The organism is Pantoea sp. B65, assembly GCF_047308185.1.
Taxonomy (GTDB): Bacteria; Pseudomonadota; Gammaproteobacteria; order Enterobacterales; family Enterobacteriaceae; genus Erwinia.
On record NZ_JAHXPU010000036.1, the window covers coordinates 480,614 to 523,759 of the forward strand.

General features: G+C 55.1%; 25 protein-coding genes (1 of these 25 running past the window's edge). 18 read left to right on the forward strand and 7 right to left on the reverse strand.

Going from position 1 to position 43,146, the window contains the following annotated elements; translation table 11 throughout:
* The 6 genes from JWF83_RS16430 to solA form a co-directional block, all read left to right on the forward strand.
* Positions 1–128, forward strand: partial view of a lipoprotein gene (locus tag JWF83_RS16430; RefSeq protein WP_413651462.1) — the 3' portion only. 436 nt of this gene lie to the left of the window's left edge; the window shows 128 of its 564 coding nt (coding positions 437–564); its start codon lies off the left edge, out of view; the stop codon is at positions 126–128.
* A 136-nt stretch (positions 129–264) separates the two neighbouring features.
* Positions 265–1,311 carry a dihydroorotase gene (gene pyrC / locus JWF83_RS16435; RefSeq protein ID WP_413651463.1) on the forward strand — a complete coding sequence of 349 codons (1,047 nt, stop codon included), beginning with the start codon at positions 265–267 and terminating at the stop codon, positions 1,309–1,311.
* Positions 1,312–1,403: 92 nt separating this feature from the next.
* Positions 1,404–1,649 carry a DNA damage-inducible protein I gene (gene dinI, locus JWF83_RS16440; protein WP_413651464.1) on the forward strand — a complete coding sequence of 82 codons (246 nt, stop codon included), beginning with the start codon at positions 1,404–1,406 and terminating at the stop codon, positions 1,647–1,649.
* 213 nt (positions 1,650–1,862) lie between these two features.
* A complete protein-coding gene (locus tag JWF83_RS16445; protein WP_413651465.1) occupies positions 1,863–2,138 on the forward strand; it encodes a hypothetical protein in 276 nt (91 codons plus the stop codon).
* Positions 2,139–2,361: 223 nt separating this feature from the next.
* Complete coding sequence (bssS, locus tag JWF83_RS16450; protein ID WP_052902816.1) at positions 2,362–2,616, forward strand: biofilm formation regulator BssS; 255 nt, start codon at positions 2,362–2,364, stop codon at positions 2,614–2,616.
* A 168-nt stretch (positions 2,617–2,784) separates the two neighbouring features.
* On the forward strand, positions 2,785–3,900 hold the full coding sequence (solA, locus tag JWF83_RS16455; protein ID WP_413651466.1) for an N-methyl-L-tryptophan oxidase: 1,116 nt from the start codon (positions 2,785–2,787) through the stop codon (positions 3,898–3,900).
* Between the two features lie 23 nt (positions 3,901–3,923).
* Here solA and JWF83_RS16460 read toward each other — a convergent pair whose 3' ends face one another.
* Positions 3,924–4,163 carry a hypothetical protein gene (locus JWF83_RS16460; protein ID WP_413651467.1) on the reverse strand — a complete coding sequence of 80 codons (240 nt, stop codon included), beginning with the start codon at positions 4,161–4,163 and terminating at the stop codon, positions 3,924–3,926.
* Between the two features lie 361 nt (positions 4,164–4,524).
* Here JWF83_RS16460 and JWF83_RS16465 point away from each other — a divergent pair, with 361 nt between their 5' ends.
* The gene (locus tag JWF83_RS16465) at positions 4,525–5,079 is read left to right on the forward strand and encodes a cytochrome b (RefSeq protein ID WP_413651468.1); all 555 of its coding nucleotides are present in this window, start codon (positions 4,525–4,527) and stop codon (positions 5,077–5,079) included.
* Positions 5,080–5,101: 22 nt separating this feature from the next.
* Positions 5,102–5,677 (forward strand): YceI family protein, encoded by a 576-nt coding sequence (locus JWF83_RS16470; protein WP_413651469.1) that lies wholly within the window; start codon positions 5,102–5,104, stop codon positions 5,675–5,677.
* An 84-nt stretch (positions 5,678–5,761) separates the two neighbouring features.
* Here JWF83_RS16470 and JWF83_RS16475 read toward each other — a convergent pair whose 3' ends face one another.
* Positions 5,762–6,820 (reverse strand): rhodanese-related sulfurtransferase, encoded by a 1,059-nt coding sequence (locus JWF83_RS16475; RefSeq protein ID WP_413651470.1) that lies wholly within the window; start codon positions 6,818–6,820, stop codon positions 5,762–5,764.
* Between the two features lie 217 nt (positions 6,821–7,037).
* Here JWF83_RS16475 and JWF83_RS16480 point away from each other — a divergent pair, with 217 nt between their 5' ends.
* The 3 genes from JWF83_RS16480 to mdtG all read left to right on the forward strand — a co-directional run bounded on the left by JWF83_RS16480 (position 7,038) and on the right by mdtG (position 10,651).
* Positions 7,038–8,132, forward strand: a complete 1,095-nt coding sequence (locus JWF83_RS16480; protein WP_413651471.1) for an NADH:flavin oxidoreductase/NADH oxidase — start codon at positions 7,038–7,040, stop codon at positions 8,130–8,132.
* A 186-nt stretch (positions 8,133–8,318) separates the two neighbouring features.
* Entirely contained in the window at positions 8,319–9,239 is a 921-nt protein-coding gene (locus tag JWF83_RS16485; protein WP_413651472.1) for a Kdo(2)-lipid IV(A) acyltransferase, read from the forward strand.
* Positions 9,240–9,427: 188 nt separating this feature from the next.
* Complete coding sequence (gene mdtG, locus JWF83_RS16490) at positions 9,428–10,651, forward strand: multidrug efflux MFS transporter MdtG (protein ID WP_413651473.1); 1,224 nt, start codon at positions 9,428–9,430, stop codon at positions 10,649–10,651.
* A gap of 54 nt (positions 10,652–10,705) precedes the next feature.
* On the opposite strand, the gene JWF83_RS16495 is transcribed toward mdtG, so the two are convergent.
* Positions 10,706–10,900, reverse strand: coding sequence for a hypothetical protein (locus tag JWF83_RS16495; protein ID WP_413651474.1), 195 nt, complete (start codon positions 10,898–10,900; stop codon positions 10,706–10,708).
* 355 nt (positions 10,901–11,255) lie between these two features.
* Between JWF83_RS16495 and JWF83_RS16500 the strand changes: the two genes are divergently transcribed.
* Positions 11,256–11,669 (forward strand): MysB family protein, encoded by a 414-nt coding sequence (locus JWF83_RS16500; RefSeq protein ID WP_413651475.1) that lies wholly within the window; start codon positions 11,256–11,258, stop codon positions 11,667–11,669.
* Here JWF83_RS16500 and JWF83_RS16505 read toward each other — a convergent pair whose 3' ends face one another.
* The 3 genes from JWF83_RS16505 to JWF83_RS16515 all read right to left on the reverse strand — a co-directional run bounded on the left by JWF83_RS16505 (position 11,670) and on the right by JWF83_RS16515 (position 16,142).
* On the reverse strand, positions 11,670–11,912 hold the full coding sequence (locus tag JWF83_RS16505) for a YceK/YidQ family lipoprotein (RefSeq protein ID WP_413651476.1): 243 nt from the start codon (positions 11,910–11,912) through the stop codon (positions 11,670–11,672). It abuts the gene before it with no gap.
* 128 nt (positions 11,913–12,040) lie between these two features.
* The gene (mdoH, locus tag JWF83_RS16510) at positions 12,041–14,614 is read right to left on the reverse strand and encodes a glucans biosynthesis glucosyltransferase MdoH (protein ID WP_413651477.1); all 2,574 of its coding nucleotides are present in this window, start codon (positions 14,612–14,614) and stop codon (positions 12,041–12,043) included.
* Entirely contained in the window at positions 14,607–16,142 is a 1,536-nt protein-coding gene (locus JWF83_RS16515) for a glucan biosynthesis protein G (RefSeq protein ID WP_413651510.1), read from the reverse strand. The genes mdoH and JWF83_RS16515 overlap by 8 nt, the downstream gene beginning before the upstream one ends.
* Positions 16,143–16,411: 269 nt before the next feature.
* Here JWF83_RS16515 and mdoC point away from each other — a divergent pair, with 269 nt between their 5' ends.
* Positions 16,412–17,575, forward strand: coding sequence for a glucans biosynthesis protein MdoC (mdoC, locus tag JWF83_RS16520; protein ID WP_413651478.1), 1,164 nt, complete (start codon positions 16,412–16,414; stop codon positions 17,573–17,575).
* Between the two features lie 35 nt (positions 17,576–17,610).
* On the opposite strand, the gene JWF83_RS16525 is transcribed toward mdoC, so the two are convergent.
* Positions 17,611–19,080 (reverse strand): phospholipase D family protein, encoded by a 1,470-nt coding sequence (locus tag JWF83_RS16525; protein WP_413651479.1) that lies wholly within the window; start codon positions 19,078–19,080, stop codon positions 17,611–17,613.
* A gap of 485 nt (positions 19,081–19,565) precedes the next feature.
* Here JWF83_RS16525 and JWF83_RS16530 point away from each other — a divergent pair, with 485 nt between their 5' ends.
* From JWF83_RS16530 to JWF83_RS16550, 5 genes are all read left to right on the forward strand, one after another.
* Complete coding sequence (locus tag JWF83_RS16530; protein WP_413651480.1) at positions 19,566–26,687, forward strand: neuraminidase-like domain-containing protein; 7,122 nt, start codon at positions 19,566–19,568, stop codon at positions 26,685–26,687.
* An 88-nt stretch (positions 26,688–26,775) separates the two neighbouring features.
* A complete protein-coding gene (locus JWF83_RS16535; RefSeq protein ID WP_413651481.1) occupies positions 26,776–33,933 on the forward strand; it encodes a neuraminidase-like domain-containing protein in 7,158 nt (2,385 codons plus the stop codon).
* A gap of 54 nt (positions 33,934–33,987) precedes the next feature.
* Positions 33,988–38,313: a SpvB/TcaC N-terminal domain-containing protein gene (locus JWF83_RS16540; RefSeq protein ID WP_413651482.1), complete on the forward strand. Its 4,326-nt coding sequence runs from the start codon at positions 33,988–33,990 to the stop codon at positions 38,311–38,313.
* A gap of 3 nt (positions 38,314–38,316) precedes the next feature.
* Positions 38,317–41,256, forward strand: coding sequence for an RHS repeat-associated core domain-containing protein (locus tag JWF83_RS16545; protein WP_413651483.1), 2,940 nt, complete (start codon positions 38,317–38,319; stop codon positions 41,254–41,256).
* A 40-nt stretch (positions 41,257–41,296) separates the two neighbouring features.
* Positions 41,297–43,146 (forward strand): RHS repeat protein (locus tag JWF83_RS16550; RefSeq protein WP_413651484.1); only part of this gene is annotated, 1,850 nt, incomplete at its 3' end.

The window sequence follows — 43,146 nt, forward strand, 5'->3', positions numbered from 1 at the left end:
GCTATTTTAATCAGAAACCGGCGTATGTGCTCAGCGCCGATCGCAGTAAAGCCGAATCGCTGGCGAAGAAGTTTGCCAAAGGGTTAGAGGTGAAACCCGGCGAACTGGTGATCCCGTTTACCAACTGATATTGCGCCCTCGTGAATCGGGGGCTTTTTTTTGTTTGACCTCACAAAGCAAGTGCAATCGGTTGCTTTTATCCCTATCCTTAGTACCCGGCTCAGAACCGCCATATGAATTCCCTTCCCTGCCGGAGCATAATTAATGACTGCACAACCCCAGCAATTACTCATTCGCCGCCCTGACGACTGGCATATCCATCTGCGTGATGATGAGATGCTTCAGGCCGTGCTGCCCTTTACCAGTGCGGTGTGCGGTCGCGCGATTGTGATGCCCAATCTGGTGCCGCCGGTAACCAGCGTCGCCAGCGCCATCGCGTATCGCGAACGTATTCTCGCGGCGCTGCCGGCCGGGCATGAATTCCAGCCGCTAATGACCTGCTACCTGACTGACTCGCTCGACGCGGATGAAGTGGAAAAAGGGTTCCACGCCGGGGTATTTACCGCCGCTAAACTCTACCCGGCGCACGCGACCACCAACTCCAGTCACGGCGTTACCAGCATTGCCGCTATCGCTTCAGTGCTGGAGCGTATGCAAAAAATCGGCATGCCATTGCTTATCCACGGTGAAGTGACCGATGCCCATATCGATATTTTTGATCGTGAAGCGCGCTTTATCGAAAATGTAATGGATCCGCTGCGCAGGCAGTTCCCGCAGCTGAAAGTGGTGTTTGAACATATCACCACCAAAGAAGCCGCCGCCTATGTGGCGGAAGCGAATGATTATCTTGGCGCCACTATTACGCCGCAGCATCTGATGTTTAACCGCAACCATATGCTGGTGGGCGGCGTGCGCCCGCATCTTTACTGCCTGCCGATTCTGAAGCGCAACGTGCATCAGGACGCCCTGCGTCAGATTATCGCCAGCGGTAACCCGCGTTTCTTCCTTGGTACCGACACCGCTCCGCACAGCCGTCAGCGTAAAGAAGCCAGCTGTGGCTGTGCCGGGGTGTTCAATGCGCCAACCGCGCTGGCTGCTTATGCCACGGTATTCGAACAGATGGATGCGTTGCAACATTTCGAAGCCTTCTGTGCGGAAAATGGCCCGCGCTTTTATGGCCTGCCGCTAAATGAAGGCAAAATTAAACTGGTTCGTCGGCCTTATACCGTCGCTGAAAGCATTCCGCTGGGCAACGATACGCTGATTCCATTCCTCGCCGGAGAGACCCTGAACTGGTCGGTAGAACTCTGATTTCACCCCGGGAAGCCTGCGCTTCCCATTTTTTTGTTGCTTCCCGCTGGGGTTGACTGTATAAATAAACAGTATACTTATCGGAGGCTCTCATGCGTGTAGAAGTCACTGTAGCAAAAACCACTCCCCTGCCCGCTGGCGCACTTGAAGCGCTGACGCAGGAACTCACAAAACGTATCGATAAACAGTTTCCTGACACGGATAATCGCGTATCGGTACGTTATGCCAGCGCCAACGGCCTGAGTGTGCTGGGCGGCGGAAAAGAACAAAAAGATCTCATCAGCGATATCCTGCAGGAGACGTGGGAAAGTGCGGACGACTGGTTTATCACCGCCTGATGGCGGCAGCTCTGCCGCCCTTGTCAATGATTTGCACCAGTCGTCTCTTTGCCGGGTGTCGCCATCCGGCTTTTTTTACTTACCCCTTCCCGGTTAATCCCTACCGCTGTCAGAAAACGCTTGCTGGCATTTCAACTGTGCAGAACGGGTATAGACTGTTATCTGGCGATAGCATATTCTTGCGCCTGTGATGCTTTACAGGAGGTGTTACCCATGACTGCAGAGAAACCCGAAGAGGCGATGACCTTTGGTGAGTTGCTGGCGCTGATCAGCGATCAACAACGCCGCTTAACGGTACTGGAAAATGCCTTTTCTTATCTTTCCTTTTGTCTGGACGAAAAATCGAATCAGTTGCTGATTCACAGTTTGCGTCTGGAATCACAAAACCAGAATCACGATGAGAACATGCAACAGCATTTCAGTCGTCTCGCCGCGGAACTGGAAAAGCGCAACGGCCTGCTCAAAGCCCAGCCGGACGCAACAATCTGAAAAAAAACTTCCGCAAATGCGGAAGTTTTTATTTTTTGTGCCGATAAATGTAATTAACTATTGCTGCTGAATATTGTTCATTCAGGATTTCATTTTACTGATCGCACACTTTTCATCCCATCAATAGTAAATATGCTGTTATAATTAACTCGCTCTATGTAAAAAAAGCCGCATTGAAACCTCGATAAATCACTTCGTTTTCGCGAGTAATAAGGGGGTTATAATGGACAGAAACAAAGATGTAATCCAAACACATCCCCTGGTTGGATGGGATATCAGTACAGTAGACAGCTATGACGCTATGATGATTCGTCTACATTCGCTTTCGTCGGGTGAACAGCCTGCTGATGAAGCAGAAGTGGGACAGACCTATTGGTTAACCACTGATGTTGCCAGGCAGTTTATTTCCATTTTAGAAGCTGGCATCGCGAAGATAGAAGCAACTGAATACCAGGATCGAGATTACAAAAAGCATTAATCAGGATGTGCGGGAGCGATTAACCGCTCTGGTACAACCGTAGGGGTGGCATGTATGCTGCCCGACTGATGTTCGATTTTAAGGCACCCACTACGGGTGCCTTTTTATTGCCGCTAAGTTTTTGCTATCCTTATAAAATCGATGACAGCAGTGAGGAGTGCCGGGCAGATGGTTTACGATTTAATCGTGGTAGGCAGTGGATCGGTAGGGGCTGCCGCAGGTTTTTATGCTACCCAGGCAGGCCTAAAAGTACTGATGATCGATGGCGCACATCCGCCCCATCAGCAAGGTAGCCACCATGGCGAGAGTCGCTTAATCCGCCACGCCTATGGGGAGGGCGCCCGCTATGTGCCGCTGGTATTACGGGCGCAAAAACTGTGGGACCAGCTGGAAACGCTGAGCGGCGAACGGATTATGCAACGTAGCGGGGTGCTTAATCTGGCGCCGATAAGCTCTGAATTTATTAGCAATGTTATCGACAGCGCGCGCGAATTTGAACTTGAGATTCAGGTGTTACAGGCGGATGAAGTACGTAAACGCTGGCCGCTGTTTACCGTACCTGACGGTTATCTTGGCGTATTTGAACCTCAGTCTGGCTATCTGAAATCGGAGGTGGCGGTGCGTAGCTGGATCACGCTGGCAGAAAAAGCCGGTTGCGCGCAGTTATTTAACTGTGCGGTGAACAGCATTGAAAAAGAAAATGATTTTCAAATCGTCAATACCGCTGACGGCCGTTTTCGCGGCCACAAGTTGCTGATCAGCGCCGGAACCTGGGTTAAAGCGCTCTGTCCTGAACTACCGGTAACGCCGGTACGAAAAGTATTTTCATGGCATCAGGCCGATGGCCGTTACAGTGAAAACAACAAGTTTCCGGCCTTTACCGTTGAAATGCCGGATGGCATCCAGTACTACGGTTTTCCCGCCGATAACAATGCACTGAAAGTAGGCAAACATCAGGGCGGGCAGAAAATTGACCATCCCGATCAGCGTAAAGCATTTGGCGCATTTGCCGAAGATGGCAGCGAAGTATTTAACTTTATGCGCACGTTCCTGCCGGGAGTAGGCGTTTGTCTGCATGGTGCCGCCTGCACTTATGATAACTCACCGGACGAAGATTTTATTATTGATACCCTGCCCGGCCATCCTGAACGTTTAGTGATAACCGGACTAAGTGGCCACGGATTTAAATTTGCCAGTGTATTAGGCGAAATTGCCGCACAATTTGCCAGCGGTAAAACAGCTGAATTTGACTTATCCCCCTTTGCCCTGTCGCGGTTTAAATAAATTTTTTCCCTGCCGCTAAGCCGTCATGCCTGACGGTTATTATGCCGAATTAAGCCACAATAAAATTGTGGTTTAATTCGGCGGGCTGCGGATAATTTACCGCACAGTTTTTTCTGCTCAACGGATAAAGGTTTTATTCGGAAAATATCAGGAAACAATAAGAAAATTATTGATTGATTTTTAGCACCAGTAATGTCTTTTGGGGCTCCCCTGTTTATTCCGCCACTGATTGTCACTCGGTTAACCGTCGCATCGTCGCTCATTGTCGCGGTCTGCTACGCCGCCCAGTTTTCTGCTGCCAACCACCACATGATTCAGCGCTAAAACACCGTTTTTACTTACATAAAATGACATTCAACTGACAATTCATTTAATAAACATTCAATTTTTTAGATAAAAAACACTCGAATCCCTTCTGCTTATCCGCTTTACCGATCGCTAAAAATCTAATACAAAACCAATGGAGATGGAGATTTTACGATAAAACTGAAAACAAACTGCGAGTATCATTCAAATTAAATCAACAAGATTAGCTAATTTGTTAGTAAGCGAAACAATCTGTTGATTTTTGATTTCCAGTTGTTCAGTCTCGTTGCTATTCATGAATTTAGGGGGAGTGACCTTATGTCGTTAACTAATACGCCAACCCGCTTTGGCTATCTCTCCATTACGCTGCACTGGCTGGTAGCCTTAGCCGTCTACGGAATGTTTGCGCTCGGTCTGTGGATGGTGACGCTGGGCTACTACGACAACTGGTATCACCAGGCGCCGGAACTGCATAAAAGCATCGGCATGGTGCTGTTTGCGGTGATGATTCTGCGCCTGATCTGGCGCTTTGTTTCACCGCCGCCGAAACCACTCAGTAGCTACTCGCGGCTGGTGCGCATCAGCGCAATAGCGGCACATCTGCTGCTGTATCTGCTGCTGTTCGCCATTCTGTTTACCGGCTACCTGATCTCCACCGCCGAGGGGAAACCGATTGACGTGTTTGGTCTGATTTCGGTACCGGCAACGCTGGCCGCCAGTGGCGGACAGGCCGATCTGGCCGGTGATATTCACCTTTATCTGGCGTGGAGCGTGGTGATTATCTCGCTGCTTCATGGCCTTGCCGCACTGAAACACCACTTTATCGACCGTGATATCACCTTAAAACGGATGCTGGGTCAGCGCATCGATTAACATTTATCAATGGAGAAACTTTATGTTAAAGAAAAGCCTGTCAGGATTAACCCTCGCCGCACTGCTGTTCAGCGCCGGTTCTGCCGTCGCGGCTGACTACAAGATCGATAAGCAAGGCCAGCACGCTTTTGTCCAGTTCCGCATCCAGCATTTGGGTTACAGCTGGCTGTACGGTAGTTTTAAGGACTTTGACGGCGGCTTCACTTTCGATGAAAACAATCCAGCAGCGGATAAAGTTAACGTCACCATTAATACCAGTAGTGTCGATACCAATCATGCTGAGCGTGATAAACACCTGCGTAGCGCTGAATTCCTCAATGTGGCTAAATTCCCGCAGGCAACGTTTGTCTCAACCGGAGTGAAGAAAGAGGGTGAGAAGCTGGATATCAGCGGTGATCTGACGCTGAATGGCGTAACTAAACCGGTAACCCTGCAAGCAAAATTGCTCGGTCAGGGTAAGGATCCATGGGGTGGTTACCGCGCAGGGTTTGAAGCAGCAGGGAAAATCGCGTTAAAAGAGTTTAATATCACTACCGATCTGGGACCGGCATCGCAGGACGTTCAGCTGATCATCTCACTGGAAGGTATTCGCCAGTAAACGCACGGGGCGGCAGCATCGTAGGGCGGCATTGATGCCGCCCGTGTCAATGATTTACCCCCATCCCGAGGATAGCGGTAAAGCTTACCGATCGCTTTCCGGCCCCGGGATCCGCAACGTGGTATTTAACAGGCCGCGCGACTTGTTAAAAATCTTATTGCCGTTCTCACGTCCCGCCCGGCGCGCCCGCTGCTCTTCCGGGGAGAGGGCCAGCTCTTCCATACAGACTGGACTGCAGCAGTGTTGAAACTTCTCCGCACAACCCGGACACTGGATAAACAGCAGATGGCAGCCATCGTTTTTGCAGTTGACGTGGGTATCACATACCGCGCCACACTGATGACAGTGAGCAATCACCTCATCAGAAATTCGCTCCCCCATCCGCTCATCAAAAACAAAGTTCTTACCTTTAAAGCGTACCGGTAACCCCTGTTCACGCGCACGGCGGGCGTATTCGATAATGCCGCCTTCGATATGATAGACATTTTCAAAGCCGTTATGGCGCATCCAGGCGCTGGCCTTTTCACAGCGAATGCCGCCGGTGCAGTACATCACGATTTTTTTATCTTTTTCGCTCTGCAGCATATCAACCGCCATTGGCAGCTGATCGCGGAAAGTATCGGCCGGGATCTCCAGCGCCTGTTCGAAATGGCCCACTTCATATTCGTAATGGTTACGCATATCGACGAATAGCGCATCAGGATCGTCGAGCATGGCGTTAACTTCCGCCGCTTTCAGATAAGCGCCGACATCGCTGGCGTCAAAGCTTTCGTCAGTGATGCCATCCGCCACGATGCGGTCGCGTACTTTCAGACGCAGTACCCAGAAAGATTTACCGTCATCATCAAGGGCGATATTCATCCGCAGATTATTCAGCGCCGGATCAAAGCCATACAGCATCTGTTTCATTTGCTGATACAGGCTTTCCGGTACGCTAATTTGCGCATTAATCCCTTCCGCGGCGACATAAACGCGACCAAAGACTTTCAAGCGGGTAAACGCCAGATACAGCGCATCGCGGAAGGCTTTTGGATCGTTAATATGGAAATATTTATAAAAAGAGACCGTCGTGCGCGGTTCGCTTTCAGCCAGCATGCGCGCCTTCAGCTCTTCATTGGAAACAAGGTTATGTAACACTGGCATGGTGTACGTTCCTGTAAGCAATAGAGAGAAATTTTAGCGGCGACATGATACCCGATTCTGCGCCTGGTGATAATGTTTGTGAAAAACTTTCTTGCCGTCAGGCAGCGGCTGCTACCCTTTTGCCACAGCACTTCCTGACTTGACCCACATGGGTTAAACATTGAATATTCACTTAGCGTCCTTACTGTCACCCCCGTGAATAATATGGAGAAACCCGATGAGTCAACTGTTTACCCCACTGAAAATTGGTAAATTGTCGCTGGAAAACCGCATCGTAATTGCGCCGATGTGCCAGTATTCCGCCGAACAGGGTAAAGCGACCGCCTGGCATCGCATCCATTTAGGCCACCTCGCGCTTTCGGGCGCCGGCTTAATGATTCTGGAAGCCGCCGCGGTCGAAGCCGCGGGCCGCATCACGCCGCAGGATCTCGGGCTTTGGGATGATACCACCGAACAGGCACTGGCAGCGGTGCTTAATGATGTGAAACAGTACAGCGCCATGCCGATCGGTATCCAGCTGGGACACGCGGGGCGGAAAGCCTCGAGCGACGTTCCGTGGCGCGGCGGCGGGTTTCTGTCCGCAGCGCAGGGCGGCTGGCAAACTTCAGCGCCCTCTGCGCTGCCGTTCCACCCGGCTGACGCCCAACCGCAGGCGCTGTCCCTGAGTGAAATCGATGCGGTCCGACAGGCCTTTATCGACAGCGCGATTCGCGCCGATCGGCTGGGGCTGGATCTGATTGAAATCCATGCGGCGCACGGTTATCTGTTGCATCAGTTTCTGTCGCCGCTCTCTAACCAGCGTGAAGATCGCTACGGCGGCTCCCTGGAGAACCGGATGCGCATCGTACTGGAAATTTTCCGCGAAGTGCGCCGCGTGTTTCCGATAAACAAACCGGTGGGCGTGCGTATTTCCGCTACTGACTGGGTGGATGGCGGCTGGGATCTGTCGCAGTCGCTGGCGCTGAGTAAAGCGCTGGAAGCCATCGGTTGTGATTATATCCATGTCTCCAGCGGCGGACTGTCGCCGCAGCAAAAGATCGACGTCGGTCCGGGCTACCAGCTGCCCTTTGCCCGGGCAATTAAACAACAGGTGACAATACCGGTGATTGCCGTCGGTTTAATTACCCAACCCGCCCAGGCTGAAGCGATTCTGCAGGAAGGCCAGGCCGATGCCGTCGCGCTGGCGCGCGCCATGCTCTACGATCCACGCTGGCCATGGCATGCAGCGGCACAGTTGGGCGCCAAAGTGAGTGCTCCGCCGCAATACTGGCGCTCGGAACCCCATGCCGTGAAAGGGCTGTTTAAATCATAATCCCGCTCTGCCTGCGCACATTGTTCGCAGGCAGAGCGTTCCGCCGATCCGCTCTGTTTTTACCTGCAAACCCGCCATTAATAGCGACTTATTTCAGCCAGTCTGTAAAAAATGGCACAATAGGCCATAATCAACTGAATAGATAGACGTCATAATAGTGCTTCAAACAATTTAAGCTGGAAGAATATGACTCAATTGCCACACTTTTCTCGCGAATTATTGCATCCTCGTTACTGGTTTATGTGGTTGGGGGTGGGACTGCTTTATCTGATCGTTTTACTCCCCTACCCGGTGTTGTACTACCTCGGATGTGGACTCGGTCGCTTTTCAATGCGTTTCCTGAGACAACGCGTCTTTGTCGCTCGTCGAAACCTCGAACTCAGTTTTCCCACCATGCCGGCCGCCGAGCGCGAAGCGATGGTGGTGCGCAACTTTGAATCCGTTGGTATGGGTCTGCTGGAGACCGGTATGGCGTGGTTCTGGCCGGACTGGCGGATTAAACGCTGGTTTAGCGTCAGCGGTCTGGAACATATCACGCGCGCGCAGCAGCAGCAAAAAGGGGTATTGCTGATTGGGATGCACTTTCTGACGCTGGAACTGGGCGCGCGGATTTTTGGCATTCATAATCCCGGCATCGGGGTGTACCGGCCCAATGACAATAAACTGATCGACTGGCTGCAAACCTGGGGACGCATGCGTTCCAATAAAAGCATGCTGGATCGCAGAGATGTGAAAGGCATGATCCGCGCGCTGAAAAACGGCGAGATTATCTGGTATGCCCCCGATCATGATTATGGTCCGCGCAGTAGCGTCTTTGTGCCGTTCTTTGGCGTGGATAAAGCCGCCACCACCAAAGGCAGCTACCTGCTGATCCGCAGTGGAAAACCGGCAGTGATCCCTTTTGTTCCGCGTCGCCTGCCGCATGGTAAAGGCTACGAGTTAGTCATTATGCCGGATGTCACTGATATGCCGCTGGAAAACGAAGCGGCCACCGCTGCGCGCATGAACCGGGTAGTGGAAGAAAGCGTGCTGATGGCGCCGGAACAATATATGTGGCTCCATCGCCGTTTTAAAACGCGCCCGGAAGGGGAAGCCTCACTTTACTGACTGGCAGCCGGGGAGCGCTTAAGGCTCCCCGGCGCGCTGTCAAATCCCCCCGCCCCGGCGGCGGCAGTTGGCTATCAGCGGCCCCGCGGTAATTTCGCCAAAATAAAAATATCCATTGTATCCGTACGCCTAATCGCTAATATGCTTAGCTTGCTCATTATTTAATACAGACTAGGAAAGCCAGGGCTATGGCGGCGGACGAAATACCGATCAACTGGAAGCGCAATCTGTACATTGCCTGGCTGGGATGTTTCCTCACCGGCATGGCGTTCAGCCTGGTTATGCCGTTTCTTCCGCTGTATGTCGAGCTGCTTGGTGTTACCGACCCACAACAGCTGAATATGTGGTCCGGGCTGGTGTTCAGCATCACTTTTCTGTTTTCTGCCATCGCCTCCCCTTTCTGGGGCGGACTGGCCGATCGTAAAGGGCGTAAAATTATGCTGCTGCGCTCGGCGCTCGGCATGTCGCTGGTGATGGTGATGATGGGACTCGCCTGCAATATCTGGCAATTCCTCGCGCTGCGTGCGGTGCTTGGTCTGCTCGGCGGCTTTGTGCCCAATGCCAATGCACTGATTGCCACCCAGGTACCGCGTAATAAAAGCGGCTGGGCGCTGGGCACCTTATCAACCGGGGCGGTAAGCGGCGCGCTAATCGGGCCGTTAATTGGCGGCCTGCTGGCTGACAGCTTTGGCCTGCGCCCGGTGTTTTATATTACCGCGGGTCTGCTGTTTAGTTGCTTTATCATCACCCTGTGCTGTATTCGTGAATCCTTTATCCCGGTACAAAAAAAGGATCTGCTGCATCTGCGCCAGGTGTTCTCCTCAATAAAAAGCCCCCGGCTGGTGCTGGCGCTGTTTATCACCACCATGATTATTCAGATTGCCACCGGCTCAATTGCGCCAATCCTGACATTATATGTGCGTGAACTGGCGGGCCACACGCAGAACCTGGCGTTTATCAGCGGCATGATCGCCTCGATACCGGGCGTAGCGGCATTAATCAGCGCCCCGCGCCTCGGACAACTCGGCGACCGTATTGGTCCGGAGCGGATTCTTATTGTGATGCTCATCGTTTCGGTGCTGATACTGATCCCAATGGCATTTGTACAGTCGCCGCTGCAGCTGGGTATTTTGCGTTTTATGCTCGGTGCCGCAGACGGCGCTCTGCTGCCAGCGGTACAAACGCTGCTGATCTATAACGTCAGCAATCAGATAGCCGGTCGTATCTTCAGTTACAACCAGTCATTTCGTGATATTGGCAATGTCAGCGGCCCGCTAATGGGTGCGGCCGTTTCCGCCAGTTGGGGATTTCGCGCGGTGTTTCTGGTCACCGCGGCGGTGGTGCTGTTTAACGCGATCTACACCTGGGTGACCTGGCGTCAACGTCGGGGACCTGGCGCGATCGCATCGTAGTGAGCACCTGGGACAAACATCAGAGGGAGAGTGCTGACGCGGGTGGTAAACGAACTATTTCAGGATGATCACCTTATCATAACCGCCGCTCTCGCTATCAATATGGGTCTTGGCATCCATATGATCGGTTAACACCAAATCGACAATTTTATTAAAGTGCTCACACCGGGTGCCCTTCTTGCGCGTGATAGTCACGGTCGACTGGGTCTCTTCAACATGGTGATAAGCGGATTCCTTCATGTAGTCCATCGTTAATACCCTCAGCAATTATTTGTAATGATAGTACCATTACTCATTGTATGGAAAAAAGCGCTGAGTGAAAATCTGAAAAAGTAATAGTATCAGTCGATTAAGCTCAGCCGACAGCTTTACTCAGGCTGCCCCGTCAGGCCGATAATAGCGCATAAATTCTCAGGCGGCAGCCAGCGCGTGAAGCGGCAGCCCTTTCGCGCGCCCTGCTGCTAACACAACGGCATGATAAGAAAAATCATCATATAACGCACTGATAGCTCAACATTAATTTTTTTTATCCCGCTGGCCTTTACCTGACCGATCTTCGACTATCATTTTCTAAAAACCTCGTTTCTCAGGCAAGGAGTGAAGTATGACATTGTTCTCAACACTGGAAGAAGCTATCGAAAACGCGCGCGAAGAGTATCTGGTGGATAATCCGGGCATCGCTGAGGACGAAGCGTCAGTCAGCCAGTTTAACCTGCAAAAGTATGTGATGCGCGATGGCGAAATCATGTGGCAGGCTGAATTTCTCACCGACGAAGGCGATGAAGGGGAATGCCTGCCGGTAAAAAGTGGCGAGGCGGCACAGGCGATTTTTGACGGTGACTTCGATGAAATAGAACTCCGTCAGGAGTGGCAGGCCGAAAATACCCTGCATGAATGGGATGAAGGTGAATTTCAGCTGGAACCCCCGCTGGATAGCGAAGAAGGTCTGGCGGCTGCCGAAGAGTGGGAAGATGACAATAGCGACTCCGACAACCACTATGGTGATGACCAGCGTTAATTACTCATAGGGTCCGTGATGGATATCCACCGGCAATAGCAGCGTATCGACCACTAAGGACAGCGGCAGGTCGATAATGGTCAGAAAGCGCCATGGGGTGTCACGCACATCCCATTGCACGCCGGGATAATACTGGTTGCCATGCCCCTGTCCGGACACGGTTCTGCTGATAATACTGCCGCAGCCAGTTAAGCTAACCATACAGGCCGCCAGCAGCAGCAGTCGGCTAAGTTTAGCGATCATGAAAACTCTCGTATAAATATTGGGCGCTTATTCTAATGCGCATTCTGCACCAACCACCGGTGAAATCTGCAAATTATCTGTAAAGTTAACGTAAAAACAAAACAGGCGGCATCGCTGCCGCCTGTTGCTTATTTCACTGGCTGAATCGCCAGCGGGTTAAGCTGCAACGCCTGATATTGTTCAATCCAGTCGTGATACTTATCCGCGTTCTGCCACAAACGATAGTGAAGACGCGCCAGAGTCACCGGATCGCTAAGCAAGTTCAGACGCTGATCGCGGCTAAGTTTGGCTGGCGAATCGCTTAACGCCTGCTCAACACGGCGGTCACGGGCATATTCCAGAATATCGCTCTTCAGGTGACGTGAGGTCGCCAGCGCGCTGGCCAGCGCATTGAACGATGGATGGAACAGCGCATGCATAAAGCCATGTTTTAACGCGCGTTCGCGGTTCAGCTGCAGATACGCTTCGGTATCCAGCAACTCTTTCGGCGGATCATACTCTTCCGGGATCAGGAACAATCTGGCGCGCTTCGAGCCCAGCCCAAGGCTGGCGCGGCTGGAGAAAACCGACACAAATGGCGACAGGATCAGCGAGAAGACAATCGGCGCTAACCACCAGAGGAAGTTCAGATCCAGCCACCCCATGCCGGCCGCCCAGACCACACCCAGCAGCAGCTGCGAACCGTGACGGGCAAAGGCTTCGCTCCATGGCGTCGCATCGTCATCACGTTGCGGTGAGTTCCAAACCACTTCCCAGCCAAGGAAAGCACTCACCACAAATACCGTATGGAACAGCATACGCACCGGCGCCAGCAGTACCGAGAACAGCATTTCCAGCAGCAGTGAGAAGAACAGCCGAATCGCGCCGCCATAGGGCTTCGCACCTTTACACCAGATCAACACCACGCTCAGCAACTTCGGCAGGAACAGTAGCGTCAGGGTCGTCGAGAACAGCGCAATCGCCAGTTCAGGACGCCACTGCGGCCATACCGGGAACAGCTGTCGCGGTTGCAGGAAGTACTGCGGTTCCATCAGGGTATGCACCACCTGCAGCGCGGTGGAAAGCGCGAGGAACATAAACCACAGCGGCGCCGAAAGGTAGGACATCACCCCGGTAAGAAACACCGCACGGTGCACCGGATGCATCCCTTTCACCAGGAACAGGCGGAAGTTCATCAGGTTACCGTGGCACCAGCGACGGTCACGCTTCAGCTCATCCAGCAGGTTTGGCGGCAGCTCTTCATAAGAACCCGGCAGATCGTAAGCAATCCATACCCCCCAACCGGCACGACGCATCAGCGCGGCTTCGACAAAGTCATGGGAGAGGATAGAACCCGCAAACGAACCTTCACCTGGCAACGGCGCCAGGGCGCAGTGCTCGATAAACGGCTTCACACGGATGATGGCGTTATGCCCCCAGTAGTGTGATTCACCTAACTGCCAGAAGTGCAAACCGGCGGTAAACAGCGGACCGTAGACCCGGGTGGCAAACTGCTGGCAACGGGCATACAGCGTATCCATACCGGATGCTTTCGGCGAAGACTGGATAATACCGGCGCGCGGGTTGGCTTCCATCATGCGCACCAGACCGGTAAGACACTCACCGCTCATCACGCTATCCGCGTCCAGCACCACCATATAGCTGTACTGGCTGCCCCAGCGACGGCAAAAATCATCGATATTGCCGCTTTTACGCTTCACGCGACGGCGACGGCGGCGATAAAAGATTTTACCTTCACCACCGACATCACGGATCAGCTCCATCCAGGCCTTCTGCTCCGCCATGGCGATATCGGCGTCATAACTGTCGCTGAGCACATAAACGTCAAAGTTCGCCTGCTCGCCGGTACGCACCACGGATTCCCAGGTGGCGCGCAGACCGGCAAACACCCGCTCAACGTCTTCGTTACAGATCGGCATGATCAGCGCGGTACGATGCTCAGGGTTAATCAGGATCGGTTCGTCACGGTGACTCAGATACGAGATGCTGTATTTATCGCGGCCAATTAGCAGTTGCAGGAAGCCCATCAGGGCGGTCCAGAAACCGGCCGACACCCAGCAGAACAGAATAGCGAACAGGAACAGGATACCGGTTTGCAATACGTAAGGCAGGATCTGCAATACCGACTGTTGCCAGTTCTGATTGATCATCTCCATTGGGTCGATTAACGCCCAGCCCTGATACGGCAGGATGGTTTTCATATACCAGGTGGCCACCACCGTCTGCGCGAGGGTTAACAGCAGCAGAATATAACGGCGAATCGAGCCGACATGGCGCCATTTATCTTCTGACTTCTGCTCATCCGCATCCGCATAACGGTGGGGGGTGATTTTACGGCCACGCAGCGAATCCCAGGCGCGGGCGACCGGGTTGGTACGCCAGGCTTCAGGAAACATCAGCGAACGCTTAACCGGCGGCATCGCTTTCAGCGTGGTGCGATCTAAGTAATCTTTATCGAACTGTTCACCACCGGCGACAGAGTCAGGCCACGTCATATTAATACGGGCTTTTACCGACTCCAGCGGCGCGTCATCCGGACGCACTTCAACCGGACCATCCTCGCCCAGTTGGTGATGAAGCTTGCTGTAGACTTCCTCGTCTTCGCCTTCAGCGGGCAAAGCCTGCTGAAGAGCCTCCTTCCGCGCAGCGGAAAGCGGCAGCAAGTCGATATAATCTGCGGGTGTTACGGTAGACTTATTCATTGGCAGGCAACTGATAGCTCCAGGTTTCCGTCAGCGGCTTATCTCCATTAACCAGTGCGGCGCGCATTTCGGTCGGCTGCTTGTTATCTTTCACACGCAGACGCAACACCAAACGCCAGCCTTTGGTTACGGAGTTATAATGTACGCTCTGTTCGACCACTTCACCGTTGTCACCCACGCTCACCTGTGGGCTAACCGGCGTGTTATTAGCCAGCTTGCTCATTTCCGGACCGATAAAATCCACCACAAAGGCGACCGTGCCATCCGGCTGACGCACCAGATTCGACTGTTTCACATCGCCGGTAGAACGCAGCGTGCTTTTCACATACGCCGTCTCCGGCGAGTGCAGCTTGCTTTCGTCGCGGGTAAAGTGCAGACGGTATTTGAAATTCATCTCTTTGCCTGGTTCCGGCAGCGTTTCCGGCGTCCAGAAGGCAACGATATTGTCGTTAGTTTCATCCGCAGTCGGGATCTCTACCAACTCCACGCGCCCTTTCCCCCAGTTACCTTGCGGCTCGATCCAGCCACTTGGGCGCTGGTCGTAGCGATCATCAAGATCCTGGAACTCACTGAAATCACGTCCACGTTGCAGCAGACCAAAACCTTTCGGGTTCTCAACGGTAAAAGTACTGACCGCGAGATGTTTCGGATTATTCAGCGGACGCCAGATCCACTCACCGTTACCGGCGTGAATCGACAGACCATTGGAATCATGCAGCGCCGGACGGTAATTCACCATCGGAGAAGGCTGATTCGGGCCAAACAGGAACATACTGGTCAGCGGCGCGACGCCCAGTTTGCCCACTTTGTCACGCAGATAGACGCGCGACTCGACATCGACAGTGGTCTCTTTACCCGGGCTGATAACAAAACGGTAGGCGCCGGCCGCGCGCGGCGAATCCAGCAGCGCATAGATCACCAGACGTTTGTCTTGCGGTTTTGGCCGCTCGACCCAGTACTCTTTAAAACGCGGGAACTCTTCGCCAGAAGGCAGCGCAGTATCAATCGCCAGGCCACGTGCCGAAAGGCCATAAACCTGATCGGCGCCGATTACGCGGAAATAACTTGCCCCGAGGAAGCTACTGATTTCGTCATTTTTATCTTTGCTGTTAAGCGGGTAAAGCACTTTAAAACCGGCATAACCGAGGTTTTTAACGGTTTCCGGATCGTGCTTAACATTACCAAAATTAAAATAGTCGGAATTATATTTAATCTCACGCACGCTATTGGCGGTGACTTCATTCAGTTTCACCGGGGTGTCGAAGTACATACCCTGATGATAAAATTCAAGTTTAAATGGGGTCTTCAGCTTGCCCCACCAGGCCTTATCATGGTTAAACTGAATTTGCTGATAATCAGCAAATTTCATCTCCCGTAACTGTGAAGGTAAATTACTTTTTGGCGCTTCAAAACCTTTCCCGGCCAAATCTTTCGCCTGCTTTGCTACATCATCGATGCTGAAAGCCCAACCTGAGCTTGCATACAGCGAAAGCAAAACTGCCGCGCCAGTTAAGCGCATCTTCATCAGTTTTGGTTCATTTTTCATTTTAATCAGCACATCCCCCCCTTTCGGGTGCTTAAATCAATCCCATCAATCTTAATGGATAATTCAGGTTTCCGACAGCCTGAGCGGGATTTTATTCCCCGCTTTCTCCCCGCTAAGCGCCGATATCTCAAGCGTTTAGCTGATACGGATTCGGCTGATAGTATACTCTTTGTTGCTGCAGTAAAGTAAGCCCATGCTTTAGCCTGGTTCAGGGCGAATCGGGGGGATAATTGATTAATAAATGGACACCTATGCGTATAAAAAAACCACAGCGTGAGTACTTCCTCGATTCCATTCGAGCCTACCTGATGTTACTGGGCGTGCCCTTCCATATGTCGCTGATCTATTCCAGTCAGCAATGGGCGGTGAACAGTGCTGAACCCACACTCTGGCTAACGGTGTTGAATGACTTTATTCATGCCTTTCGCATGCAGGTATTCTTTGTGATATCAGGCTACTTCTCTTATATGCTCTACCTGCGCTACAAGCCGCGCTACTGGCTGAAAATGCGCGTTGAGCGCGTGGCGATTCCGATGCTCACCGCCATTCCCTTACTGACTCTGCCGCAGTTCTTCCTGCTCAAAGCATGGACCCCGGCGATTGGCGACTGGGGTAACTTCTCGCTCTACGATCGCTACAACAGTCTGGCATGGAATCTGATCTCCCATTTATGGTTCCTGCTGGTACTGACGGTGCTCACCACGCTCGGTACATTGCTGTTTAAACTGTTGCGGGATTCTGGTCGCGACGGGGTGATAAAAACAGACTATTCCGAACTGACATGGCGAAAATTAACCCTGACCTTTCTGGGTTTTGCCGTTATCTGGGGAACCATTCGTCGGCTGATATTTATTCTGCAACCTAATCTGCTGATGGATGGCCTGTTTAATTTTGTCGTGATGCAGAGCCTGTTCTATCTGCCGTTCTTTATGCTGGGCGCGATGGCATGGAAATATCCGGCGATAAAGGCGCTGTTTATAAAATTTAACCCCTGGACACTGGTCGGTTCCTGCCTGACGCTGGTCGCTTATCTGCTGAATCAGCGCCACAGCGCCGGCGCCGGCTGGCTGTATGAGATTGATGCGGTGATCACCATGCTGATGGGGATCTGGATGGTTAATGTGGTGTTTTCACTTGGTCATAAGCTGCTTAATGCGCACTCTCCGCGCATCAGCTATCTGGTTAATGCTTCACTGTTTATCTATCTGGTGCACCACCCGCTGACGCTACTGTATGGCATCTTTATTGCGCCCGCTATTGACAGCAATACGCTGGGCTTTTTTGTCGGTCTGGCCTTTGTGTTTGGTATTGCGTTTACGCTGTATGAGATTCATTTACGCATTCCGTTATTACGCTTTCTATTCTCCGGTAAACCGCCGCATGCCGCGAAATCGCGACAGCCGGCAAAATCCTGAGAGATAACGCGCGGCGTGCTGCCGGCCGTGGTGGCTTATAGCAACCACTCTACCGGCAGCCGCCACACCAGCCGCACCAGCAGACGCTGGATAAAGCGGGTGCGCGGTTCATGTTTATACACCCGCTCCCCCGCTTCGCCTTCAAACTCCACCCAGTTCACTCGCCCCCACTTATCGAGCCGCAGCTTCCACGCTTTATCATGCATACGGCGAATAAAGCGCTGATGGACCGAGGTCGCCAGCTGTTCGCTCTCGATAACAAAACCCATTTCGGTATTCAGCACCGCAGAGCGCGGATCGAAATTAAAGGAACCGATAAACACCTTTTCATTGTCGACGCTAAAGGTTTTGGCATGCAGGCTGGAGCCGGAGTTACCGGTTAAGCCGCGATCATGGGGCGCATCGCGGCTGTCGCTGTGCGGCTTTAATTCATATAAGTCGATGCCGTGGCGCAACAGTTTTTTACGCCATTTGGCATAACCGGCATGCACCACCGAGACATCGTTGGCCGCCAGCGAGTTGGTCAGAATAGCGATTTTCACCCCGCGCCGCTTTAGCGCCAGCAGTTGCGCCACCCCGGCCCGGGTTGGAACAAAATAGGCCGAGATAATATCAAATTGCCGCTGCGGCAGACCGATCACCTCCATCATGCGCTGTGGCAACAGCGTCGAGGCGCGCGCCCTGCCCAGCCCTTTACGCGGATCATCGCTGAGCAGTCGGGTTTTGGCCCAGATCAACGCCAGTTCGCTACGCTCCAGCTTTGCCACAAATGCTGACGAGTGCAAACGCTGCAGATATTGCTGCACCTGAGGATCATCGCGCCAGGCATCCGGCAAACGCACCGCGGAACGCGGATCATCGCTGTCGTTAGCCACCACTGAAGTGAGCGCAGAGACGGCCCGACTGTGCCAGTAGCGCTCGAAATCAGCGCTGACCTCCGCCACTACCGGCCCCAGCGCCAGTACATCCAGATCGGAAAACAGCGGCTCATCACCGGTGCCAAAATATTCGTCGCCGATATTACGGCCGCCGACAATGGTCGCCATGCCATCGACAGTAAAACTTTTATTGTGCATACGCCGGTTCAGCCGGGCAAAGTCGGTCAGATAACCAAGCGCGCGCAAAGTGCGAAAGGAAAAGGGATTAAACAGGCGGATCTGGATGTTGGGATGACGGTTAAGCTCACTGAGGGTTTGATCCAGCCCCATGGTGTTGTTATCGTCGAGCAACAGACGCACCATAACGCCGCGCTCGGCCGCCTCCAGCAAAGCGCTAAACAGCAAACGCCCCGACATATCGTTCTGCCAGATATAGTACTGTACATCGATAGTGCGCCCGGCGATGGAGATCAGTAAATAGCGCGAGGCAAACGCATCAAGACCCTCTTCCAGCGGGTGAATACCACTCTGGCCAGGATGGCGCGCCAGCTGCGGGGCAATCGCCCGTTCCAGCCGCGTTTCACTTAATGCGTTATCCCTGTCAGCGTTGGCTGCAAACGCTTCCATAGTGATTCCTTTTTCAACGTGATGACGCCTTAATAGCGCCGGTATTATTATCTTCCGTATTCACGGATATTGTCATACGACTGGTCTTATTACTGCTATCCCGCCAATAATAGCCGGATATTCCAACTGCCGCCGTCAGGAAAAAACCTGACTAACCGGAGAAAATAACCTGGAATCCGGCCGTAATGAATAATAGAAATTTCCATTTCTGGACCATTTCCAGCAAAATAAGTTTAGTGCAAAAAGCTAAAATAGAGATAATAATTAAATAAAATAACCACTAAAAGATAAAAACTAAGCCATTAAAACCACATATCAATATAAACACAGCATAAAAAAATAATTGCCATTTTTATTAACATCCTGAATTTACTGCCCCTGTTGCCGACGGCTGTTTGCCTGCCCGGATAAATCCATCCCGCTGACTAATAATTCCGCTGATCCCTCCCCATCGCCCGGCTTATACCATAAAGAGAGAAACCATTATGTCCCTTACTGATGAGATTCTGGAGAAGCTGAACGTCGACCTGTCGAATGTTATGGAACTCTCGCTGCCGCAGGTAAAAACACTGGCAGGGAATAAACTGACCGCTGGCGAGCAAAACTTTATCTGGCGACAGGCGCAGGAGCAGGAGCAACAGAACAAATTAACCGAGGCGGGTATCTTCAGCCGGGCCAATCCTCAGCTGGCGCACGCGGTGCGTCTTGCTATCCGTCATGCGCAGCAACAGCGCAGCTATGATGACCTGTTCGGCGGCCGCGCCAGTCAGTTTGTTAACCCCGGCTCGGTGGCGTCGATGTTTTCTCCGGCCGGATATCTGACCGAACTGTACCGTGAGGCCAGAGGGCTGCATACGGGCGATTCAACTTATAATCTCGACCAGCGGCGACCCGACCTGGCGCCCCTGCCGCTGTCCCAAAGCAATATGGATCAGCAACTCTCCACGCTTACCCTCAGCAACCAGCTGCTGCTGGATAACATTCAGGTGGCGGAAAAGACCAATTATGATGGCGTCATGGAGCTGCTCGCCAGCTGGCGCCTGTCGGGCGTCACGCCGTTTAATATCGCCTATGAAACCACCCGTCAGGCCATCCTGCTACAGGACCATCAGTTTAGCGCCTTCGCTGACAATCCCGATGTGGCAAAACTGATCGATACCCCCTTGCTACTGCGGATAAAGGCAGATATCTCGCCGGAACTGTACAAAATTCTTACCGAGACGATTACCACAGCCAATGCCGCAGCACTGTACAGCGCCAACTTTGGCACTGTTCTGATCGACGTCTTTCGTACTCCTGCGGCGCTTGCCCGTTACTATGCGCTGACCTATGACGAATTAACGCCATTTTTTGCCCTGCTGAATAACCAGGATGCTGACTCAACGCCGACTTTCGATCCGGCAAAGATGACTAATGTTCTGCTGCTGAAACTGAATAAAATTATCCGCCTGAGTAAAGCTGCCGCCATATCTGCTGCCGATATCCGCACCATTATTGAAAGCGATAATGACAGCATGACCATTAACGATATGGTGCTGAGCAAACTGTTCTGGGCGCAATACTACCGCCAGCGTTACAGCATTGATTTATCTGCTGCGCTGGTGCTGGCGGGCGCCCCCATTAGCCAGATTAGCCACGACAATCAGCCCAGCCATTTTGACCGGCTGTTTAATACCCCGTTACTGGATAACCAGACATTCGTCCCCGGCACCGCCACCGTCGATCTCAACCCGGCATCAAACCCGGATAGCTTTCTCACCGGGGTGCTGAAACGGGCCTTTAAGGTCAATGATTCAGGTCTGTACCACCTGTGGCTGCAGGCAAGGGGAAGCGGAAATTCAACCGCATTTATCGCCAATATCAGAAACCTCTCTGGTCTGTATCGGCTGCAACTGCTGGCGGAAGTGCATGGCCTGAGTATCCCCGAGCTGAGCGCCCTGCTTGTCGTATCGCCGTACAGTACCCAGGAGTATATCGCGCCAACCGATGCCAAACTGGTGGAGGTGATCGCCTTCCTTGACCATTATACCCGCTGGCTGCAAAGCCAGCAGTTGTCGGTGGCAGATCTGTTTCTGATGGCCACCACCAGCTACGGCAGCCTGATGACGCCGGAGATTGAGAATCTGATCGCCACCCTGAAGAACGGCCTTGCCAGCCAGACTTATGATGACAAAAGTGTGCTAAATGTCGCCGCCCCGTTTGTCGCCGCCGCCATGCAGCTCGATTCAGCGCAAACCGCCAACGCCATCCTGCTCTGGCTGGACGATCTTCTGCCCTCCAGCCTGACGGTAGCGCAATTTATCGCGCTGGCGCTGAAGGATAACCCGACCGATGCGGAGAAGAAAAAACAGGTTGTGTACGGCACGATACTCGGGCAGCTGGCGCGTATTGCGCGCACGTTGCGCCTGAGCGCCAGCGAGCTGGCGCTGGCGGTCAATAAACCGGGGAGGTTTAAGCCAGACGCCAGCTCGCTGCCGCATGATATCGCCACGGTATACACCCTGGCGCGCTTTCACCGCTGGTTACAGCAATACCCGGCCTCCGCGACGGAACTGCTGACCGCGCTGGAGTCGAGTGCGCTGACCCCCGCACAGCTGGCGCAGGCGATGGGGCTGGAGGAAAATATGGTGGCGCAGGGGCTGCAACTCGCCAGCGGCAGCAGCGCCAGCAAATTCAGCGGCTGGACCGATGTCGATGCCACCCTGCAGTGGGTGGATGTCGCCACCCGGCTGGGCATCACCCCGGCCGGGGTTAATGCGCTGATAGTGCAGGCGAAAGCCAGTAACCAGACTTATGCCGCCTGGCGCGCCGTCAGCCGCGCCCTGCAGGCCGGACTGAACAGCCAGCAGACCACACAGTTACATGCCGCGCTTGATGAAGCCACCAGCCGCGCCCTCAGCGCCTGGGCCATCAGGAACACCACGCCGGACTGGGTACACGACCGCGATGACCTTTACAGCTATCTGCTGATTGATAACGAAGTGTCAGCGGCAGTGAAAACCACCCGGCTGGCAGAAGCGATTGCCAGCGTTCAGTTGTATATCAACCGGGCGTTAAGCGGCCAGGAGAGCGGCGTGGTGGCAGCGGTGCAGGCCCGTCAGTTCTTTAGCGACTGGGATCGCTATAACAAGCGCTACAGCAGCTGGGCCGGGGTGTCACAGCTGGTCTATTACCCCGAGAACTATCTTGACCCGACGCTGCGGCGCGGGCAAACCGGCATGATCGACGAAATGCTGCAGTCGATCAGCCAGAGTCAGCTGACCAGCGAGACGGTGGATGACGCCTTTAAAACCTATATGACGCGCTTTGAAGAGATCGCCGATCTGGAGGTGGTCAGCGGCTATCATGATGACAGTCATCTGACGACAGGAACCACCTGGCTGGTGGGTAAGTCGGCGACGGAAGAGGCTTATTACTGGCGCACGCTGGATCAAAATAAATTTTCCGCCGGCAAGTATCCGGCCAATGCCTGGAGCGAGTGGCGGGAGATTAAGGCAGCCGCCCGGCCGGTCAATCAGTTGATCCGTCCGGTGATTTTTAACTCCAGACTGTATATTGTCTGGATGGAGGAAAAAGAGACCGCCGTCGAAAGTAAAGATAATAATAACAATACCGTTATCAGCCAGGCAAAAACCTATGAGCTTAAATATACTTATATCCGACATGATGGCACATGGAATAACGTCACCAGTATAAACCTGGCGAACTACTTTTCGGCGGAGGATATTCGCCAGTTTGAAAGTAAACGTATCTATTGCTCGCGCTCATCACATACTGGCGCATTGATTGTTCTGTTTTACGCACCGGATGAAAGCGATGATCAAAACAGCAAGGTTTATACACTCGGACTGTTAATTAACAGCGATCACTCGATCAGTGAAATAACCGCGCCCGAGGTATTCAGAGATAATGCCTGGAAGCAGTTTGATACCCTGTCAAGCCGCAAGGTCAATCAGCTCTATCTGGTGGATATTTCCGTCCCGGGCGGGGCTTCTCTTGGTTATACCTGGGGCGATAAAATGTTATCCATCCTTGCCCAGGGGCGGGTTTATAATTGTCAGCTGGTGGAATCGACGGAAAGTTCAGTTACCATTGAATTTAATAGCGATGTCAATATCACTTATCCGGCTAACTCCGGCACCAGCATGACCAATCAGGTCAGACTGTTACAGCAGTTCGGCATTATGGGAGAAACTTATTATATTTATGACAATATAAGTCCTAACCCTGATTACAATACCAGCAGAAGATTACTCTATCCGGTCTACTGGCCGAAAAGCAGCGCGAATTCGGTAGCGAAACTACTGGTTTACCGCGAACAAAGCGCCAGTGGATTAAGCGCCTGGTGGCCGAATGTGGGTTCGGGCGTCCGGCTTACCACCAGCGATACGGCATTAATGGTCGCCATGCCGCAAACTACCGCCAATGATGATATTAAATTCAAAGAGTCTTATTTTTTCCTTACCGACAATAGCGCTTCGGCCACGGATGTCTATCCGGGCTATGAGATAAAAACCGGCATCAGCCCGCGAGATGTTACGGTGACAGTTTCCGCCGGAGGTAGCACCAGCGTCTATAACGCCTTAGAAAATATTGAAACCGTCAATCTGCCGGTGCTCAATTTTGCTTCAACGCTCTATGCGTTTAAGAAACTGAAATTTATTATCCCGCTGAAAGCATTTGTAAACGGTAAAGCGGAAGTTAATTTTGTTCTGTCAGCGAAAGCGAATGATGGTCGTTTTCTCGGTTCGCAGTCCGGAACACTGATTGTCAGCCGCAATTTGAATGCTGAGCCAATGATGATTACCCGCGGCATTTCCGCTGAACAGTATCTGGAAAATGGTCCCTGGCGTACCCGGGTGAATACGTTGTTCGCCAGACAGCTGGTTGCACGCGCGAATAAGGGGCTGGATTCCGTGCTGTCGATGGAAACCCAGCAATTGCAGGAGCCTAAACTCGGTCCGGGAAACTATATTGAGGTCAATTTTGGCCGTTATGATAAAGCCAGACACGGTAATGGCAGCTATGAACTTTACTACGTAGGTTATTACACGGATGTGCAGGGTCAGGAACGCAGTAGAAATCTCTGCGCCGCGGGTCTCCTTTCGGCCGATCAGGAAACCCGACTTATCCTGTTCCTTCCCTACAATACCGCGAAGACCGGGGCGGAAAAATTACAACATTACATCGGGGTTAAATATTCAGATGCTGCCTTCTACACCAGCTACACGCATATGCAGCAATTTATTTATGATCCCGCCACCGGCATATTTAAAACGGATCCCAATAACACCAACCGAACCCGGGGGCTGACGACCAGGTTATTAGCGGATAAGCAGACAGAAGCGATGGATTTCAGCGGTGCCAATGCGCTCTATTTCTGGGAGATGTTCTACTATGCGCCAATGATGATTTTCCAGCGCCTGCTGCAGGAGCAACGCTTCACCGAGGCGACGCGCTGGATAAAATATATCTGGAGCCCGGAAGGCTATCGGGTAAATGGCGAACCCGCCGCTTATCAGTGGAATGTGCGCCCGCTGGAGGAGGACACCGCGTGGAATGCCAGCCCGCTTGATTCTGTGGATCCCGATGCCGTGGCGCAGGCTGACCCGATGCACTACAAGGTCGCCACGTTTATGCGCACCCTCGACCTGCTGATTGCCCGCGGCGATGCCGCCTATCGCCAGCTGGAGCGCGACGCCCTGAACGAAGCCAAAATGTGGTATGTACAGGCGCTGGATATTCTCGGCGTCGAGCCCTGGCTGGCGGTGGCTGGCGGCTGGTCAGATCCGACGCTGGGTGATGCCGCCGATAGCACCACGCAGGCTAACGCGCAACAGGCTCTGCTGGTCATCCGTCAGCAGGCGGATAAGACTACGCTGCGCACCGGCAACTCGCTGACCAAACTGTTTTTGCCGCAGCAGAATGAGAAGCTGCACGGCTACTGGCAGACGCTGGCGCTGCGGCTGTATAACCTGCGCCACAATCTCTCTATCGATGGTCTGCCGCTGTCATTACCAATCTATGCCGCGCCGCGCGATCCCTCCGCCCTGCTCAGTTCGGCGGTAAGCGCATCGCAGGCGGGGGCGGCGCTGCCGGTGGCGGTGATGCCGCTGCAGCGCTTCCCGCTGGCGCTCGAGAGCGCCAGAGCCCTCGTCAGCCAGCTGAGTCAGTTTGGCAGTACCCTGCTGACCCTTACCGAGCGCCAGGATGCCGAAGCGCTGGCCGAACTGCTGCAGACCCAGGGAGCGGAGCTGGTGCGCCAGAGTGTCGCCCTGCAGGAGAGAAACATTGCCGAAATCGACGCCGATCGCGCAGCGCTGCAGGAGAGCCGTAACGGCGCGCAGTCGCGCCTCGACAGCTATAGCGCGCTGTATGAAGAGAACGTTAACCGCGCGGAGAAACAGGCGATGGACCTTTACCTGTCCGCATCGGTGCTTTCCACCACCGCTACCGGCGCGTATGCCGTCGCGTCCGGCCTGGATGTGGTGCCGAATATTTACGGCTGGGCGTTCGGCGGTTCCCGCTATGGATCTCTCGCCCGTGCGGTGGGTACCGGCATTGAGGTTTACGCCGCCGCATCACGCACCGCCGCCGATCGCATCAGTCAGTCGGAATTCTACCGTCGCCGTCGCCAGGAGTGGCAAATCCAGCGTAACGCCGCCGAATCGGCGGTGAAACAGATTGATGCGCAGCTGGCTTCACTGGCGGTGCGGCGTGAGGCGGCCGTCAGGCAGAAAAGCTATCAGGAAACCCAGCAGACCCAGACGCAGGCACAGCTCAGCTTCCTGCAGAATAAGTTCAGTAACCGGGCGCTGTATAACTGGCTGCGCGGCAAGCTGGCGGCGATTTACTACCAGTTCTATGACCTGGCGGTCTCGCGCTGCCTGATGGCACAGCAGAGTTACCGCTGGGCGCTGGGCGACACCGCCGCCAGCTTTATCCGCCCCGGCGCCTGGCTGGGCAGTTATGCCGGGCAGCTGGCCGGTGAAACCCTGATGCTCAACCTGGCGCAGATGGAGCAGCGTTACCTGGAGAAAGAAGAGCGCGAGAAAGAGCTGACGCGCACCCTGTGCCTGTCGGAGTTCTATGCCAGACAAACAGACAACCCGTTCGGGCTGACAGAGAAGATCACCACGCTGGTTAACGCCGGTAAGAAAGCTGACCGCACCGGCGCCAACAGCCTGGCGATGACGGCAGACTATCAGTTGCAGGCGACGGTGAAGCTGTCTGACCTGAAGATTGGCAGCAGTTACCAGGCATCGCTGGGCAATATGCGACGCATTAAGCAGATCAGCGTCACCCTGCCGGCGCTGGTGGCGCCTTACCAGGATGTGCGCGCGGTACTCAGTTATGGCGACAGCGTGACCCTGCCACGTGGCTGCAATGCACTGGCCGTCTCACAAGGGATGAATGACAGCGGCCAGTTCCAGCTGGACTTTAACGATGCCCGCTGGCTGCCGTTTGAAGGCATACCGCTAAATGACGGCGGCACGCTGACGTTAAGCTTTCCCGATGCCACCACCCGGCAGAAAGCACTGTTGCTCAGTCTGAGCGAAATCATTCTGCATATCCGCTACACCCTTTTTAACTTCACCGCCACCTGAGCGGCAGAGCGCAGAAAGGATACGGATAAATGATCTTTACCGGTTGCCTGGCGACAGCCGCAGTGAAACCCGAAAGAGGGAAACCGTTATGTACGTTACCAATAAGGTGCTGGAAAAGCTGAACACCGAGCGGAAAAACAGACAGCTCCCCGAGCTCAGTCTGTCTGACATTATGCTCAGTTCGTTGCCAGAGGTGAATACGCTGGCGAAGAGTAGTCTGAGCTGGGGCGAGCAAAACTTTATCTGGCAACAGGCGCAGGAACAGCTGAAGCAGAATAAATTCACTGAATCACGCATCTTCGGCCGGGCTAACCCTCAGTTAACGCATGCCGTGCGTCTTGGTATCCGCCACGCGGCACAACAGCGCAGCTACGATGATCTGTTTGGCGGTCGCGCCAGTAAATTTGTTAAGCCGGGATCGGTGGCGTCGATATTCTCACCGGCGGGATATCTGACCGAGCTGTACCGTGAGGCCAGAAACCTGCATCCGGCCCGCTCGGGGTATCGGCTGGATCAGCGACGTCCGGATCTGGCCGCCCTGCCATTGTCACAAAGCAATATGGATGACGAACTCTCCACCCTGTCACTCTGCAACCAGCTGCTGCTGAACAATATTATTCAGGCGAAGGCGGCAAAAGATTATGACGGCGTGATGGCGCTGCTCGCCAGCTGGCGATTTTCGGGCAGCACGCCGTTTGACCAGACGTATGAAAGCGCCCGCCGCGCCATCCTGCTGCAGGATGCCGAATTTGCCGCCTTTGCCGGCAATCCGGCGGTAGCGGAACGTACCGACGGCACCATGTTGCTACGGATGAAGGCGGATATCTCGCCGGAACTGTATAAAATCCTTACCGAGGTTATCGAGGGTATTAATGACACGGATGCGGCAAAACTGTATAGCGCCAATTTTGGTTCCACCGCCATCGCCGCCTTTCAGAACCCCGGCATGCTGGCCCGCTATTACAGATTAAGCAATGATGCGCTGATGCCCTATTTCGAGATTATGAAGTCGCTGGATACCGCCTTTGAGCCGACAAAAATCACCACTATCCAGTTGCTGAAGCTAAATAAAATTATCCGCCTCGGCAACACCACCGGCATGTCGGCAGCCGATATCCGTACGGTCATTGAAAGCAATAATAAGAAACTGGAGATCAATGCCGAGGTGCTGGGCCGGCTGTTCTGGGCGCAATATTACCGCCAGCGTTACGGCATTGATTTATCCGCCGCGCTGGTGCTGGCCGGCGCCCCTATCAGCCAGATTAGCCACGACAATCAGCCCAGCCATTTTGACCGGCTGTTTAACACCCCGTTACTGGACAATCAGAGATTCGCCACCGGCACCACTACCGTCGATCTTAACCCGGCAGCGTCTGCCCCGGACACCTTTATCACCGGGGTACTGAAACGCGCCTTTAAGGTTAATGACTCCGCGCTGTACGCCTTGTGGCTACTGGCCAGAGGCGGCGGAAACTCGACAAACTTTAGCGCCAGCATTGACAACCTTTCCGCGCTGTACCGGGTGCGGCTGCTGGCTGAAGTGCATAGTCTGAGCATCCCCGAACTCGGCGCCCTGCTCGCCATCTCCAGCTACGCCAGCCTGACGTTTATCAACCCAACCGCGGTACAGCTGGTGGCGGTAATGAATTTTCTTGATCTGTATACCCGCTGGCTGCAAAGCCAGCAGCTGTCGGTCGCGGATCTGTTTCTGATGACCACGACCAGCTACGGTACCCTGATGACGCCGGAGATTGAGAATCTGATTGCCACGCTGAAGAACGGTCTTAGCGGACAGAAATATGACAACACCACACAGTATGGTGTCGCCGCGCCCTTTATCGCCGCGGCCATGCAGCTGGACTCGGCGGAAACCGCCAGCGCCGTGCTGCAATGGCTGGACCAGACGCTGCCCGGCCAGATGACCGTCGCACTATTCCTGCAACTGGTCCTGAAGGATACACCGAACGAAGACGACAATAAAAAACTGGTGCAGTACGGCACTATGCTGGCACAGCTGGCGCTGATTGCCCGCGCGCTGCGACTTAGCGCGGCCGAACTGGCGCTGGCGGTCAATAAACCGGGAATGTTTGTAAAAAATGCCGTCGTGCTGGCGCATGATATCGCCACCGTGCTGACTCTGGCGCGCTTTCACCGCTGGTTGCAGCAGAGCCCTGAGCTGGCGGCAGAACTGCTGACCGCGCTGACCGCGACTGAGCTCACCCCCGCACAGCTGGCGCAGGCGATGGGGCTGGAGGAAAATATCGTGGCGCAGGGGCTGCAACTCGCCAGCGGCGGCAGCGCCAGCAAATTCAACGGCTGGATCGATGTCGATGCCACCCTGCAATGGGTGGATGTCGCCACCCGGCTGGGCATCACCCCGGCTGGCGTTGATGCGCTGATTAAGCTGATCAAGGCTGACAGCCAGACCTACCCGGCCTGGCGCGCCGTTAGCCGTACACTGCAGGCCGGACTGAACGGCCAGCAAACCGCGCAGCTGCATGCCGAGATCGATGAAGCCACCAGCCACGCCCTCAGCGCATACGCCATCAGCAACAGCACGCCAGACTGGGTAAACGGCCGCGATGACCTTTACAGCTATCTGCTGATTGATAACGAGGTGTCAGCGGCAGTGAAAACCACCCGGCTGGCAGAAGCGATTGCCAGCGTTCAGCTGTATGTCAACCGGGCGTTAAGCGGCCAGGAAAGCGGCGTGGACACCGGGGTACAGGCCCGGGCGTTCTTTACCGACTGGGATAACTATAACAAGCGCTACAGTACCTGGGCCGGGCTGTCACAGCTGGTCTATTACCCGGAAAACTACGTTGACCCGACGCTGCGGCGCGGGCAAACCGGCATGATCGACGAAATGCTGCAGTCGATCAGCCAGAGCCAGCTGACCAGCGAGACGGTTGATGACGCCTTTAAAACCTATATGACCCGCTTTGAAGAGATCGCCGATCTGGAAGTGGTCAGCGGCTATCACGATGATAACCATCTGAACAGCGGCACCAGCTGGCTGGTAGGCAAATCCGCTACCGAAGAGGCTTATTACTGGCGCACGCTGGATCAAAACAAGTTCTCCGGCGGCAAATATCCGGCCAACGCCTGGAGTGAATGGCAGGAAATCAAAACCGGCACCCGGCCAGTCAATCAGCTGATCCGCCCGGTGGTATTTAATTCGCGTCTGTATATTGTCTGGCTGGAAGAGAAAGAGACGGCCAAACAGAGCACCGACAGCGAAGACAACACCACGGTCACTAAAATCAACAGTTATGAACTGAACTATACCTTTATCCGTCATGATGGCAGCTGGAATAACGTCACCCGGATCCCACTGGCGAACTTTTTTGCCGAAGGGGTGCTGGCCAGTTTTGCCAGCAAAAGATTCTACTGTTCACGTTCTGCCACCAGTGGCGCGATGATTGTGCTGTTCTATACCCCGGGGGTGGACGAGGAGGCGAACCGGGTCACCGCAGCGGTGGGATTAACCATTGATAGCTATCATAACGTCGCGATCATCGACGCGCCCAATGGCTTCAGGGATTATGCCTGGAGGCAGTTTGATACCCAGTCAACGCGGAAGGTCAATCAGCTGTATCTGGTGGACTTTTCCGTGCCAATGAAAACCACCAGCATGTACTACACCTGGGGGGACAAATGGTTAACCATTCTCAAAGACGGCGGCGCTTATAACTGCAGCTTCGTTTCATCGGACGATACCAGCGTCACCATTGCCTTTAATTGCGATCTGAACGTCACTTATATCGGCTATGGCGCCGGCACCGTGTCGCGCTATAACGTCACCTCGATGAAGCAGTTTGGCAATATGGGTGATACTTTTGGTTATTACTACACCCTGACGATTGATCCCCTGTTCAATACCACGGGTAGATTTATGTACCCGTTGTATTGGCCGGCACAAAGCTCCAACGGCTCCAAAGCGAAAATCCTGCTCTATCGCGAGACCGGCGCAACCGGATTGCGCGTGTGGATGCCCGCCGTCGGCGCAACCGCGATCGCCAGCTCTGAAGACACCGCCAACTCACTGGCGCTGGATACCACCGCGACTGATGCGCAATTTATGGCGAATAGCTTAAGAACCCTCGATGATGCCTTTTCGGCAACTATCGCCTCTGAAATGACCAAAATAAAAACCGGCATTGATGCGAAAAAGGTCACGGTGAAGATTTCCGCCGGTGGGCAAAGCAAAATTTATAATGCCAATGATGCCATCGGCAGCAGTGCGCTTCCGGTACAGAATTTCGCTTCAACGATTTATTCTTTTAAAAACCTCGAATTTACTATTCCGCTGGCAGCCTTTGTCGACGGTAAGGCGGAGGTGAATTTTACCCTCACCGCCTATTCCGATGACGACCGTTTTCTCGGTGACCAGACCGGCTCTATTTTTGTCAGTCGGAATACCGATGCGGCGCCAATGCTGATTGTCCGCGGCAGCGCCGGTGAACAGTATCTGGAAAATGGTCCCTGGCGTACCCGGGTGAATACGCTGTTTGCCCGGCAGCTGGTCGCCAGAGCCAATATGGGACTGGATACGGTATTGTCGATGGAAACCCAGCAATTACAGGAGCCACAACTCGGCGCGGGCAACTATCTGGTGGTGAATTTTGGCCGCTACAATCAGGCCAGCCATGGCGACGGCAGCTATGAGCTGTATTATCTTGGCGCGCTGACCAATGGCGCCAATAACCTGCGCAGCAAACATATTGCCGCCGCTGGCCAGCTGGCCAGCGATCAGGATACCAGCGTGACCCTGTTCCTGCCGTATAACGCCGCTAAAACCGGAGCAGAAGCGGCAAACCTTTACCTTGGCGTGAAATACTCCGATGCCGATTTAACCAGCGGCGACAATAACTTGCAGATATTCACTTACGATACCAGCAATAAGGTCTTTAAGGCCGACAGCGGCAATGGAACGAAAACCCGCGGGCTGAGCACCCGGCTGTCAGTCGATACGACGACAGAAGCGATGGATTTCAGCGGCGCTAATGCGCTCTATTTCTGGGAGATGTTCTACTATGCGCCAATGATGATTTTCCAGCGCCTGCTGCAGGAGCAACGCTTCGCCGAGGCGACGCGCTGGATAAAATATATCTGGAGCCCGGAAGGCTATCGGGTAAATGGCGAACCCGCCGCTTATCAGTGGAATGTGCGCCCGCTGGAGGAGGACACCGCGTGGAATGCCAGCCCGCTTGATTCGGTGGATCCCGATGCCGTGGCGCAGGCTGACCCGATGCACTACAAGGTCGCCACGTTTATGCGCACCCTTGACCTGCTGATTGCCCGCGGCGATGCCGCCTATCGCCAGCTGGAGCGCGACGCCCTGAACGAAGCCAAAATGTGGTATGTACAGGCGCTGGATATTCTCGGCGTCGAGCCCTGGCTGGCGCTGGCTGGCGGCTGGTCAGATCCGAAGCTAAGTGATGCCGCCGATAGCACCACGCAGGCTAACGCGCAACAGGCTCTGCTGGTTATCCGTCAGCAGGCGGATAAGAAGACATTGCGCACCGGCAACTCGCTGACCAACCTGTTTTTCCCGCAGCAGAATGAGAAGCTGCACGGCTACTGGCAGACGCTGGCGCTGCGGCTGTATAACCTGCGCCACAATCTTTCTATCGACGGTCAGCCGCTGTCATTGCCGATCTATGCTGCGCCGCGCGATCCCTCCGCCCTGCTCAGTTCGGCGGTAAGCGCATCGCAGGCGGGGGCGGCGCTGCCTGAAGCGGTGATGCCGCTGCAGCGCTTCCCGCTGATGGTCGAGCGCGCCAGAGCCCTTGTCAGCCAGCTGAGCCTGTTCGGCAGCAACCTGCTGACCCTTACCGAGCGCCAGGATGCCGAAGCGCTGGCCGAACTGCTGCAGACCCAGGGGGCGGAACTGGTGCGCCAGAGTATTGCCCTGCAGGAGAGAAACATTGCCGAAATCGACGCCGATCGCGTGGCGCTGCAGGAGAGCCGTAACGGCGCGCAGTCGCGCCTCGACAGTTATAGCGCGCTGTATGAAGAGAACGTTAACCGCGCGGAGAAACAGGCGATGGACCTTTACCTGTCCGCATCGGTGCTTTCCACCACCGCTACCGGCTTCTATACCACCGCGGCCGGTCTTGATGCCGTACCTAACGTTTTTGGTGTCGCTTTCGGCGGTTCCCGTTATGGCTCCATCGCCCGTGCGGTGGGCACCGGCATTGAGATTAGCGCCTCCGCATCACGCACCGCCGCCGACCGCATCAGCCAGTCCGAAATTTACCGACGTCGCCGTCAGGAGTGGGAAATCCAGCGTAATGCCGCCGCCTCCGAGGTGAAACAGATTGATGCGCAGCTGGCTTCACTGGCGGTGCGGCGTGAGGCGGCCGTCAGGCAAAAAAGCTATCAGGAAACCCAGCAGATCCAGACACAGGCACAGCTCAGCTTCCTGCAGAATAAGTTCAGTAACCGGGCGCTGTATAACTGGCTGCGCGGCAAGCTGGCGGCGATTTACTACCAGTTCTATGACCTGGCGGTCTCGCGCTGTCTGATGGCGCAGCAGAGTTACCGCTGGGCGCTGGGCGACTCCGCCGCCAGCTTTATCCGCCCCGGCGCCTGGCTGGGCAGTTATGCCGGGCTGCTGGCCGGTGAAACCCTGATGCTCAACCTGACGCAGATGGAGCAGCGTTACCTGGAGAAAGAAGAGCGCGAGAAAGAGGTGACGCGCACCGTCTGCCTGTCAGCGGTGTATAGCAACCTCGGCGGTAATGACAGCTTCACCCTGACAGAGAAGATCAAGGAGCTGATTGCTGACAACAGCAAAAAATTCGGTAAAAACAATAACCAGCTAAGTATGTCTTCCGATCATCAGTTACTGGCGGCACTGTCTCTGGCTGACCTGAAGATCGGTGATGATTACCCGGCAGAACTGGGTAATACGCGACGCATTAAGCAGATCAGCGTCACCCTGCCGGCGCTGGTCGGGCCTTATCAGGATGTGTGTGCGGTACTTAGCTATAGCGGCCTGACGCTGCCGCGCGGCTGCAGTTCGCAGGCGGTATCACACGGGATGAATGACAGCGGTCAGTTCCAGCTGGACTTTAACGACGCCCGCTGGCTGCCGTTTGAAGGCATACCGCTGAATGACACCGGCACGCTGACACTGAGTTTTCCGCAAGCAACCACCGACCAGAAAGATCTGCTGCTCAGTCTGAGCGACATCATTCTGCATATCCGTTACACCATCTTTAACTTCAGCGCTACCTGACAGCGTCTGGCGGTATATCAGGCTCCCGGCCGGGAGCCTGTGGAGAGGTTTATTATGCAAACCACTGAACAACTGCGTCTGAACCCGCCGTCATTGCCTGCCGGCGGCGGCGCGATTAGCGGAATAAAAAGCGATATGCCGACGGCAGGTCCGGACGGGGCCGCCAGTCTCAATATTACGCTGCCGATCAGTGCCGGACGCGGCTATGCGCCTCCGCTGGCGCTTAACTACCACAGCCAGGCCGGTAATGGCCCTTTTGGCATCGGCTGGAGCGTTGACCAGCCTGCGGTGCGTCGTCGCACCCGCCAGGGCGCACCGCTGTATAATGACGACGATGAGTTTATCGGTGCGGATGGGGAAGTGCTGGTTGCGGTACTGACCAGCAGTAATACGCCGGAAACCCGGCGCGCCAGTTCCCTGCTGGGCGACAGCCTGGGTTCCACCTTCAGAGTCAGCAGTTATCGTTCACGCATTGAGAGCAGTTTCAGCCGCTTTGAATACTGGTTATCAGAGAGCGCTAACGGCGGCGATTTTTGGCTGCTGTATACGGCGGACGGTCAGATGCACCTGTTGGGCAGAACCCCCCAGGCTCGCATCAGCAATCCGCAAACCCCGACACAGACCGCCGTCTGGCTGCTGGAGTCCTCGATTTCCCTCACCGGCGAGCAGATTTATTATCAGTACCGGGCAGAAGATGATACTAACTGTAGCGCAGCGGAACTCGCGGCCCATCCGAACGCGACCGCGCAGCGTTATCTGGTCGCCGCTTACTACGGCAACAAAGTCGCCGGACGTAAATTCCCGACCCTGATAGCGACACTGCGCGATTATGACTGGCTGTTTGTGCTGAAATTTGACTACGGAACCCGATCTTCAGGGACCTCGGATCCGCCAAGCTGGCAGAAACCCGACTATGGCGCCTGGCCGATCCGCCCGGATTGCTTCTCCAGCTTTGAGTATGGTTTTGACCTGCGTACCCGCCGCCAGTGCAATCAGGTACTGATGTTCCATCGTCTGAATTCGCTGCGCGGTTCGAAGAACGAAGGAGAGCCGCTCGAGCTGATTTCACGCCTGCTGCTCACCTACAGCCTGAACCCGTCGATCAGCACGCTGAAATCTGTCGAGCTGATGGCCTACGAACCGGGGAGCAAGGCGCGACTCAATATGCCCGCACTTGAATTTGACTGGCAGAGCTTTACCCCGCCGACCACGGCGAACTGGCAGCAACGGGACGACCCGGGCAAAATGAATATGTTGCAGCCGTATCAGCTGGTCGATCTCAACGGTGAGGGACTGGCGGGGGTGCTGTATCAGGATGACGGCGCATGGTGGTATCGAGCGCCGGAACGCAGCAGCGGTAACGATCCTGATGCCGTCAGCTGGGGCAGCCCCGCACCGCTGGCGACAATACCGACGTTGCGCAACGGCGGCACTCTCGCCGATCTGAACGGCGACGGCTATCTGGAGTGGATTATCACCGCCGCCGGCGTTGCCGGCCATTATGACCGCACGCCGGAGCGTGAATGGCTGCATTTCACCCCGCTGTCGGCTCTGCCGGTGGAGTATAGCCATCCACGGGCGCAGCTGGCTGATGTGCTGGGCGGCGGTCTGGCGGATATGGTGCTGATTGGGCCACGCAGCGTACGACTCTATGCGGGCAAAAAAAATGGCTGGCAGCCGGCACAGACCGTGGTGCAGTCGGACGGCATCACCCTGCCGGTGCCAGGCGCGGACGATCGGGTGCTGGTCGCCTTCACGGATATGGCGGGCAGCGGGCAGCAGCATCTGACGGAAGTGCGCGCCAGTGGCGTACGCTACTGGCCGAACCTTGGCCATGGGCGTTTTGCGCCGCCCGTCAGCCTGCCCGGTTTCAGCCAGCCGGCGGAAAGCTTCAACCCCGACCAGCTGTTTATGGCCGATATTGAGGGCTCAGGCACTACCGACCTGCTGTATGCCCTCAGTGACCGGTTGCTGGTGTATCGCAATCAGAGCGGCAACAGCTTTGCCGCCCCGTTTACCGTAATGCTGCCCGGCGGCGTACGCTATGATCGCACCTGTAGCCTGCAACTGGCGGATATTCAGGGGCTGGGGGTCACCAGCCTGTTGCTGACCGTGCCCCATCCACAGCCCCGCCACTGGCTCTGCAACCTCTCTACCCGTAAACCCTGGTTGCTGATCGCTATGGACAATAATATGGGGGCGCGCCATGCGCTCTACTATCGCAGTTCGGCGCAGTTCTGGCTGGATGAGAAGGCCGAAGCCGTGGCGGCCGGAAAAGCGCCGCCCCCCTGCTACCTGCCGTTTGCCGTACATACCCTGTGGCGCACCGAGGTCACCGACCAGATCACCGGCAATAAACTGGTCAGTAGCGTGCGTTACCGCCACGGCGCCTGGGACGGTGAAGAGCGTGAACTGCACGGCTTTGGCTTTGTCGAGATCAGCGATACCGATACCATCGCCGCGGGCGGCAGCGCGAAAGAGATCAGTATGCCAGCTATCAATCGTAGCTGGTACGCCACCGGATTGCCTGAGCTGGATAAACGGCTGGCGGACGAATACTGGTCGGGCGATACGGCGGCATTCGCTGGCTTTACCCCACGTTATACCCACGGCAGCGGCGCAAATGAGCAGACCTATACGCCGGATGATAATAGCCAGTCCTGGCTGCGGCGCGGACTGAAAGGGATGTTATTGCGCAGCGAGCTGTATGGCGCCGATAACAGTCTTCAACAGGATATCCCTTACAGCGTGTCAGAGTACCGCCCGCAGGTGCGTCTGGTGGTCGAAAAAGGCAACTATCCGGTAGTCTGGCCAGCCATCGCCGTCAGCCGCACCTATCTCTATGAGCGCTTTAGCAGCGATCCGCAATGCAGTGAACAGCTGCTGCTCGCCAGCGACGATTATGGTCAGCCGCTGCGCCAGCTCAGCATCTATTATCCGCGCCGCAGCAAACCCGATGTCAGTCCCTGGCCGGACAGCCTGCCGGAGACCCTGTTCGCCAGCAGTTACGATGACCAGCAGCAGCTGCTGCGCCTGCATCTGCAACAAAACAGCTGGCATCACCTTGCCGCGCTCAGTAACAGCAACTGGCTGCTGGGGCTGGCTAACGCCAGCCGGGAAGATGCCTTTACCCACCCCGCCAGTAACGTCCCCGCCCGCGGACTGACGCTGGAGGCGCTGCTGGCGGGCGACAGTCTGGTGGCGGACAGCCAGAGCTATACGCTGGTAGGACAGCAGCAGATCTGGTACCTGAATGGGCAGAATCAGGGATCTACCGATACCCCGGCGCTGCCGCCGCGTATCGCCTTTATCGAGACCGCCGGACTGGATGAAGAGATGGTCACCGCGCTGGCAGGCAGTATTACGGCAGAACATCTGACGCAGGCCGGCTGGCAGCAATCCGCTTATCTGTTCGCCCGCAGCGCCGAGGCAAGCAAAAAACTGTGGATTGCGCGTCAGGGACATACCACTTACGACACCGCCGCTCACTACTGGCTACCGCTGACCTACCGTGAAACTACCCTCACTGGCGCGGTGACCGTCACCCGCAGCGCCTGGGACTGCGTGGTCACGGTGCTGAAAGAAGCCGACGGACTGACCACCACCGCCAGCTATGACTGGCGCTTTCTGCAACCGGTGCGCATCACCGATGCCAATGACAACCTGCATGTCGCCACGCTGGATGCGCTTGGCCGGGTCACCAGCACCAGCTTCAGCGGCACGGAAGAGGGCAAAGCCGCCGGTTACAGCGCCACCACCATGGCGGTTCCGGATACCGTTGACCGCTTACTGGCGATAAAACCGCCGATGAAGGTGGCGCAGTGCATTCTGTATATCGCCGACAGCTGGGCAGCCAAATCCGTCACCAAAGACACCTGGAAACTTCCGCCCCATGTGGTGACGCTCACCAGCGATCGCTATGACAATGACGCTGAGCAGCAGATCCGCCAGCAGGTGGTATTTAGCGATGGTTTCGGCCGCGTATTGCAGACCTCGGTGCGGCATGAAAATGGCGAAGCCTGGCAGTATGCGGTCGATGGCAACCTGGTCGAAGACAGCGACGGCTCACCAAAGGTGGCGCAGAGCAGTTTTCGCTGGGCGATAAGCGGACGCACAGAATATGACAATAAGGGGCAGGCGGTACGCACCTACCAGCCTTATTTTCTCGACAGCTGGAAATATCTGCGTGACGACAGCGCGCGTAAGGACCTGTATGCCGACACCTTTTATTACGACCCGGTGGGACGGGTCTGTAAGGTGGAGACAGCGAAAGGCTGGCTGCGGCGCAGCCTGTATACCCCATGGTTTGTGGTTAATGAAGATGAAAATGACACCGCGGCAGAAGTCGAAGAGGCCCGCAACCAGAAGACAGGAAACTGACTGATGAGCACTCCTGATTACACTCTCTACCGGGCGACCCCTGCGGTTAGCGTGCTGGATAACCGCGGTCTGAGTGTGCGCGAGCTGCAATATCATCGTCACCCGGAGACGCCGACCCAGACCGATGAACGTATTACCCGCCACCGCTTTACGCTGCGTGGCCAGCTGGCGCACAGTATTGACGCCAGATTGTTTGCGCTCCAGCAGGCCGATGCAACGGTTAATGCCAATTTTATCTGGCTGACCAGCCTCGGCGGCGAAATATTGCGTACGGTCAGCGCGGATGCGGGCGTCACTATCAGCCTGAATGATATTGCTGGCCGTCCGGCGCGCTTTATCAGCGCCGGCGGGGTGGTGAGCCGTTTTCAGTATCAGGCCGCCCCGCTGCCCGGTCGGCTGCTCAGCATCACAGAAAATAATCGCATTACCGATCGTCAGGTATGGGGCGGCGCCAGCCAGGCGGAAAAAGATCGGAATCTGGCCGGCCAGCGGGTGCGTCATTATGACACCGGCGGCCTTAACCAGATCAATAGTATTGCCCTGAGCGGCGGGCTGCTATCGCTGACCCAACAGCTCCTGGCGGATAATACGGACGCCGACTGGCAGGGAGCCGATGAATCGGCGTGGCAAGATCTGCTCAGCGCGGAAGCCTTTAGCCATCTGAACAGCAGCGATGCCACCGGCGCCACCCTCAGCAGCAGCGATGCCAGAGGCAATACCCAGCGACTGGCGTATGATGTGGCGGGCCTGCTGCAAGGCAGCTGGCTGACGCTAAAAGGCGGCAGCGAGCAGGTGATTGTCAAATCCATCAGCCGATCCGCCGCCGGGCAGAAGCTGCGCGAAGAGCATGGCAATGGCGTGGTGACCCGTTACAGTTATCAGCCAGAGACACTGTGGCTGAGCGGTATCGCCACCGAACGTTCCGGGCATCCGCTATTGCAGGATCTGCGCTATCAGTATGATGCGCTGGGCAATGTATTGCAGGTACGCAACCTGGCGGAAGCCACCCATTTCTGGCGCAACCAGCAGATAATCGCGGAAAACAGTTACGCCTATGACAGTCTCTACCAGCTGGTTGCCGCAACGGGACGGGAAATGGCCGCTATCCCACAGCAGCGCGCCAGCGCGCCAGCGGCTGTGGTTCCGCTTGCCGCTGAAGCCAGCGCCTTTACCGCTTATACCCGCCGTTACAGCTACGATCGCGGCGGCAACCTGACGCAGATACGCCATAGCGCCCCGGCCAGCAATAATCGCTATACCACCACTATCACCGTCTCGAATCGCAGCAACCGTGGGGTACTTAGCAGCCTGACGGAAGACCCGCAGAAAGTGGATGCGCTGTTTACCCCCGGCGGACAGCAGACGCAGCTGCAACCGGGGCAGAACCTGAGCTGGAGCGCACGTGGGGAGTTGCTGAAAGTGACCCCGGTTATCCGTGAAGGTCAGGCCTCCGACCATGAAAGCTACCGTTACGATGCCAGCAGTCAGCGCCTGCTAAAAACCAGCGTGCAGAAAACCGGCAACAGCACGCAGACACAGCGGGTGCTCTATCTGCCGGGGCTGGAGCTGCGCAGCAGCAGCCAGGAGAGCCTGCAGGTGATCGCCATCGGCGAAGCCGGGCGCGCCCAGGTGCGGGTGCTGCACTGGCAGCAGGGCCAGCCGGATGCCATCAGTAACAATCAGCTGCGTTACAGCTACGATAATCTGACCGGCAGCAGTGAACTGGAGCTGGATGGCGACGGAAAGCTGATCGGTCAGGAAGAGTATTATCCCTATGGCGGCACCGCGGTCTGGACGGCGCGCAACCAAACCGAGGCTGATTATAAAGTGATACGCTATTCCGGTAAGGAGCGGGACGCGACAGGGCTGTATTATTATGGTCATCGTTATTATCAGCCGTGGCTGGGTCGCTGGCTCTCTGCGGATCCATCAGGGACGGTGGACGGGCTGAATTTGTACACTATGGTCAGGAATAATCCCCTTGCTTATATTGACTACAGGGCGCAGGAAGCAATACCGCTAAAAGTTCATTACGCCTGGGAAGGGAAAGAAATTCCGCAGGAGGCGATGATCAATATCCTCACCACACAATTCTTCAATGAAGAATGGGAGTCCACTGTCTGGACCTCAAACCCTAAACTCATCAGCCATACAATATTGAAGTTGATAAAATCAGAAGAATCATCGATTGGCAGATACCTGGCACGTAAGGTGGGCCATAAAATAAATATCAGGAATACGCAGGAGCTCTATGAGAGCTTGAGATTGCATCATAAACAGGGCTATCGCCTGGCAGGTCTCTATGGCCGTGAAATAAGTGGACCTTTTCATAACTATGCTTCTGCCAGTGATTTTACTCGCGCCGCAATAATGCATGAAGAAGGTGGTGTGTATATGGATGTCGACGTAGTAGGTGCGATGTCACTTTTTCTGCTATCGCTTAAATTTAATGATCCCAACCGCAGTGCATTTCTTTATGCCAGAGTACCCGAAGAGGGAGGGAAAGCTGTATTAACCAGTAATGCGGTACTCGCTTCAGAAAAAAATTCGACGCCATCAGCCGAGTATATTAACCAAATTATTGAACAATATGATCGTTTTGACAGAGTGTTCCCAATGGCAAGCTGGGAAGAAAAAAGAACGGTTGAGGACTTAAAAGTAAACTTAAACCGCCGCCGCGCGACAATGGTACTTTCCGGGCCCACATTGTTAAAGGATATTGGCTTACATAGAGACCCCAACGCCGCACTTCCTTTCTCAATGTTCCGCCGGAGAGATCCTAAGTTTATCCCGCAGAGCACGCTCAGAGACACCAGGCTGCAAAATCCAGTGCACCTTCTGATAGCAGGGACAACGGAGGGGTTGGATGCCAGTGGTAAGTGGCTAAAGGTAGGGCGTCCAAGAGCTCACAGCCTTTCAATGCCTCTTCATTATACCATGTGATAAATCAGCTTTATGATCAGGGTCTGATAGGAATTGCTTTATGCACAACAGTAACAACTTATTTTATCGTGATACGCCGTCGGTTATTGTCCTCGACAACCGCGGTATCAGTGTGCGTGAACTTTTGTATTTTCGTCATCCTGATACACCAACGGTCACTGAGGAACGCATCACCCGCCATCAGTACGATGCCCGTGGTTTGTTACGGCAAAGCATCGATCCACGGCTATATGCTTTGCAGCAGACGGAGCGGAGCGTAAAGGCCAATTTTGTTTATCTGACCGCATTACGCGGTGAGGTACTGCGTAGCGCGAGTGTCGATGCAGGCACGTCCGTGGCCCTGCAAGATATTGCCGGTCGTCCGGCACGGACCCTCAGCGCCACCGGTGTGATCGGCGGCTTTGAGTATCAGGCCGCCACCCTGCCCGGCCGTCTGCTCAGCATTACCGAAAACGGCCGTATCACTGAACGTTTTATCTGGGCTGGCAATACTCCGGCAGAGAAACAGCTTAATCTGGCAGGGCAGAATATCCGTCACTACGACTGCGCCGGACTGGAGCAAATCAACAGTATTGCCCTCAGCGGCTCACCACTCTCTGTTACCCGCCAGTTACTGCCGGATAATAACCAGGCCGACTGGCAGGGCAACGATGAATCCGCATGGAAAGACTTATTAGCGGCAGAAACCTTTACCAGCCTGAGCGGCAGCGATGCCAGCGGCGCCACCCTCACCCGCACCGATGCCCGGGGCAATACCCAGCGGCTGGCGTATGATATGGCCGGACAGTTAACCGCCAGCTGGCTGACGCTGAAAGGCGCCGCCGAACAGCTAATCGTTAAATCCATCCGCTACTCCGCCGCCGGACAGAAGCTGCGCGAAGAGCATGGCAATGGCGTGGTGACCACTTACCATTATGAAGCGCAAACCCGGCGCCTGACCGGGATCACCACGCAGCGCCCTGCCGGCCATCCCGCCGGCGCGAAGATATTGCAGGATCTGCGCTATCAGTATGATCCGGTGGGCAATGTGCTGCATATCACTAACGATGCCGAGACCACACAGTTCTGGCGGAATCAGAAAGTGGTGCCGGAAAACACTTACACCTATGACACGCTGTATCAGCTGGTGTCCGCCACCGGCCGCGAACTGGCGGCGACAGCACAACAGCGGATCACCCTGCCTTCGCCGGTGGTTCCCCTGGCCGCCGACGATAAAAGTTTTACCGTCTGGACCCGCAGCTACCGCTATGACCGCGGCGGCAATCTGACGCAGATACGCCACGCCGCCAGCGGCAATAACCATACCACCAATATCACCGTATCAGACCGCAGCAACCGCGCAGTACTCAGCAGCCTGACGGAAGACCCGCAGCAAGTGGATGCGCTGTTTAACCCCGGCGGACAGCAGCTGCAGCTGCAACCGGGGCAGAACCTGAGCTGGACCGCACGGGGGGAGCTGCTGAAGGTTACCCCGGTCACCCGGGAAGGTCAGGCCTCCGACGCTGAAAGCTACCGTTACGCTGCCGACAGCCAGCGCCTGCTAAAAATCAGCGTGCAGAAAACCGGCAACAGCACACAGACGCAGCGGGTGCTCTATCTGCCGGGGCTGGAGCTGCGCAGCAGCGGCCAGGAGAGCCTGCAGGCGATCGCCATCGGCGCAGCCGGTCGTGCCATGGTGCGGGTATTGCACTGGGAAAGCGGTAAACCGGCGGATATCAGCAATAACCCGCTGCGCTACAGCTACGATAACCTGCCGGGCAGCAGCGAACTGGAGCTGGATGGCGACGGTAAGCTGATCAGTCAGGAGGAGTACTACCCCTATGGCGGCACCGCGGTATGGACGGCGCGCAGCCAGACGGAGGCGAACTACAAAACCATCAGATACTCCGG

Coding starts and splice junctions, on each gene's coding strand:
- mdoC (WP_413651478.1), top strand. CDS start 16,412: ATGCGTATAAAAAAACCACAGCGTGAGTACTTCCTCGATTCCATTCGA.
- JWF83_RS16475 (WP_413651470.1), bottom strand. CDS start 6,820: ATGCCAGTGTTACATAACCTTGTTTCCAATGAAGAGCTGAAGGCGCGC.
- JWF83_RS16530 (WP_413651480.1), top strand. CDS start 19,566: ATGTCCCTTACTGATGAGATTCTGGAGAAGCTGAACGTCGACCTGTCG.
- JWF83_RS16535 (WP_413651481.1), top strand. CDS start 26,776: ATGTACGTTACCAATAAGGTGCTGGAAAAGCTGAACACCGAGCGGAAA.
- mdoH (WP_413651477.1), bottom strand. CDS start 14,614: ATGAATAAGTCTACCGTAACACCCGCAGATTATATCGACTTGCTGCCG.
- solA (WP_413651466.1), top strand. CDS start 2,785: ATGGTTTACGATTTAATCGTGGTAGGCAGTGGATCGGTAGGGGCTGCC.
- bssS (WP_052902816.1), top strand. CDS start 2,362: ATGGACAGAAACAAAGATGTAATCCAAACACATCCCCTGGTTGGATGG.
- JWF83_RS16485 (WP_413651472.1), top strand. CDS start 8,319: ATGACTCAATTGCCACACTTTTCTCGCGAATTATTGCATCCTCGTTAC.
- JWF83_RS16500 (WP_413651475.1), top strand. CDS start 11,256: ATGACATTGTTCTCAACACTGGAAGAAGCTATCGAAAACGCGCGCGAA.
- JWF83_RS16445 (WP_413651465.1), top strand. CDS start 1,863: ATGACTGCAGAGAAACCCGAAGAGGCGATGACCTTTGGTGAGTTGCTG.
- JWF83_RS16540 (WP_413651482.1), top strand. CDS start 33,988: ATGCAAACCACTGAACAACTGCGTCTGAACCCGCCGTCATTGCCTGCC.
- JWF83_RS16465 (WP_413651468.1), top strand. CDS start 4,525: ATGTCGTTAACTAATACGCCAACCCGCTTTGGCTATCTCTCCATTACG.
- JWF83_RS16505 (WP_413651476.1), bottom strand. CDS start 11,912: ATGATCGCTAAACTTAGCCGACTGCTGCTGCTGGCGGCCTGTATGGTT.
- JWF83_RS16525 (WP_413651479.1), bottom strand. CDS start 19,080: ATGGAAGCGTTTGCAGCCAACGCTGACAGGGATAACGCATTAAGTGAA.
- JWF83_RS16545 (WP_413651483.1), top strand. CDS start 38,317: ATGAGCACTCCTGATTACACTCTCTACCGGGCGACCCCTGCGGTTAGC.
- mdtG (WP_413651473.1), top strand. CDS start 9,428: ATGGCGGCGGACGAAATACCGATCAACTGGAAGCGCAATCTGTACATT.
- JWF83_RS16470 (WP_413651469.1), top strand. CDS start 5,102: ATGTTAAAGAAAAGCCTGTCAGGATTAACCCTCGCCGCACTGCTGTTC.
- pyrC (WP_413651463.1), top strand. CDS start 265: ATGACTGCACAACCCCAGCAATTACTCATTCGCCGCCCTGACGACTGG.
- JWF83_RS16495 (WP_413651474.1), bottom strand. CDS start 10,900: ATGGACTACATGAAGGAATCCGCTTATCACCATGTTGAAGAGACCCAG.
- dinI (WP_413651464.1), top strand. CDS start 1,404: ATGCGTGTAGAAGTCACTGTAGCAAAAACCACTCCCCTGCCCGCTGGC.
- JWF83_RS16480 (WP_413651471.1), top strand. CDS start 7,038: ATGAGTCAACTGTTTACCCCACTGAAAATTGGTAAATTGTCGCTGGAA.
- JWF83_RS16460 (WP_413651467.1), bottom strand. CDS start 4,163: ATGAGCGACGATGCGACGGTTAACCGAGTGACAATCAGTGGCGGAATA.